This is a genomic window from Tardiphaga sp. OK246, from assembly GCF_900188215.1.
Taxonomy (GTDB): Bacteria; Pseudomonadota; Alphaproteobacteria; order Rhizobiales; family Xanthobacteraceae; genus Tardiphaga; species Tardiphaga robiniae.
The window spans coordinates 523,245-580,347 of sequence record NZ_FZOX01000004.1 but is presented as its reverse complement, the minus strand read 5'-3'; the positions used below and the strand labels follow the sequence as shown (position 1 = coordinate 580,347).

At 59.1% G+C, this 57,103-nt stretch carries 55 protein-coding genes and 5 pseudogenes (2 of these 60 only partly in view); 17 read left to right on the top strand and 43 right to left on the bottom strand.

What is annotated here, in order from left to right:
- On the bottom strand, positions 1–177 hold the beginning of the coding sequence (locus tag CHC01_RS21075; protein WP_089266159.1) for a TonB-dependent receptor. It extends 1,839 nt beyond the left edge of the window; only the first 177 of its 2,016 coding nucleotides appear in the window; it begins with the start codon at positions 175–177; its stop codon lies off the left edge, out of view.
- 79 nt (positions 178–256) lie between these two features.
- On the opposite strand from CHC01_RS21075, the gene CHC01_RS31995 reads away from it, so the two are divergent.
- Together CHC01_RS31995 and CHC01_RS21070 are read left to right on the top strand one after the other, a co-directional pair.
- Positions 257–529 (top strand): hypothetical protein, encoded by a 273-nt coding sequence (locus CHC01_RS31995; protein ID WP_141137142.1) that lies wholly within the window; start codon positions 257–259, stop codon positions 527–529.
- Positions 530–1,145: 616 nt separating this feature from the next.
- Positions 1,146–2,012: an AraC family transcriptional regulator gene (locus CHC01_RS21070; RefSeq protein WP_244558459.1), complete on the top strand. Its 867-nt coding sequence runs from the start codon at positions 1,146–1,148 to the stop codon at positions 2,010–2,012.
- 79 nt (positions 2,013–2,091) lie between these two features.
- Here the strand turns inward: CHC01_RS21070 and CHC01_RS21065 are convergent, their stop codons facing one another.
- From CHC01_RS21065 to CHC01_RS21005, 13 genes and pseudogenes are all read right to left on the bottom strand, one after another.
- Positions 2,092–3,315 carry an ABC transporter substrate-binding protein gene (locus CHC01_RS21065; RefSeq protein WP_089266287.1) on the bottom strand — a complete coding sequence of 408 codons (1,224 nt, stop codon included), beginning with the start codon at positions 3,313–3,315 and terminating at the stop codon, positions 2,092–2,094.
- A gap of 146 nt (positions 3,316–3,461) precedes the next feature.
- Positions 3,462–5,330, bottom strand: a complete 1,869-nt coding sequence (locus tag CHC01_RS21060) for an AMP-dependent synthetase/ligase (RefSeq protein ID WP_089266157.1) — start codon at positions 5,328–5,330, stop codon at positions 3,462–3,464.
- A 1-nt stretch (position 5,331) separates the two neighbouring features.
- Positions 5,332–6,111 carry an enoyl-CoA hydratase/isomerase family protein gene (locus tag CHC01_RS21055; RefSeq protein WP_089266286.1) on the bottom strand — a complete coding sequence of 260 codons (780 nt, stop codon included), beginning with the start codon at positions 6,109–6,111 and terminating at the stop codon, positions 5,332–5,334.
- Between the two features lie 16 nt (positions 6,112–6,127).
- Positions 6,128–7,258, bottom strand: a complete 1,131-nt coding sequence (locus CHC01_RS21050; RefSeq protein ID WP_089266156.1) for an LLM class flavin-dependent oxidoreductase — start codon at positions 7,256–7,258, stop codon at positions 6,128–6,130.
- Between the two features lie 105 nt (positions 7,259–7,363).
- Positions 7,364–8,110: a creatininase family protein gene (locus CHC01_RS21045; protein WP_283805463.1), complete on the bottom strand. Its 747-nt coding sequence runs from the start codon at positions 8,108–8,110 to the stop codon at positions 7,364–7,366.
- A 43-nt stretch (positions 8,111–8,153) separates the two neighbouring features.
- Positions 8,154–8,918 (bottom strand): enoyl-CoA hydratase/isomerase family protein, encoded by a 765-nt coding sequence (locus tag CHC01_RS21040; protein ID WP_089266154.1) that lies wholly within the window; start codon positions 8,916–8,918, stop codon positions 8,154–8,156.
- 110 nt (positions 8,919–9,028) lie between these two features.
- On the bottom strand, positions 9,029–9,748 hold the full coding sequence (locus CHC01_RS21035) for an ABC transporter ATP-binding protein (protein ID WP_089266153.1): 720 nt from the start codon (positions 9,746–9,748) through the stop codon (positions 9,029–9,031).
- Positions 9,741–10,466 (bottom strand): ABC transporter ATP-binding protein, encoded by a 726-nt coding sequence (locus CHC01_RS21030; RefSeq protein WP_089266152.1) that lies wholly within the window; start codon positions 10,464–10,466, stop codon positions 9,741–9,743. The genes CHC01_RS21035 and CHC01_RS21030 overlap by 8 nt, the downstream gene beginning before the upstream one ends.
- Entirely contained in the window at positions 10,463–11,419 is a 957-nt protein-coding gene (locus tag CHC01_RS21025; protein ID WP_089266285.1) for a branched-chain amino acid ABC transporter permease, read from the bottom strand. Before CHC01_RS21025 ends, CHC01_RS21030 begins: the two co-directional genes overlap by 4 nt.
- 58 nt (positions 11,420–11,477) lie before the next feature.
- Positions 11,478–12,347 (bottom strand): branched-chain amino acid ABC transporter permease, encoded by an 870-nt coding sequence (locus tag CHC01_RS21020; protein ID WP_089266151.1) that lies wholly within the window; start codon positions 12,345–12,347, stop codon positions 11,478–11,480.
- 206 nt (positions 12,348–12,553) lie between these two features.
- Positions 12,554–13,084: a flavin reductase family protein gene (locus CHC01_RS21015; RefSeq protein WP_089266150.1), complete on the bottom strand. Its 531-nt coding sequence runs from the start codon at positions 13,082–13,084 to the stop codon at positions 12,554–12,556.
- A 94-nt stretch (positions 13,085–13,178) separates the two neighbouring features.
- Complete coding sequence (locus CHC01_RS21010; RefSeq protein ID WP_244558457.1) at positions 13,179–13,523, bottom strand: VOC family protein; 345 nt, start codon at positions 13,521–13,523, stop codon at positions 13,179–13,181.
- Positions 13,524–13,758: 235 nt separating this feature from the next.
- Positions 13,759–14,139: pseudogene (locus CHC01_RS21005) on the bottom strand (cobalamin-dependent protein); the annotation flags it as partial.
- Here CHC01_RS21005 and CHC01_RS33150 point away from each other — a divergent pair.
- The 3 genes and pseudogenes from CHC01_RS33150 to ribB all read left to right on the top strand — a co-directional run.
- A pseudogene (locus tag CHC01_RS33150) lies at positions 14,113–14,703 on the top strand (helix-turn-helix domain-containing protein); the annotation flags it as partial. The pseudogenes CHC01_RS21005 and CHC01_RS33150 sit on opposite strands and share 27 nt — an antisense overlap.
- Positions 14,704–15,060: 357 nt before the next feature.
- Positions 15,061–15,609, top strand: a complete 549-nt coding sequence (locus tag CHC01_RS20995) for an Lrp/AsnC family transcriptional regulator (protein ID WP_244558456.1) — start codon at positions 15,061–15,063, stop codon at positions 15,607–15,609.
- A gap of 144 nt (positions 15,610–15,753) precedes the next feature.
- The gene (ribB, locus tag CHC01_RS20990) at positions 15,754–16,830 is read left to right on the top strand and encodes a 3,4-dihydroxy-2-butanone-4-phosphate synthase (protein ID WP_089266148.1); all 1,077 of its coding nucleotides are present in this window, start codon (positions 15,754–15,756) and stop codon (positions 16,828–16,830) included.
- Positions 16,831–16,856: 26 nt separating this feature from the next.
- Here the strand turns inward: ribB and CHC01_RS20985 are convergent, their stop codons facing one another.
- Positions 16,857–17,726, bottom strand: a complete 870-nt coding sequence (locus CHC01_RS20985; protein ID WP_141137141.1) for an AraC family transcriptional regulator — start codon at positions 17,724–17,726, stop codon at positions 16,857–16,859.
- A 91-nt stretch (positions 17,727–17,817) separates the two neighbouring features.
- Between CHC01_RS20985 and CHC01_RS20980 the strand changes: the two genes are divergently transcribed.
- The 3 genes from CHC01_RS20980 to CHC01_RS20970 are packed head-to-tail and all read left to right on the top strand — an operon-like array spanning position 17,818 to position 20,998.
- The gene (locus CHC01_RS20980) at positions 17,818–19,893 is read left to right on the top strand and encodes an FUSC family protein (protein ID WP_176454657.1); all 2,076 of its coding nucleotides are present in this window, start codon (positions 17,818–17,820) and stop codon (positions 19,891–19,893) included.
- Positions 19,890–20,108 (top strand): DUF1656 domain-containing protein, encoded by a 219-nt coding sequence (locus tag CHC01_RS20975; RefSeq protein ID WP_089266145.1) that lies wholly within the window; start codon positions 19,890–19,892, stop codon positions 20,106–20,108. Before CHC01_RS20980 ends, CHC01_RS20975 begins: the two co-directional genes overlap by 4 nt.
- Positions 20,105–20,998 (top strand): efflux RND transporter periplasmic adaptor subunit, encoded by an 894-nt coding sequence (locus CHC01_RS20970; RefSeq protein WP_089266144.1) that lies wholly within the window; start codon positions 20,105–20,107, stop codon positions 20,996–20,998. The genes CHC01_RS20975 and CHC01_RS20970 overlap by 4 nt, the downstream gene beginning before the upstream one ends.
- An 89-nt stretch (positions 20,999–21,087) precedes the next feature.
- Here the strand turns inward: CHC01_RS20970 and pimD are convergent, their stop codons facing one another.
- The 11 genes from pimD to CHC01_RS20915 form a co-directional block, all read right to left on the bottom strand.
- Complete coding sequence (pimD, locus tag CHC01_RS20965; protein ID WP_089266143.1) at positions 21,088–22,230, bottom strand: pimeloyl-CoA dehydrogenase small subunit; 1,143 nt, start codon at positions 22,228–22,230, stop codon at positions 21,088–21,090.
- A 171-nt stretch (positions 22,231–22,401) separates the two neighbouring features.
- Positions 22,402–23,589, bottom strand: a complete 1,188-nt coding sequence (pimC, locus tag CHC01_RS20960) for a pimeloyl-CoA dehydrogenase large subunit (protein ID WP_089266142.1) — start codon at positions 23,587–23,589, stop codon at positions 22,402–22,404.
- 111 nt (positions 23,590–23,700) lie between these two features.
- On the bottom strand, positions 23,701–24,297 hold the full coding sequence (locus CHC01_RS20955) for an ABC transporter permease (RefSeq protein ID WP_244558455.1): 597 nt from the start codon (positions 24,295–24,297) through the stop codon (positions 23,701–23,703).
- A gap of 194 nt (positions 24,298–24,491) precedes the next feature.
- Positions 24,492–25,319, bottom strand: coding sequence for an ABC transporter ATP-binding protein (locus CHC01_RS20950; RefSeq protein WP_089266140.1), 828 nt, complete (start codon positions 25,317–25,319; stop codon positions 24,492–24,494).
- Positions 25,320–25,388: 69 nt separating this feature from the next.
- On the bottom strand, positions 25,389–26,471 hold the full coding sequence (locus CHC01_RS20945; protein ID WP_089266139.1) for an ABC transporter substrate-binding protein: 1,083 nt from the start codon (positions 26,469–26,471) through the stop codon (positions 25,389–25,391).
- Between the two features lie 223 nt (positions 26,472–26,694).
- The gene (locus CHC01_RS20940) at positions 26,695–28,791 is read right to left on the bottom strand and encodes a 3-hydroxyacyl-CoA dehydrogenase NAD-binding domain-containing protein (protein WP_089266138.1); all 2,097 of its coding nucleotides are present in this window, start codon (positions 28,789–28,791) and stop codon (positions 26,695–26,697) included.
- A gap of 97 nt (positions 28,792–28,888) precedes the next feature.
- Positions 28,889–30,073 carry an acetyl-CoA C-acyltransferase gene (locus CHC01_RS20935; protein WP_089266137.1) on the bottom strand — a complete coding sequence of 395 codons (1,185 nt, stop codon included), beginning with the start codon at positions 30,071–30,073 and terminating at the stop codon, positions 28,889–28,891.
- 15 nt (positions 30,074–30,088) lie between these two features.
- Positions 30,089–31,741 (bottom strand): dicarboxylate--CoA ligase PimA, encoded by a 1,653-nt coding sequence (gene pimA, locus CHC01_RS20930; RefSeq protein WP_089266136.1) that lies wholly within the window; start codon positions 31,739–31,741, stop codon positions 30,089–30,091.
- Positions 31,742–31,810: 69 nt separating this feature from the next.
- Complete coding sequence (locus CHC01_RS20925; protein WP_176454656.1) at positions 31,811–33,319, bottom strand: tripartite tricarboxylate transporter permease; 1,509 nt, start codon at positions 33,317–33,319, stop codon at positions 31,811–31,813.
- A 2-nt stretch (positions 33,320–33,321) separates the two neighbouring features.
- Positions 33,322–33,819 (bottom strand): tripartite tricarboxylate transporter TctB family protein, encoded by a 498-nt coding sequence (locus CHC01_RS20920; RefSeq protein WP_089266134.1) that lies wholly within the window; start codon positions 33,817–33,819, stop codon positions 33,322–33,324.
- 7 nt (positions 33,820–33,826) lie between these two features.
- A complete protein-coding gene (locus tag CHC01_RS20915) occupies positions 33,827–34,780 on the bottom strand; it encodes a Bug family tripartite tricarboxylate transporter substrate binding protein (RefSeq protein WP_089266133.1) in 954 nt (317 codons plus the stop codon).
- A gap of 304 nt (positions 34,781–35,084) precedes the next feature.
- Here CHC01_RS20915 and CHC01_RS20910 point away from each other — a divergent pair, with 304 nt between their 5' ends.
- Both CHC01_RS20910 and CHC01_RS20905 read left to right on the top strand, forming a co-directional pair.
- Complete coding sequence (locus CHC01_RS20910) at positions 35,085–35,528, top strand: MarR family winged helix-turn-helix transcriptional regulator (RefSeq protein WP_244558454.1); 444 nt, start codon at positions 35,085–35,087, stop codon at positions 35,526–35,528.
- A gap of 44 nt (positions 35,529–35,572) precedes the next feature.
- Entirely contained in the window at positions 35,573–36,034 is a 462-nt protein-coding gene (locus CHC01_RS20905) for a PaaI family thioesterase (RefSeq protein ID WP_089266131.1), read from the top strand.
- A 29-nt stretch (positions 36,035–36,063) separates the two neighbouring features.
- On the opposite strand, the gene CHC01_RS20900 is transcribed toward CHC01_RS20905, so the two are convergent.
- The 9 genes from CHC01_RS20900 to CHC01_RS20860 all read right to left on the bottom strand — a co-directional run bounded on the left by CHC01_RS20900 (position 36,064) and on the right by CHC01_RS20860 (position 45,474).
- Positions 36,064–37,422, bottom strand: coding sequence for an MFS transporter (locus CHC01_RS20900; protein ID WP_244558453.1), 1,359 nt, complete (start codon positions 37,420–37,422; stop codon positions 36,064–36,066).
- Positions 37,423–37,504: 82 nt separating this feature from the next.
- Entirely contained in the window at positions 37,505–38,557 is a 1,053-nt protein-coding gene (locus CHC01_RS20895; protein WP_089266130.1) for a 2,5-dihydroxypyridine 5,6-dioxygenase NicX family protein, read from the bottom strand.
- A 15-nt stretch (positions 38,558–38,572) separates the two neighbouring features.
- The gene (locus CHC01_RS20890) at positions 38,573–39,412 is read right to left on the bottom strand and encodes an alpha/beta fold hydrolase (RefSeq protein ID WP_089266282.1); all 840 of its coding nucleotides are present in this window, start codon (positions 39,410–39,412) and stop codon (positions 38,573–38,575) included.
- Between the two features lie 8 nt (positions 39,413–39,420).
- The gene (locus tag CHC01_RS20885) at positions 39,421–40,122 is read right to left on the bottom strand and encodes an isochorismatase family protein (protein ID WP_244558452.1); all 702 of its coding nucleotides are present in this window, start codon (positions 40,120–40,122) and stop codon (positions 39,421–39,423) included.
- 24 nt (positions 40,123–40,146) lie between these two features.
- The gene (locus CHC01_RS20880) at positions 40,147–41,358 is read right to left on the bottom strand and encodes an FAD-dependent monooxygenase (protein WP_089266129.1); all 1,212 of its coding nucleotides are present in this window, start codon (positions 41,356–41,358) and stop codon (positions 40,147–40,149) included.
- A 37-nt stretch (positions 41,359–41,395) separates the two neighbouring features.
- A complete protein-coding gene (locus CHC01_RS20875) occupies positions 41,396–41,884 on the bottom strand; it encodes a (2Fe-2S)-binding protein (protein ID WP_089266128.1) in 489 nt (162 codons plus the stop codon).
- The gene (locus CHC01_RS20870) at positions 41,881–42,756 is read right to left on the bottom strand and encodes an FAD binding domain-containing protein (RefSeq protein ID WP_089266127.1); all 876 of its coding nucleotides are present in this window, start codon (positions 42,754–42,756) and stop codon (positions 41,881–41,883) included. The genes CHC01_RS20875 and CHC01_RS20870 overlap by 4 nt, the downstream gene beginning before the upstream one ends.
- A gap of 2 nt (positions 42,757–42,758) precedes the next feature.
- Positions 42,759–43,190, bottom strand: a complete 432-nt coding sequence (locus CHC01_RS20865; RefSeq protein WP_244558451.1) for an SRPBCC family protein — start codon at positions 43,188–43,190, stop codon at positions 42,759–42,761.
- 22 nt (positions 43,191–43,212) lie between these two features.
- Entirely contained in the window at positions 43,213–45,474 is a 2,262-nt protein-coding gene (locus CHC01_RS20860; RefSeq protein ID WP_089266125.1) for a xanthine dehydrogenase family protein molybdopterin-binding subunit, read from the bottom strand.
- A gap of 100 nt (positions 45,475–45,574) precedes the next feature.
- Between CHC01_RS20860 and CHC01_RS20855 the strand changes: the two genes are divergently transcribed.
- Both CHC01_RS20855 and CHC01_RS33405 read left to right on the top strand, forming a co-directional pair.
- Entirely contained in the window at positions 45,575–46,273 is a 699-nt protein-coding gene (locus CHC01_RS20855; protein WP_244558450.1) for a MarR family winged helix-turn-helix transcriptional regulator, read from the top strand.
- Between the two features lie 574 nt (positions 46,274–46,847).
- Positions 46,848–47,174: pseudogene (locus CHC01_RS33405) on the top strand (transposase).
- Here CHC01_RS33405 and CHC01_RS20845 read toward each other — a convergent pair.
- Positions 47,123–47,536 (bottom strand): GFA family protein, encoded by a 414-nt coding sequence (locus tag CHC01_RS20845; RefSeq protein WP_089266124.1) that lies wholly within the window; start codon positions 47,534–47,536, stop codon positions 47,123–47,125. The pseudogene CHC01_RS33405 and the gene CHC01_RS20845 sit on opposite strands and share 52 nt — an antisense overlap.
- 166 nt (positions 47,537–47,702) lie before the next feature.
- Positions 47,703–48,338, bottom strand: a pseudogene (locus CHC01_RS20840) (methyl-accepting chemotaxis protein); the annotation flags it as partial.
- 653 nt (positions 48,339–48,991) lie between these two features.
- On the opposite strand from CHC01_RS20840, the gene CHC01_RS32685 reads away from it, so the two are divergent.
- On the top strand, positions 48,992–49,156 hold the full coding sequence (locus CHC01_RS32685) for a hypothetical protein (RefSeq protein WP_176454655.1): 165 nt from the start codon (positions 48,992–48,994) through the stop codon (positions 49,154–49,156).
- A gap of 77 nt (positions 49,157–49,233) precedes the next feature.
- On the opposite strand, the pseudogene CHC01_RS20835 reads toward CHC01_RS32685, so the two are convergent.
- Positions 49,234–49,443: pseudogene (locus tag CHC01_RS20835) on the bottom strand (DUF4172 domain-containing protein); the annotation flags it as partial.
- Between CHC01_RS20835 and CHC01_RS33145 the strand changes: the two are divergent.
- A complete protein-coding gene (locus CHC01_RS33145) occupies positions 49,412–49,603 on the top strand; it encodes an SEC-C metal-binding domain-containing protein (RefSeq protein ID WP_089266122.1) in 192 nt (63 codons plus the stop codon). The pseudogene CHC01_RS20835 and the gene CHC01_RS33145 sit on opposite strands and share 32 nt — an antisense overlap.
- A gap of 10 nt (positions 49,604–49,613) precedes the next feature.
- Positions 49,614–50,369: a hypothetical protein gene (locus CHC01_RS20825; RefSeq protein WP_141137139.1), complete on the top strand. Its 756-nt coding sequence runs from the start codon at positions 49,614–49,616 to the stop codon at positions 50,367–50,369.
- Positions 50,370–50,654: 285 nt separating this feature from the next.
- On the opposite strand, the gene CHC01_RS20815 is transcribed toward CHC01_RS20825, so the two are convergent.
- The 5 genes from CHC01_RS20815 to CHC01_RS32680 all read right to left on the bottom strand — a co-directional run bounded on the left by CHC01_RS20815 (position 50,655) and on the right by CHC01_RS32680 (position 56,122).
- Positions 50,655–51,662, bottom strand: coding sequence for a hypothetical protein (locus CHC01_RS20815; protein WP_089266119.1), 1,008 nt, complete (start codon positions 51,660–51,662; stop codon positions 50,655–50,657).
- 374 nt (positions 51,663–52,036) lie between these two features.
- The gene (locus CHC01_RS20805; protein WP_089266117.1) at positions 52,037–52,819 is read right to left on the bottom strand and encodes a hypothetical protein; all 783 of its coding nucleotides are present in this window, start codon (positions 52,817–52,819) and stop codon (positions 52,037–52,039) included.
- Between the two features lie 99 nt (positions 52,820–52,918).
- Complete coding sequence (locus tag CHC01_RS20800) at positions 52,919–53,896, bottom strand: DUF4238 domain-containing protein (RefSeq protein ID WP_141137138.1); 978 nt, start codon at positions 53,894–53,896, stop codon at positions 52,919–52,921.
- Positions 53,897–53,972: 76 nt separating this feature from the next.
- Positions 53,973–55,118 (bottom strand): hypothetical protein, encoded by a 1,146-nt coding sequence (locus CHC01_RS20795; protein WP_089266115.1) that lies wholly within the window; start codon positions 55,116–55,118, stop codon positions 53,973–53,975.
- 653 nt (positions 55,119–55,771) lie between these two features.
- Complete coding sequence (locus CHC01_RS32680; RefSeq protein WP_176454654.1) at positions 55,772–56,122, bottom strand: zincin-like metallopeptidase domain-containing protein; 351 nt, start codon at positions 56,120–56,122, stop codon at positions 55,772–55,774.
- Between CHC01_RS32680 and CHC01_RS20780 the strand changes: the two genes are divergently transcribed.
- Both CHC01_RS20780 and CHC01_RS20775 read left to right on the top strand, forming a co-directional pair.
- Positions 56,076–56,654 (top strand): hypothetical protein, encoded by a 579-nt coding sequence (locus CHC01_RS20780; protein WP_089266112.1) that lies wholly within the window; start codon positions 56,076–56,078, stop codon positions 56,652–56,654. The two genes, CHC01_RS32680 and CHC01_RS20780, sit on opposite strands and share 47 nt — an antisense overlap.
- A 30-nt stretch (positions 56,655–56,684) precedes the next feature.
- Positions 56,685–57,103 carry the start of a T6SS phospholipase effector Tle1-like catalytic domain-containing protein gene (locus CHC01_RS20775; RefSeq protein ID WP_089266111.1) on the top strand. 1,978 nt of this gene lie beyond the right edge of the window, so only the first 419 of its 2,397 coding nucleotides appear in the window; the start codon lies at positions 56,685–56,687; its stop codon lies beyond the right edge, outside the window.

Below are 57,103 nucleotides of genomic sequence, written 5' to 3'. Positions count from 1 at the left end.
GATCGAAGGGTTGTTGTAGAGAACGTCGATGATGGTCCGCGCCTGCTGGTCCTTGATTAGCTTTTCCGTGTAGCTGGTCTGGCTAAACGGCGTATCCATCACGCCGCGATTGCCAAGCAAACCCAGTTGACCACCGGTGGCAACCTGTCCGCCCGCGTACGGCGTGGGTGCGCCCATTGTGCTTGTCGAAGGTGGAACGTAAGCGACCGGGGCGACCGGTTGTGCTTGCCGGGTTGCCCGAGGAGCAGCACGCCTGATGGTCGCAGGTCTGTTCGATGCGACACTCCGCCTTGCGGCGGGCCTTGCTGGGGCGTCGACGGTGACTGCGGGAAGCGTTGACTGCGCCACAGCAAAGCTGTTCGCACAATCCGTTGCAATAATACAAAGTACACTGGCGGCTGAGAACCACGCGATTTTATTGTATGATTTTGACACCCGAATTCCCCAAGCTTGTCCTGATGCATTCTCGCAGCAGAGCTTGGTACCTTTTGCCGCACCGGATACCGAAAAGCAGCCGAGCGGTGGTTAGAATTAGTCGAGAATTAGGAAACTAAAGAATCGTGTGTCAATTTTCACACGACGGCGCTTCCAACAAACTACGAATCCGCGTGCTGCTTCTCGTTACTCAACCACGGCGGTTATAAGAGAGCAGCGGCGTCAGTAATGCTGACCGCCTTAAACCAGCCAATAGGGCTACTCGTCTCACCGCCGAGTGATTGTGCGTCGCGTGGCCAACCAGGGTTACCGCCGTTCTAACGTCCGCTTTGCGCCAGAAGTTTGCATAGGGATGCCGAAAGGTGGAGTTAACATTCTACACTTAAGCACGACTTTGCGCGGCGGATCGATATGAACGGTCATTCGTCCGACTCCTGAAAAGCCCGCACTTGGTAGCATCGAGTACCGTGGCACGTGCTGCTGAATACCGACGCATTCTGAAAGATGGCACGCTTTACACGGACGCCGGACGCCTCATTCAGCATTCTCTGCTGCTGGCCAATGTACTACGCAGAATTGCAACGTCGGCATTTCGCCGCAGGTCCACGCATTTCACGCTTCACAGTTTTCGGTGACCTCACCTCGCGAAAAGGCTATCGTCGAGCGGCAAGGCCGCGCCCAGGACCAGACAGCGTCGACGAGTTGACACAATGCGAATTGCGCCCGATCCCCAGTATGATCCTGATTTTGCCCGCATGGATCTGCCCGATCTGCGGATCAATTATGATCCGGTCGATCCGGATCAGTTTGATCGTCCGATCACTTCGTTTTGCATTGAAACGAGTGAGGACAATGATGATCTTCCGCTGCATTCACACAAGAAGGGCCAGCTGGTCGTCGCATCGCACGGCTCGGTCATGTGCAGGGCACCGGGCGGCTTGTGGATCGTACCTCCGCAAGGCGCCGTCTGGATACCGGCCGGCATTCTTCACAGCAACTGCGTGGCCGACTTCGGCCGCATCTACACGGTGTTCATCGATCCGCAAGTCAGCATGTTGCCGCGGACCTGCTGCACGCTCATGATCACGTCGCTGGTACGCGAACTGATCCATCGCCTTTCCGTCTTCCCGCCGCTCTATCCGCCGGAGGGGCCGACCAGCCGTCTCGGCCGGGTCTTGCTCGACGAACTCGTTCAGATGTCGACAACGGAAGAAATGTACCTTCCGATCTCCGCTGACAGCCGGCTTCAGCATCTCGCAGCAGCCTTGCTGAAGAATCCCGGCGATCGCAGCACTATGGATGAGCTGGCCGGGCGATATGCGATGAGCGAAAGCACATTCGCCCGCCTGGTGGCCAAGGAAACGGGAATGACGTTCGGGCGCTGGCGCCAGCGATTGCACATCCTTGTCGCGATGCAGCGCCTCACGGCCGGCAGTTCGGTGCAGGCGGTGTCCTTGGATCTTGGCTATGAATCGCCCAGCGCCTTCATTACGATGTTCAAGAAAACCATGGGAAAGAGCCCCCGGCGTTTCCTTGCCGAGCGGTTGCGCCTGATTGATCCGGAGACCTTGCCATAGCCCCGGCGGCCTCGCATTCGCTGACCGCGGGCGTGCCCGGCCCCACGGTATCTCCATGGGGCCGCGTGCAGGGACGATGTTATCGCTTGCTGTACGGCATCAGCGGATATTCGAGCGATGCTTCCGCGATGGCTTTCGGTGCCACCACACGTGGCCTGCCTTGCAGTCCTTGCAGCATCACCATCGAACAGTTGATGTTCTGACCAGTCTCGTCGAACTTCGTGTTGTCGCCATACATCAGCACCGGCTTCATGTCGGTCGCCTTGAGCGCGCTGTGAATCGCCGCCGATTCCGACGACGACCCTCGCTTCACGGCATCGCCCACGATCTGTACGGCTTCGAAGGCGCAGCCCGCATTCGCATCGAACCAATCATTCGGATAGTCGGTCGCGAACATTTTCTTGATTTTCTCGGAATCGGCCCCTTTCGGATTCAGCCAAAGCGCCGACAGGATGGGACCATTGCCATATTTTCCGAGCGCATCGTGATAGGCCTTGTCCGACACGCCGTTGGAATTGGGCGAGAACACCATCTTGGGATCCCAGCCCTGCTTGATGCATTCGCGCGCGATCATGATCGCATCGTTGACGCGTGTGACCGAGATCAACGCATCGGCACCCGATGCCTTGGCCTTGGCAACTTCGACAGAGAGGTCTTTGGCCTTCTCATCATAGGCAACATATTGCGCGATCTTGAGCGGAACGTTCACCTCTTTCCACGCCTGATCAATGCTCGCAGCCGTCGATTGCCCCATCGTGTTGTTGAGATGGAGAATGGCTGCACTGGTCGGCGGATCTTTCAAGGTGCCGAGCACGGATTTCAGCTCTACCAACGATTGCCGGACGATGGTGAGCGAGGTCGGGTAGTAACGGAAGACCTGGGTGAACCCCTGTGAAGTCACCTGGGTTGCGCTGGCGATGTGAACGACCATCGGCACCTTGGCGGCTTCGCATGCCTGGAGCGCCGAGATGGTGGCACCGGAATCCCACGCGCCGATCAGCACGGTGCAGCCCTGCCGAATGAGGCTCTCCGCAGCGATCCGACCATTCTCGGGACGGCTCTGCGTATCGGCATGAACGATCTCGATGTCGAGCCCGTATTTTTCGCGCGCGAATTTCGCACCGAGATCAATTCCCCGAACGCAGGCCTGGCCTGGAAAGGCGAGCACGCCACTGCTCGGCATGATCGCCCCGATTTTCACTTTCGGCGTCGCCGCGACAGACGGCCAGGACGTCAGGCCGGCCGCAATCCCCAATCCACTTCCTACGATCGTCCGCCGTGTGATCCCATCTCGCTTGGTCATATGAATGTCCTGTTTCTGAATGAGAAAGATTTGCCTCGATAGCGTACTGCGCTTGAAAATCTTGAGTACCGACACCTTCATATCGACGCCGCCTGGTCTTGCGGAGGGCGTCCATCGACGCGTCCACGCTTGACCCCAGGTTGACGTCAAAGACCCATTTCCGCCCTGATCAGACTTTCTTCGGTTTCGTCATAGAGGGAATTGATCAGGGACTGATATCGCTCATGCAATTGCTTGCGGCGTTTCTTACGCGTCGGTGTCATCACGCCGTTTTCCGGTGACAGTTCCTCCGGCAGAATCCGAAACGCCTTGATCTGCTCGGCCCGCGATAGCCTTCCGTTCGCTTTTCCGATTTCCGCCTCGATCAATCGGTGCACGATTTCGGACGCCGCCAGGTCTGAATATTTCTCGATCTTGATGTCGCGCGACTTCACCCAGTCCATGGTCGCAGTCGCATCCACCTCGATCAATGCCGTGAGATATTTTCGCCCCTCGCCGATGACAGCCACCTCGGAGATGAACGGGCTGTGCCTGATCTCATTCTCGATCTGAGTCGGGCTGATCGATTTGCCGTTCGACGTATTGATGATCTCCTTCTTCCGATCGACCAGCTTAAAAATCCCATCTGGCGACACCTCGACGATGTCGCCAGTGTAGAGCCAGCCGTCGCGCAGCGCCGACTTGGTCTCTTCGGGCTTATTCCAATAGCCGATGAAAAGACCCGGCCCTCGAACGATCATCTCGCCGTCTTCGAGCACCGCGGTTTCCCAGGCGGCATCGGGCAACGGAACTCCGACATTCCCCGACTTGGGCCATTCAGCCATCTGGACGAGATTGGCACCGACCAGCTCGGTTTGTCCGTAGCATTCCTTCAACTGCAATCCCCACAGCTGCCAAAGCGACATCAGTTCGGACGGCATGGCCGCCGACGAAGTGAATGCGACTTTCAGCTCGTCAAAGCCGACCTCCGCGAGTAGCGGCAGGAAGACCTGTTCGCGGCAGGTCGCGAACAATCTGGACACGAAGGGATCAAGCGCGTTAACGCCTTGACGATCCTCCAGCGCTTTGCGCGCAATGGCCATGGCAAGCGCGTATCGCTGATCTCCGGCTTCAGTGGCGGCGTGCGCCTTACTGAGGATCTGCGTTGCGAAGCGCTGATAGAAGCGCGGCGGTGCCATGTAATAGGTCGGCTTTACCTCTTTGATCGTTTGAGCGAAGTCCGCTGTCGTCTCCCCGAAATAAGGAACGACGTTGGCAACGAGCGGCAGTACCGTTGCCTGTCCGCGCGCCACAGTATGCGACATCGGCAGATGCACCACCACGCGATGCTCATCGTTGCGCATGCTTGGCCCGAACACGGTGACGCAATGGGCGCCAGCGAGAATGGAGAGATGCGTCAGCATCGCACCCTTCGGATTCCCGGTCGTCCCGGACGTATATCCGATGCTGACGAGATCGGACGTCCTGGCCGCTGCGATCTCCTTCTGCAGATATGTGGCGGGTTCGACTTTTTTCGCGCCGACGAAATCGGCTAGAGCTTTTGCCGAGGCGGCCGGATCACGCTTCCATTCGGGGTCGAGCACGATGATGCCGCTGAGCCGTTCGGCCTGGCCGGAAGCAAGCACCACACGCAGTTGTTGCTCGCCGCCGACAAATGCGAATTTTGCTCCGGAATCGCTGAAGCAATAAGCCACTTCTTCAGGCGACGAAGTGAAGTAGACTCCGACCATGACGCCACCGGCGCACATGATCGCCATATCTGCGATCAACCATTCCTGCGACGAATCGCCCATGATCGCGACCCGGTCGCCACGCTGCAATCCAGCGCGCTGCAGCGCGCTGGCCAGATTGACTACGCGCTGCGCATAGATGCCCCATGTCACGCCGGTCCATGCTCCGTGACGTTTTTGATGATAGGCAGTCTTGCCGGGACGCTCCGCAAGTCGCGCAGCGAACAGCTGCGCAACAGTCGATTCGGCCAGCTGAGCGCCGGAAGTTACTGCAGCGAGATTCATCTCATCGCTCCGCGAAACGCTTGCGTTTCGCCGCGAATGCAGCAACCGCCTCCGCCCGCTCGGGCGACGCGAAGGTCAACATCTCCAATGCGGCCGAGGTGTCGAGCAGCAGATGGGTATATTGCTTGATGATCTTGTTGACGCTGTATTTCGTCCAGACGATCGACTCTTTCGGACCGCTGGCCAGCAGTTCGGCATATTCGATCGCGGCGTCGAGGACATTCTTGTCCGCAATCACTTCGTTGATCATACCCATGGCCGCGGCCTTCTCGGCCGAGATGAATTCGCCGGTCATCAGGTAGTGCTTCGCACGCACCGGCCCGATCAACAGCGGCCAGATGACGGCACCGCCATCACCCGCGACCACGCCGGCATTGACATGGGTATCGGCGAATCTCGCGGTCGGGCTCGCATAGATCACGTCGCAGAACAGCGCGAGCGTGGCACCGAGGCCAACGGCGACGCCGTTGACGGCGGCCACGATCGGAACTTCCACTTCGAGCATGTTGCGAATGAGGTGGCGTCCGCTGCGGGTCGGCGACGGAAGCACGCCTTTATCCAGCGACTTCTGGTCTCCACCCGAGCAGAATCCGCGTCCCGCGCCCGTCAGAACGATGGCATTGACGGACTTGTCGTGGTCCAGCTTGACGAAGACGTCTTCCAGCTCCTCATGCATGTCCCAGTTGATCGCGTTGAGTATCTCTGGGCGGTTCATCGTTACGATTGCGACGCCGGTGGCGCGCTTTTCGACGATCAGGTACTTGTAATCGTACTGCGACATCAATCTCTCCATTCGATCAGTTTTGCGGCCGCATCAAGCGGATCTTTCCAAGAATTTCTTCGGTAGGCCGCACCACATTGTTGCGGTCGTTGAAGTGCGGAATGACATAGCGGCCGACCATATCGATCGCTTCCATGATCTTTTCGTGCGGCACCGAGTCCATGTGCAGCAGGATTTCGTCGGCGCCCATCGCCTCGTATTTTTCGAGCTGACGGATAACGGTATCGGGGCTGCCGCAGACCGTCGTGGCCGACTCGTTGACTAGATAGTCCCAATCGTTCGCCGCGCGTTCCATAGATGGTACGCTCTCGCTCATATACTTGTAGTCATCGGCAATCTTGGCGAGACGCGGATAGGCATCGGTTGAGATCTTCGCGTAATGCATGAGCGGACCGGCATAGTCCGCCTTGGCCTGCTCGTCGGTCTTGCCGATGCCGATGAACAAGGGAATGCCGATGCGGGAGCGTTGCAGCGGCCCATCCTCGTCGCGCTTCCAGTTGGACCGGTAGGTGTTGATCAGCTTCTGCTGAACTTCCCAGCCCTGATAGATGTTGCTGCTCATCACGGCGAAGCCCTGAGACCCCGCCCAGACATGACTACGCTCGCTCGTTGCGGCAATGCCGATGACCGGGTGCGGCTTCTGCAACGGCTTCGGAACCAGCTGACGCGGCGGGATCTGATAATACTTTCCTTCGAAGGTGAAGATGTCTTCGCGCATCGACTTCTTGAGAAGTGCCAGCCCCTCTTCCATCTGCGCCAGCGTTTCGTTCGGATCAACGTTGAAAGCCCGCATCGCGATCGTGGTGTTGGCGCGGCCGCCGTAGAATTCCATGCGACCATGCGACAGGATGTCGGTGACCGCGAGACGTTCCGCCGACCGTAAGGCATGATTGATGCGCTGGGGCATCAGCGTCACCGCGGCGCGCAGCTTGACCCGAGATGTCACCGCGGCGAGATAGCCGAATACGACCTCGGGAGCGGAGCTCGATATGCCGCCCAGAGCTACATGCTGCTCCGAGAGCGCCACGCAATCGAAGCCAACCTTTTCTGCCAGACGCACCTCATCCACCAGTTCGTGGAGTCTGCGCGAGTAGCTGTGGCCGACCTGGGTTTCCTGCTCAGACCAGAACCCAAATGTAAGTGCCATTTCAAGATCCTTTTAGATTTCGAGATGGCACAGAGTTTCATACGCGCAGCGACATTTTCGTTTGAATGCTGTGGTGTACCGCAAGTCTTTCCAAATATTATGCCGTCAGGAGCCGATCGACCTTTCCTGCTCCTTGAACGTGTCGACCAGGAGATCTGCGACCGCGGCAAGGCATGCCTCACCAATTTCGCGGCTCGCGCCGATTGGGCTTCCGATAATGCCGTTCCAGGACACCGATCGAATTCCATTCTTCCACATCAATTCGAGCTGCTGCTCCGTCAAAGCGCCGAGATGTCCGACTTCGAACCGATCATGTCTCACGCTCTCCGGGCGGATCGCCATCATGAGCGACGTTTCGGCGATATCGGCATGTCCGCCGACGGCGAGGGAATCACCGCCCGCATCTCTCACCGCATGGCGCCAGGTGTCGATCCACTGGGTCGAGTTCGTGAACGCAATGATCTCGACATCGGACGGTACTGAAGCGCGCAAGCGCGCGAGCATTGCTTTGATGACCGGAAAGTTGCCGATATGACCGGAGAACATCAGCAGCCGTTTGAAGCCATGCCCGGCGAGACTCGTGCAGTAGTCGGTGCAGATCGCCTCCAGCGTTTCAGGGCGGAGAGATATGGTACCTGGGAACGGCAGATGGTGCGCGGAGCAGCCCGTCTTGATCGTCGGCGTAACCAGAGTCCTGCCGCAGATCCGGGCGACGCGCTCAGCCAAAGCTTCGGCATGATCTGCATCCATGCTCAGCGCCAGGTGCGGCCCATGTTGCTCGATGGCGCCCAGCGGGATCACCACCGCTGTGCATCCCGCAGCCAGAGCCGCGGCGACGTCTTCGAAGCTCATTTGCTCCAGATGGATCTGACTAGGATATCCACGTGCCATCGGTTCAGCCCTTATTGCTCTTGGAAAGGAACCGCGCCCGTGCATCTGCCGAACTTTCTGCCGTGACATAGGCACCGAGGTCAGCGACGGTCATGTCCTCAAGCGCACGATCATCCATTTGGGCCGTAAGATTGAGTGATCGCTTGATCGCATCGAACAGCTTTCGGTCCTTTTGCCGCAATGTCCGACAGACCTTCGTCGCACGCGGCTCCACCTCTTCGGTCCGAACGACTTCATTGACTGCGCCAATCGCCTTGGCTCGCGTCGCGTCAACGAGATCGCCCCAATACAGAAGCTCCTGTGCCGCCCTCACGCCGAGTTTTTCGGCAGCCCGGCGCATACCTTTTGTCACGGGCAGGAGACCATGATTGATTTCGGGAAATCCAATCTTGCACGCGTCGTCGACGACGACGTAGTCCGCATGCAGAAGAAATTCCAAAGCCCCTCCGACCGCGTAGCCGCGGACCGCGCAGACGATCGGGCCCGGATATCTCTCCATCATCACAAGCAGTTCGTGGAAGAGCCGGATGCGCGGCCTCGCGATCTCGATCCCTGCCACTTCCTTGATGTCACCGCCGGCGCTGAAGAAGCGAACTCCGCTCCCGGTGAGCACGATTCCAGGAGGATGCTCGTCCTCTGCGAACCGCTTGATAGTTTTCAGCAACAAGGCGATGAGTTGCGAATTCAAAGCATTGGCCGGCGGTCTGTTCATCGTGATCGTGACCAGCTCATGATCGCGCTCTATCAAAAGAGAGTTGTCAGTACTCATGATGGGAACCTCAGCAGGATACGACAGGTAGGCCGCCGACAGCGGACCGACGGGTGTAATGACGAGACTTGTCTGTCTTCTTCACCCACAGCTCGCCGGCTCGTCGCGCCTTACAATCCCAGATAAGCGCGCTGGACATCTGGGTTCTCAAGCAGTTCGCCGCTCGATCCGTGAAGCACCACGGACCCGTTCTCGAGGACATAGCCGCGGCTGCTCAATGCCAGCGATTTCGCTACATTCTGCTCGACGAGGAGGACCGTGATGCCCTGGTCGTTCAGCGATTTGACAACTCCGAACATCACGTCGGTGAGTGCGGGCGACAACCCGATCGACGGCTCGTCGAACATCACGACTTCCGGTTTCGACATGATCGCTCGGCCGATCGCCAGCATCTGTTGCTCGCCCCCGGACAGCGTTCCGGCCAATTGGCGGCGGCGCTCACGAAGCCGCTCGAACAGCTGATAGACGAATTCAAGCGTGCCCATCTGATCGTCTCTTGCCCGCTTGAGCGAGCCTCCGATGAGCAGATTGTCCTCGACGGAGAGGGCGCTGAATATCTGGCGGCCTTCGGCGACTTGGGCGATGCCCATTTCGCAGATCTCCCAAGGTGGCAGCCGCGTGATATCGACCCCTTTCATCCGGACGGAGCCACTCGACGACTGGACAATGCCTGCAATCGACCGGATGAGAGACGTCTTGCCAGCGCCATTCGCGCCGACGACGCAGATCAGTTCGCCTTTGCGAATTCGGAGCGACACGCCGTTCAGGGCATTGGAGCCATCATAAGCGACACAAAGGTCATCGATGGCAAGAAGAGCATCGTCAAGCATGGAAACCTGCCCCTAGATAACTTTCTAGCACTCGCGGATCGGCGACAACGTCCGACGGCTTGCCTTCGGCAATCTTGGCGCCGTGATGCAGCACCACGACCGTCGAGGCCACCTCCATCACGATCCGCATCACATGCTCGACCAGCAGGATCGTCAGCCCGCCTTCCGCGAGCTTTTGCAACACGCCGACCACGCCGGCCGCCTCGGTCGGCCGTAGCCCCGCCATCACTTCATCGAGGAGCAGTAATTTGGGGCGCGTCGACAACGCCTTGGCCATCTCCAACATCTTGCGATCGGGCAGCGTCAATTGATCGGTGCGCGCATTCGCCTTGCCAGCAAGGCCGACGCCTTCCAGGGACTCATAGGCTTTGGATCGCGCCTCCTTGACATTTGTCGTCCAAGTGAACGCCCCCACCATCGCATTCTCCAGCACCGACATGTCCCTCATCGGCCGCACGATTTGGAAGGTCCGCGCAATGCCCATGCGACAGACCTTTTCAGGCGGCGTCCGCTCGATCGAACACCCCTCAAACAGCACCTGTCCGCGGGTGGGGCTCAATGCACCTGCAACGAGATTGAAGCACGTAGTCTTGCCCGCGCCATTTGGGCCGATCAGGGCGGTGATGCGGCTCGCCGCCAGCGAGAAATTGACATCGTTGACGGCGACCAGTCCCTGGAAGGACTTGGTCAGGTTCTTCACTTCGAGCAACGCGGTCATTCTTCGACCTTCCGCAGTTGTGACAGTCGAACACGCGCCGGGAACTGGATCGCCCCATAAAGGCGGACGATGGCCGGCCAGATGCCGTCCGGCAGGAACCATACGACTAGGATCAGTACGGCCCCATATGCGATGCTGTTCAATCCCGGAATTCCGAGGCTGTCCCCGAGAGCGCCCATGGCATGGTGCAGCGGTATGGAGGCCATCGAGCCGATCAGCGGACCGAAAGCAGTGCCCAATCCACCCACCACGGGGCCGATGAGCACATCAACCGAAATTCCCATCCCCATGATCGAGTCTGGAAAGATCGCGCCCTGCACGAGGCCCAGCACGCCACCGCCGATCGCCGCCGTTGCGGCCGATATCGAGATCACCAAAATCTTGTGGCGAAAGGTCTGGACCCCGAGCGCGCGCGCCGCATCGTCATCGTCCCTCATCGCGCGCCAGACGTAACCCAGATAGGATCGCGAGATCATTTCGGTTCCCGCGACGCCAATGGCCGCGAGCGCGAGGGCAACGAAGTAATAGAACCGCGCATCGCCCCGCAGCATGACGATGTCCATCGAACCTGTCGGCGCTTGAAAGAACATTCCCTGCATTCCCCCCACATAGTCCCATCCGCCGAACATGATCCGGGCGAATTCAGCGGCGGCGATCGTGAGCAGCGCGAAGTAAATGCCGTGGACCTCGAACCGGAAGCTGAGCCACGCGAGCACGGCACCGACAAGACCGGCGATGGCCGCCCCCAGGATCAACCCGACCCATGGTGAGATTCCGTACTTGATGTTCAGGATGGCCACGGCATACGCGCCGATTCCGACAAACAGCGCGTGACCGATGGATAGCTGGCCACCGATCCCGAGCATGAGGTTCCAGGATTGTCCCATGAATGTGAACAGCAGGACGACCGTCAGGAGCGAAATGACATAAGCGTTGGACGTGCAACCCACCATCGCAAGGATGACGAAAACCAGAACGCCGGCACCCCATCGTTTCAGATCGCCGGTCTGATCAAACTTCTTTTGCACCGAAGAAACCTCTCGGACGGAGAATCAAAATGATAATCAAGAGTGCATACGGGAGCGCCGTCTTCATCGACGGCGTGAACATCAACGCCGCGATCGCTTCGGCCACCCCGATCGTAAGACCGCCCAGAAGAGCGCCTCCGAAACTGCCGAGACCGCCGACGATCACCGTCACGAAGGCCAGAAGTGTAAAGTCGACAGCGAGATAGGGCTGCGCGTCGAACAAGGGTGAGATCAGCGCACCGGCGACTCCGGCACAAGCGGAGCCGATGCCGAAGGTCACGGCGTAGACGCGCGGGATATTCAAGCCGACGACCATCCCGCCCAAGCGATTATTCGCAGCGGCACGAAGGGATCGGCCGAATGCAGAATACTTCAGGTAGGCGCTGAGAGCAGCGATGAGGAAGCCAGCTGTAGCCGCCGCCTGAATCCGCGCCCAATCCAGCGTGAGCGGCCCCACCGCAACGGTCTGGAACGACAGCTGCGAAGCCGTCGGCCGCGGATCAGGACCAAACGAGACCAGAAGCACGCCGCTGAAAAGAAGCGACAGGCCGATGAAGACGATGAACTGGTAGTGGTGCGGTCGATTGACGAACCGCTTCACGACCAGAACCTCCAGGAAATATCCAAACAGGAACATGACCACCGCGGCAATGGCGGCGGCTGCTATGATCGGGATGTCCCAGATGCGAACGGTCCAGTATCCGATATAGACCCCAAAGACCACCATTTCTCCATGCGCGAAATTGACGACGCGCATGACACCGAAAATGATGGTGAGGCCCAGTGCAACAAGTCCGTAAACCAGGCCGATGAGCACCCCGCCGGCGAGAACATTGAGCCAGAGCGACAGCATCAACACGCATCCGCTGGCAGATGGGTGAAGCATGTTGCAGAGAGAGCGCCTCGCTCATGACAGCGCGCCTCGCACGACCGACGCATCATGCGATACGCCTGATCTGAAAGCTCACGGTTAGCCCGGACGGGGACACTAAACTTTCTAGGCATATCGATTTGCTCCATTCTGGCTGTATCGCAATCGGTATTGCGTCGATGCTCGACTTATTGCTGAAGCGCTTTCGGTGCGGCGAAAGATCCATCCACATAGACGAGCGGCTCACCGCCCTTTCTCGTGGTCTGAGCCACGACCTCGCCCGTGAAGATTGTGTGGCTGCCCGAGCTGTGCGCGTTTACAACCCGGCAATCGAAGCTGCAAATCGCGTCTATCAGACTCGGCGCTCCGGTTTTGAGAGCACGCCACAAGGCGTCCGCGAAGCGGATATCGCCTTTGCTGCCGTCTTGGCCCGAAAAGGTTAGAGCCAAACCGAGATGCTCGATGCTCAGGATATTCCAGCAGAATAAGCCACTGCTTTTGATCGTGTCATGCGCCCCTGCAGATCGATTGACGCAGATGAGCACACTCGGCGGCTCGGTCGATAAAGAACAGCCAGCTGTCAGGGTCAGACCGTGCCGGTCAGGCATCCGGCCTGTCGTGACGATCGAGACTGCGCCCGGTACATTGCGCATGGCAATGCGGAATTCAGCGGGATCGAGCGATACCGGTTCGGACGCGGACGCTCCGGACGCTTGCATAGATGATACTCTCAGATTCATGTGAAAGATGCGCCCCGATATCGTCGATGGTGATCGGCGTTGGTGTCCGCCGTCTTATCTATGGGTGTCCGATCTATTTGATCGCTTGGTAGAACTGGATAACGTTGCCGCTCGGGTCGCGCACCTTCACTGCACGACCGTGGCTGGCCATGTCCCGAATTGCTTCAACTTGAGCACCGGCAGCTACGGCGCTCTCTATTGCAGCTTCCAGATTGTCGACATCAAACACCAAAACGGCATCTTGCAGTTGATCCGACACCGATTCAGCTGAACTGGCGACACAGAAAGCCGCGGGATCGCTCACGAACTGAATCCACTTTCCCGGGTCCACAAACCGCACCTTCAGACCCAGCCCTTCGTAGAACGAAGCCAGACGCTCTGGGTCGACCGCTGTGAGATAAACTTGCTTGAGTTTCACTTTTGAAATCCATTTGATCGATGCCCGCTGCAACCGATCGTCGATGGATAGTCACCCTGGCCGTCCAGCATTAATGCTTGAACAGCGCACATCGCATGTCGTTCACCGGCATTTTATGCTGCTGCGGCGATATGCCGGACAATTGGGTCCTTCGCTTGCCCCGTGCGATGTTTCAAACCTTCTTCGTCTGCAAACCCGGCGGCGTGGCATCCGGCTGTCCTCAACGCAGCAGACATCAGGAGACAGCAAAGTATCCGATCCGCGTATTGAGCTTTTGGAACAGTTCCTCCGCCGCTTCCGAGATCACGGTGCCGGGTGGATAAATCGCCTCGGCGACGGCCTTGTAGAGCTCGTCATAATCCTGCGGGGGCACCACGCCGCCGATGATGATCATGATGTCCTCGCGGCCCTGCTTCTTCAGCGCAGCCTTCTGTTCGGGTATCGCCGTCAGATGGGCGGCGGCGAGCGAGGAAAGGCCAAGGATATGCCCGTCGTTTTCGACGGCCTGACGCGCGGCTTCGTCGGCGGTGGCGAATAGCGGCCCCATATCGACGTCGAAGCCGATGTCGGCGAAGGCCGAGGCGATCACTTTCTGCCCGCGGTCGTGGCCGTCCGACATGATCTCGAACCGATCGCCATCCGGTTCGACGCCAGCCTGGAGCAGGTGGCCCGCCGTCTTTCCACACTGAAGCGCCCCGGGCCATAAAGGTGTGCCCGTGTTCTTTGCGCGCGTGGACCGTGCCGGCAACATCACCAAGCGCCATAGCGCCGCCAAATTGCAGTTCGCGCGCTATGGCGCGGCCTGCCCGCTCTGGAACGCTCACTAGGCCTTCAAAACACCGAGCCAGATCATCAGACAGCTCGTCGAGACGTCGGACGGCGTCCGCTTCTTATGCCTAGCCGCGGAATTGTCAAAAGCGCGTGCAGGATTCGAAGCCCCGCGTCCACGCTATGCAATTGCCCTTGGATACGAGATTTCCTACGCACAGAACTTCATCTATGCGGACGGGCCCGACTGCACCAACAAGGCTGCCTACGATCCGATCGGCATCTCATACCGGACCTGCGAGCGGGTGAATTGCTCGCAGCGTGCCGTCCCCCTCTCAAAAGCAAACTGTCAATCGATCCTAATATCAGAGAAGTTCTACCGTATCAGATCGTGCACGGTCCTGAGAGCTGATGGATTATCAGCTTAACCGCTCACCGGCACTTCGAGGTTTGCGCAGGCATCCGACGCCTAGCCAGCAACTACACTGCGCATCGAATATGCAAAAAATGGCTGAGAACTAAGCATTCAACTAATTGATCGCAACGCACAAAAACAAATTTGACGGTTTTTCGATACAAGTCGGCGTTTTGTCGAAATTCCATCGGCGCGCCTGAGGTTAGCATTTGTCATTCGGTTGTCACTCCGTCCCATAACGCGAGAGACGAGTCCGGATCCGTAACTGCTAGTTTTGGGAGACACGCGATGATGACGACCTCTCTCGACAGGATAGACATCAAGATCCTGAACGAACTTCAGCAGAACGCGAGCTTGACCAATGTCGAACTCGCGTCACGCGTCAATCTTTCACCGTCCCCGTGTCTCGCACGCGTCAAGACGCTCGAAAAACTTGGCGTGATCGACCGCCGAATCGCCGTTCTCGATCCTGCGTTGCTTGGCATCGGAGTGACCGCATTCATCCAGATCAAGCTCGAAAAGCAGGTCCAGACGTCGCTTGAAACGTTTACACGGGTAATCGATCGCCTTGCGCAGGTCATGGAATGCTATCTAATGACGGGCGACAGCGACTACATGCTCCGCGTCATGGTGTCCGACATCGAAGATCTTGAGGATCTCATCGTCAACAAGCTTTCGCGTATTCCCGGTGTTTCCAGCATTCGGTCCAATCTCGTGCTCAAACGCATTTCCCACAAGACCGTTCTCCCGCTCGACACCAATCACCCGATTACTGTGAAGGTGTGCAGCAGCTCATCTCGCTCTTTGGAGCGAACTACAAAGCCTCGATATGATGCAGCGAGCTCATCGCGATCCGATGCGCCCGTCGCATCGATGCCCGTTTCCCCAGCTATAGCGTGGTAGGACTACAAAGCGATCGAGACAAACATTTTGAGGTCTCGATGCATGCTTGAAGAGGCGCGCACTTATCTCGCAGGTGTCATATGCGGACCCATCTGCATGACCGCAGAGCTATCGTTCTAACTTCGTCGCAGGTGAGATCTTTCAATGGTGGCATCAATCAACACGGCATTGCGCGCTTTCGCCGAAGGCTCGATCGTCGTCGTCACCGACGATGATGATCGCGAGGGTGAGGGTGACCTTGTCGTTGCCGCGTCCCTGTGTACGGCCGAAAAGATGGCATTCATCATCCGGCATACATCGGGAATCGTTTGCGCGCCAATTACGGCCGACCACGCAAGGCGTCTTCGCCTGGACCCCATGGTCGTCAACAACGACTCGGCGCATACGACTGCCTTCACCGTATCGGTGGACTACCGGCCGGATAATGGGACAGGCATCTCGGCCGAGGAGCGAGCGTCATGTTGCCGCGCGCTCGCGAATCCCAACGCTGGCGCCAGCGATTTTTCCCGGCCCGGCCACATCTTTCCACTCATCGCGAAAGAGGGAGGTGTGCTCCTGCGATCAGGCCACACCGAAGCCGCCGTCGATCTGTGCAAACTAGTTAAACTCGAACCGATCGGCGTGATCAGCGAGCTGATGAATGACGATGGCTCGGTCATGAAGGGGCCGCAGGTCGCGGCATTCGCCGAAAGGTACGGACTGAAACATGTCACCATCGCTGATCTGATCCGCTTCAGGCAGGCCCGCGAGACGTTGATCGAACGCGTATCGAGCGTAACCGCGGACAGCCCAATCGGCCCGCTGCAGGGCTACTCCTATCGCTCTCCGTTCGATCCCATCCACCATGTGGCTTACGTTTATGGTGATCTGGGCGACGGCACCAACGTCCTCACGCGCTTCTACAAACCGAACATCTTGCGCGATTTGTTTTCGGGTAATGAACAGGCGAAGATGAACGTCGTTTTGAAGCACTTCAAAGACAATGGGACCGGTGTCCTCGTTTATCTGCGCGACGGCGCCGCAGGCGTCCCCCCGGCGCCGTTGGCACCAGGCTCCTCGCTTGAGGATGATCGCAACAGGCAATGGCGCGAGATTGGCGTGGGAGCCCAGATACTGCGAGATCTGAGGATCACATCCATCCGTCATCTCACATCCTCGACCCATCACTTCAGGGGATTGTCGGGCTTCGGCATCGAGATCATCCGGAACGAGTCGCTCTGATTGCAGCCATCGGTGTCTCCCGATGATCACGTCAGACGCCCCGGGGCATCCGGCGGGGCTGGCAGCCCATCACCAGCCAGATCCACCCGAAGGTGTAGTGTCTGATCGGCCTCGCGCTCAGAGAAATAGCGCGCGGGCGACTTTCCGAGCGCCTTCTTGAACATCGTGATGAAAGCGCTCACCGACTCATAGCCCAAAGCGCCCGAAACCGACTGAACCGTTTCTCCGGCAGACAGTTTCTGGATGGCAACGATGATCTGAAGTTGCTGTCGCCAGCGACTGAAGGTCATGCCCGTTTCGGTAACCACGAGACGCATCAGCGTCCGCTCGCCGAGCGCCGCCGCTTCCGCCCATTCCGCCACGGTCCGGCGGTCGGCCGGATTGTCCATCAAGGAATCGGCAATAAAGCGCAGTTTCGAATGGCGCGTAATCGGAAGGTGCAGCCTTTCGGTCGGCATGGCGATCAGCTCGTTCAGGAGCACCATTGCGATCTGTGCCGTGGGCCCCTGCGGATTATAAAGCGGCGGCAACGTCGCCATGCGGTAGATCAATTCATGCATCAGCGGCGTAATCGACAGGGTGCAGCATTCCTGCGGCACGTTTGCTGCTTCCATATCCACATAGAGAAAGAGCAGGCTGGCATTGGCAGTGACCCGATTGCTGTGCGGCATGCCGCCAGGGATCCAGACACCACAGCGCGGCGGGACCATCCATAGCCCGCTCGGCACCTCACAGGTCACCCCACCACGCTGCGCGAGGACGAGCTGTCCCTTGCGATGGGTGTGGACGGGCAGCTCATCCTCTTTCTCCTGCGTATCCACCATCCCCGCTACGATCGGACGGTCCAGACTGTCAGGATTGAAGTAACGGTAATGCTGATGAAGCGTGCCGCGCATTGTCATGTTTTCGCAATTAATTGGTAGACTATCGAAATCATTGCGAGACAGCAACGCCTATGGTCCGGATGCCTCACGGACGATCAGGACCATGCCGCAATCACTTCTGTCTCGGATTTTTGCCGCCGCATCACCCGGCCAACTCGACCCCAAATGGGCACTGTTCTCGGCGAATTCGTTCATCGCGGCGATGCTCGCGATCTATCTCGCCTTTCGTCTCGGATTGCAGCGGCCCTATTGGGCGATGCTTACCGTCTATCTAACCGCGCAGCCATTCGCCGGGGCAGTCCGGTCTCGCGCCGTCTATCGGTTTCTCGGGACATTGCTAGGCGCCTGCGCCGCTCTGGCGCTGGTACCGGTCCTAGTCGATCAGCCGGTCCTGTTGTCGGTCGCGGTCACCGCTTGGGCCGGGCTATGCCTCTATATCTCCCTGCAGGACCGCAGCCCGCGCAGCTATGTCTTCCTGCTGGCTGGCTACACCGCCACTACCGTCGCTTTTTCCAGCGTGAGCGCGCCGGCCATGGTGTTCGATACCGCGCTGTCGCGGGTTGAGGAAATCCTGCTCGGCATCAGTTGCGCAACGCTGGTGCATACGCTGCTATTCCCGAGCGATATCTCAAGCCCTGTTCTGAAAACACTGGGCGCCGCAGTCGCCGACGCCTTCGCTCGGACGACCGATGTGCTGTCAGCGCGTTCCGCCAACATGGATACCGGTCGCTGGAAGCTGGCCGCCGACATCACCCAACTCGACATGCTGTCGATGCATCTGCGCTATGACACCGCCGCGAGGAAGCCGGACCAGCGCACTATCGGCGCTGTGCAGGACCAGCTCGCATTGGTCCTGCCGATGCTGCTTGCAGTTGAGGACGGTCTCACCGCCTTGGGCGAGCGGCGCTCGGCGAAGCTCAACGGCCTGCTGGCAGACCTTGCCGGCTGGACGCAGAATCCGGATCGATCCCCGGGGGATGCGGACGAATTGATCGGCAGATGCGAGCGGTTCGAAGCAGCCAGCGGCTACGATCGCAGCGAATGGGATCGCCTTCTCGAAGCTGGGACGGTCGCGAGGTTGGCTATCTTGATCGACGCGCTGGCCTCCGCCCATGGCCTATGCGCAGCGCTGCACGGCCCCTCCCAGGGCTCAGCACGGAAGAGCAAAGCCAAATTCCCGCATCGACATGCGCGCCGGCACCTGCATCGCGATCCCGGCCTCGCCGCTTTGTCGGTCGCCGCTCTCGTCGTCGCGGTGCTCGGCTGCTGCGCGGTCTGGATCGCAACGGCATGGCCGGAAGGCGGTGTTGCCGCGCAGATCGCCGCGATCGCCGCCGCACTTTACAGCAGCCTCGACGACCCCGCGCCGACCCTGATCTCCTACGCGCTATGGACGCTGGCATGCCTGCCGCTCGCCGCCATCTACCTGTTCGTGATTTTCCCGGCAATCACCGGTTTCCCGATGCTGGTATTCTCGCTGGCGCCGACTTTTCTCGTCATCGGCTATCTGCAGGCCAATCCCCGCCATTTCATCAAGGCGCTGGCGCTCGGCCTCGGCCTGATCAGCGCGCTCGATCTACAAAACAAATTCAGCGCAGACTTCAGCGTATTCATCAACGGCAATGCAGCCGCGCTTGTCGGGCTGCTGGCAGCATTCATGGCGATACGCTGGCTGCGTTCGTTATCGGCATCACGCGCGGCGCACCGCCTGCTGCGCCAGGGTTGGTCCGATCTGGCGAGGCTGGCCGCAGCACGCCGGCCGATGATCCGCGCGCAATGGGTCGGCATCATGCTCGATCGCTTTGGCCTGGTCATCCCCCGCCTGGCCGCCTCCGGCACCGACATCGCGGTGGAAGGGCGCCGCTCGCTGGCCGCGCTGCAGATCGGCCTTGATCTGCTCGCTTTGAAGCAATGCACAATCCGCGGGGATGCCCAGACCGGCGGCGATGTCTCGAAGCTTCTGCCACTGCTGTCGCGCGCATTCCGCTGGCATGCGCGTGGCATTGCGGAGCTAAAACCCGACGACGCTCAAGCCCTTCTGACAGCGATCGACAGCGCGCTATGCGCCGAGATCGGCAAACACAAGATCCCCACACGACGGCAGCTCGCTCTGGTGGGCCTGCGTCGCACGTTGTTTCCACATGCCCGTGCTTTCTCATCCGAAGAGGCCATTCGATGAACGAGGAATTCTCCGTCGCAGGCGTATATGTGCCGACTTTCGCTTTGGCCTGTGTTTGTGCGCTTGCCATCTGCTTCATGGCATCCGCGACGAGCCGCAAATTCGCCGTCATCGATATCCGGAAATTTGCGTGGCACCCGGCGCTGTTCGACTTCGCCATCTTCGTAATCCTGATCAATATCTCCTACGCCATTCTGGGAAGGCTGCCGTCATGACGACAATGGGTTCAATTCTTCCGCGAATTCTGATCACCACACTGGCAGTGAGCGTCGCAACACCGATCGGTATAGGCATGTGGGAGCACTACGAGACAGCCCCTTGGACCCGAGACGGCCGCGTTCGCGCCGACATCATCGCCGTTGCGCCCGATGTTTCTGGTCTCGTTGAAGAGGTGCTGATCCGAGACAATCAACTTGTCCGCAAGGGCGACATCATGCTGCGGCTGGATCCCAAACGATTCCGCCTCGCGGTCCGACAGGCGGAGGCCGCCTTGGCTAACCGCGAAGCCGCGGCCGAGAGGGCTGCCAGCGATCGCACACGATACGAAAAGCTAAGCGAAGGCGTCGTGTCGCAGCAGCAGCGCGAGACGATCCGCGCGGCGGACCTGCAGGCCAAGGCAGCCTATAGCCAATCGGTCGCTGACCTCGATATCGCACGGCTCAATCTCGATCGCTCGGAAATTCGCGCGCCCGCTAATGGACGTGTGACCAATTTCGATTTGCGACCCGGCGCCTACCTTGCCGCAGGGCGCGGCATCATGGCCCTGATTGACACCGATACCGTGCGGGTCGAAGGTTATTTTGAGGAAACAAAATTGCCACGCATCCATGTCGGCGATGTCGTCGATGTAAGACTGATGGGCGGAGCGATTTTGCACGGGCAAGTCGAAAGCACCGCTGGAGGGATCGAGGACCGGGACCGGAGTTCGGGAGCAAGCATGCTTGCCAGCGTCAATCCGACTTTCTCATGGGTCAGGCTGGCACAGCGCATTCCGGTCCGAATTCGTATCAAGAGAGAAGATGTCGACGGTTTGGTCGTTGGAATGACTGCTACGGTTCAGGTGAGGGACCAAAGCATACGCTCAAAGCATAGCGCCGATCTTTGATGTTTAGTCGTTGATTGGCGAACAGCTCTAACATCCCACTAAAGGTCAGCGCTCACAGGCCGCTGTCCTGAGAAAGCCACCATCCTATGCTAGTCAATCCGCCCGTCCATCGCGGCGACCCGCGCTAGATGGAAATCGGCATCTCCGAATTGACTCTCGATCATCGTGAGCCGTTTGAAGTAGTGGCCGATCTTATACTCCATAGTTACGCCGACGCCGCCATGGAGGTGCACGCCGCCCTGGCCGACAAAGCGCCCCGAGCGGCCGATCTGCACCTTGGCGGCAGCAACCGTCTTCGTGCGTTCGTCTAAATCGGTGAAACTGGATGCCATGGAGGCCAGATAGGACATGCTGCGCGCAGTCTCCAGCGCGGTGAACATATCGGCGGCGCGGTGCTGCAGAGCCTGGAACGAGCCAATTGCCACGCCGAACTGCTTGCGCTCCTTGAGGTATTCGACCGAAATCTTCAGCGCCTCTTCCATCGCACCGACCGCCTCAGCGCAGAGCGCGATGCGGGCATCATCTACCACATGGTTGACAACAGATAGGCCGTCTTCGGCATTGCCGACCGCAGCGTCAGCGCCGACCTCGACATTGTTGAGCTTGATGTCGGCGGCGCGGCTGCCGTCCTGGGTCTCGTAGCCGCGGATATCTACGCCTTTGGCATTGGCCGGCACCAGGAACACGCCGACGCCCTTGGCATCGCGCTGGCCACCGGCGGTGCGCGCGGTAACGATCAGCGTGTCAGCCGTATCGCCATGGCCGACGACGAATTTCTCGCCGGACAATGTGTAGCCCGCACCGTTCTTCTGGGCCGAAGTGGTGACGTCGCCGAGGTCGTAGCGCGAATTCTTCTCGAGCTGCGCAAAGGCCAGCGTCTTCGAACCGTCGATTACGCCCGGCAGATGCGCGGCGCGCTGCTCAGATGATGCCCGACGGAGGAAGCCACCACCGATGACCACCGTGTCGAGATAGGGCTCGATGACGAGATTGCGGCCGAGCGCTTCCATCACGATCATGGCTTCGATCGGGCCGGCGCCGAAGCCGCCGTCATCCTCGCTGAACGGCAGGCCTAGCAGGCCCTGTTCGGCGAACTTGCCCCAGACGTCACGGCTCCAGCCGCCCTTTTCGGCGCGGTATTTCTTGCGGGCCTCGAAATCGTAGGACGACTTCAACAGGCCGTCGACACTGTCCTTGAGGAGGCGCTGCTCCTCGGAGAGATCAAAATCCATTTTCCATTTCCTTGAAATGCAGCATCGGGTCATTCCGGGGCGCGTCCGACCCTTGCCGGTCGCGAACCTGGAATCTCGAGATGAGAGTCTCTGAGATGCCAGGCCACGTCGGGATTCCAAGTTCGCTCGCGCAAGTGCGCGCACGCCCCGGGATGGCGTCGTGTGGTCAGATCACAGCCCCAGCACCGCTTTCGCGATGATGTTGCGCTGGATCTCGTTGGAGCCGCCATAGATCGACACTTTGCGGTAGTTGAAATAGGTCGGCGCGATCGGCGAGGCCCAGTCGTCCTCTTCGTTCTGCCCCTCGCCTTCCGGTGCGTATCGCGCCGCGAAGGGACCTGCGACTTCGAGCAGCAATTCGGTCAGAGTCTGCTGGATTTCCGAACCCTTGATCTTGAGGATCGAGGAAGCCGGATCCGGCTTGCCCTTGCCGTGCTTGCCTTCAGCGGCGACGACGCGCATCTGCGTCAGTTCGAGTGCCTTCAGCTCGATCTCTGTGGCGGCAAGCTTCTGGCGGAACTGCGGATCCTCGATCAGTGGCCGTCCACCAGCGATGGTCCGAGATGCCAGTTCCTTGATCCCGCGGATGCGCGCCTTGGAAACGCCGACACGAGCGATATTGACCCGTTCGTGGCCAAGCAGGAATTTGGCATAGTCCCAGCCCTTATTCTCTTCACCGACGAGATTCTCGGCCGGAACGACGACATCATCGAAGAAGACTTCATTGATCTCGGCGCCGCCGTCGATCATCTGGATCGGGCGGCAGGTGATGCCCTTCGACTTCATGTCGATCAGAATGAAGGAGATGCCCGCCTGTTTCTTGGCAGCGGGATCGGTGCGGCAGAGGCAGAAGATCCAGTCGGCATATTGACCGAGGGTCGTCCAGGTTTTTTGCCCATTGACGATCCAGGTGTCGCCGTTCTTCTTCGCGGTGGTTTTCAACGACGCAAGGTCCGAGCCCGCGCCTGGCTCGGAAAAGCCCTGGCACCACCAGTCGTCCATATTGGCAATGCGCGGCAGATAGTGCTTCTTTTGATCGTCGTTGCCGAATGTGTAGATGACGGGACCGACCATGTTGACACCAAATGGCAGCGGTGACGGTGCGGGGTACTTCTGCAATTCCTCCAGGAAAATATACTTCTTCACCGCGCTCCAACCGGTGCCGCCATATTCGACAGGCCAGTGCGGTACGCCCCAGCCTTTCCTGTTCAGCACGCGCTGCCAGGTGACCAGCTCGTCCTTGCTGACATGCCGGGTCGCCATCAGTTTGGCGCGCACCGCCGAACCGACATTCTCATCGAAGAACGTGCGGACTTCGTCACGAAATGCGATTTCCTCGGCCGTAAAGCTCAGATCCATAACACCAACGACTCCGAATTCGGCGGGCGACGGCCCGCAACCATGCTTTGACACCCCCTTTGTCACGGGAGCGCATCTGCGATCTGTAGGATTTGACGGCTCGAACGCGATCTAGTGCGGCATCACCGCCGGCTGCTCGCGCCGGATCCAAAAAATATACCGACGCCCGGCGAAGCGCGTGATGCTGTGCAGAACCATGCCGATCGCAGACAGGACAATCAGGATCGCGAACACGCCCGTGATATCGAGATTGAAATTGTAACTCATGATCAAGTAGCCGAGGCCAGCCTGCGCGCCCACGAATTCGCCGACGATCGTGCCGATCACCGCCAGCACGGACGCAATCTCGAGGCCTGCGAAGATCAGGACCAGCGCGGAAGGGATGCGAAGGCGAATCAGGGTTTGCAGTTTGGTCGCGCCATAGGCCTTCATCATGTCAAGTTGATCGCGATCTGTGGAATTGAAACCGGAGATTACGCTCACCAGGATCGGGAAGAAGCAGATCAGGGCCGTAATGACGACCTTCGAGGTCAATCCATAGCCGAACCAAATGACGAGAAGCGGCGCAATCGCGACCTTTGGAACGGTCTGCATTGCAACCAGATACGGATAGACGAATTTCTCGATCACTGGCACCATGGACACCAACGCCCCGACGACAAGCCCGGACGCGATTCCAACACCGAAACCGACTAGAATCTCCGTCAATGTGACCATCAAATGCGGCCACATCGTCCCCTCGCTCAGCAACGCGTAAAGTCTCACGACTACACCGCTGGGGGCCGGGACCACCAATGGAGAGACGTGGCCAAACCGGCAGATCGCCTCCCAAACCGCGAGGAGGACAATGGCAAAAGCAATCATCTGAATTCGGGCAATTAGCGGATCCGCATACTTGTTGTTCATAGTGATGCCCCCGTCGGCGCGTCCGAACCGAAAATTGTCCTTATTCGATCACAAATCTCACCGAAGCGATTGTCGGCCATCGTCTTGAGGCTGCGTGGCCGCTCGATATCGACGTCGATGACATCCGAGATGCGGCCAGGTCGGGGCGACATAACAACCACGCGGTCACCGAGTAGGACGGCCTCCGGAATACTGTGGGTGATGAACAGGACGGTTTTCTTCTCTTCGGAACACACACGCATCAATTCGACATTCAGCGATTCACGCGTCATGGCGTCGAGCGCGCCGAACGGTTCGTCCATCAAAAGAACTTTAGGCTCCCGCATCAGCGCACGGCAAATCGCAACGCGCTGCTGCATACCTCCCGATAGCTCGAACGGATACTTCTTGGCGAAATCTGCAAGTCCCATAAAAGCCAGCCAGCGCTCAGCGCGCCGTCTGGTCGCCTCTGATCGGTCCTTCTTCAGGTGTGGCGACAGCAGTACGTTATCGAGCACGGTATTCCACGGCAGCAATAGCGCCTGCTGAAAGACGATGCCGACGTCGGACCGCGGGCCACGCAGAATCTCGCCATCGAAATTCACGGCCCCCGACGTCACCGAGGTCAATCCGGCCAGTATGCGCAGCAGCGTCGTCTTTCCGCATCCGCTCGGTCCCACGACCGAAACGAACTCGTTCTCCTTGATGTCGAGATTAACCCTTTCAAGTGCGGTCACGACCTCGCCCGAATGGGTGGCGAATTTTTTCTCGATATTCTCGACCCTGATAAGCGTCCGGTCCGGATGCGCCAGCCTATCGGCCTCTCTTGCGGGAGACATCAGCATGCATGTATCTCGTTCGTTTGATGAAGGTTGTGCGCGCTCGCGCGGCGGCGATATCGGATTTGCTGCGCGCTACCGCAGCGTTTTCAGATCGAAAGCCTTGGCTTGCTTTGCGATTTCTGCCCGATCGTAATCATTGATTTGATCGACCAGCTCGCTGGTGAACATGCGCGACGTCGGAATTGGCTTTGCAATCTGGCCGCCCTGCAGCAAGAAATCGCTTAGATCCTTCCACCGCGTTTCGATGAAAACGCCGCGCTTATCGCCGACCTCGGGATCTATCCAAAAATCCCAAGAGGACGCCATCTTCAACCCGCGTTCCATCTTTTGCTCCGCGCTGCCTTCGGCAGGCTTGGTTTCCGGATAGACCTTCCACGTCATCAGGACGCAAGCCACCCGGTTGGCCAGGCAGAAATCGAGGCCCTTTGACAACGCGCGGCCGAATCCGGCGAGGAGTTTCGGCTTCTTCTTGATCGTATCGTTGGTCGCCAGAAGCGAGACGTCCGGAAGCTTGGCGAGCTTGTCCTCGATTTTCAGCTGCCTGACCGGCCAGCCGGCGAGTTCGAACGTGACGTTCGCAGTCTCCCAGAACACGATCGCATCGACCACTTTCTGCTTCATAGCCGCGATCGCCTGCCCGCCCGCGCCGATCGGAATGAAGGTGACATCGCGGTCCGGGTTCAGCCCCGCAGCGCGAAGATAAGCCTTGCCGTAGTTCATGCCCGCGCTGCCGAGCGCCGTCACGCCGATGCGCTTGCCTCTGAGTTCTGCAACGGACTGGATCGCGCTATCGGCCGGAACCGAAAGAGACCAGATGTTGCGATATTCGACGCTAGAGAAGTAGCGCAGGTCCAAGGGAGCCGCTGCGCCCTCCTGCATGGCGATCACGGCCTGCGCCGGACTGGCCCAACCGATCGGAGCGTTGCCCGTGGCGACCTGGATCGCGACCTCGTTAGATCCTGCGGCCAGGATATAGTCGACCTCCAGCCCCTCCTTTTCGAGGTAACCGAGATATTTCGCTGCGATGAACGGCGCGATCGCCTCGTTCGCGTTGCGCTGCGGCAGCAGGACGTTGATCTTTTCGGCGGCTACGGCGCTTGAAAATGCGCCGCTGGTGGAAACCGTCAGGAGAAAAACAGCGAGAAGCTTATTCATGTTCTTAAATCCCCGAGTTACTGCCAATTGACATTTCACAGAAGGCTAATTTGAAATTTGCTCGTGCACAAGCTTAGTGCTTGCCTACGAGTGACCAAAGTTTGCTCAGATCGTCGTCAGTTATTGTTCGGCGCATTGTTCTCTGCTGCGAGGCTGCTCGCGCGACTTGCAGCGCGAGCAGCCTGAGCACGTGATGGCGTCTTAATTCCTCGGCGGAAATCCGTCAGCCGCGCGAATTTGCGACATTGAGCGATGTAAAGGATGCGCCCTCTCGCGCCAGACGCGCGAGCAGAGCGGTTGGCTTCAACGCAGGCTCGTTCAGGGTCTCCGCATAGAACTCGAGACGTTCGACGATCGTCTTGAGACCGACGAGATCAGCATAGAACATCGGACCGCCGCGATGGATCGGCCAGCCGTAACCGTAGAGCCAGATCACATCGATGTCGCCAGGGCGGGCCGCGATATTCTCCTCGAGGATGCGCGCGCCCTCGTTGATCATCGGATAGATCATGCGCTCCATGATTTCCTGGTCACCGATCGCGCGTCTCGTCAGGCCGAGGCGCCTGCACGTCTCATCAATGATTTTTTCCACCTCCGGATCGGAGATAGGCGCACGCGAGCCTGGCTCGTATTTGTAATAACCCTTTGAGGTCTTCTGACCGAGGCGACCGGCTTCGCAGATGGCGTCGGCGATATCCCAGCGGACGCCGCGGTCCTGGCGCGAGCGCCAGCCTATATCGAGACCCGCGAGATCGCCCATGGCGAACGGTCCCATGGGCAGCCCGAAGCGCGTGAGCACGCGATCGACCTGTTCGGGAAGCGCGCCGCTCTTGAGCAGAGCTTCGCCTTGCAGGCCTCGAACGGCCAGCATGCGGTTGCCGACGAAGCCGTGGCAGACGCCGACGACAACCGGTGTCTTCCGCATGCGCTTGGCCAGCGTTGTTGCCGTCAAGAGGGCATCGGTCGCGGTCTTCTCGGCGCGCACGACCTCGCAGAGCTTCATAATATTGGCTGGCGAGAAGAAGTGCATACCCAGCACGTCCTGCGGGCGCTTCGTGACGGCCGCGATCTCGTTGATATCGAGATAGGAGGTATTTGTGGCGAGCACCGCGCCGGGTCGAGCATGGGCATCTATGGCGGTAAATACTTCTTTCTTAATCGCCATGGTTTCGAACACGGCTTCGATGACGAGATCGGCGTCCTTGACGTGTTCGAGACCGACCTTGCCGTCGATCAGCGCCATCCGCTTGGCCGGCTCATCCGCCGCGATGCCGCCGCGGGCAGCCGTGGCCTCCCAGGTCTTCTGTATCATGTCGAGGCCGCGGGTCAGTTGCGCTTCCCCGGTCTCGATCAGGGTCACCGGAATGCCGGCATTGGCGAAGGACATGGCGATGCCGCCACCCATGGTGCCGGCGCCGATGATGGCGACGCGCTCGACCGGGCGCGGCTTCACGCCATCCGGCACGCCCTGAATCTTGATTGCTTCACGCTCGGCAAAGAAGGCATGGCGCTGCGCCTTGGACTGATCGTCGGCGACCAGCTTCAGGAAGCTCTCGCGCTCCTGCTTCAACGCCTCGTCGAATGGCGTATCGAGGGTCCAGCTCACGGCCTCGGCGCATGCCAGCGGCGCATTCATGCCGCGCCCCTTCTTTGTTGCTGCCGCTGCGGCGGCCGTGAAAAGCGAACGATCCGCCCGGGCGGCCGCGAGCCTTGAATCGTCATTGCGCAGCAGCCGCAACGGGCGCCGTTCGGCAACGACGCTCTTCGCGAAGGCAACTGCGCCATCCACTGGGTCCTCGACAATATCGTCGATCAGGCCGTGCTCAAGCGCCTCGACCGCGCCGATCGGTTCGCCGGTCACGATCATCTTGACGGCAAATTCCGGGCCGACCGCGCGCGGCAGGCGCTGGGTGCCACCGGCGCCGGGCAGCAGACCGAGCTTGACCTCGGGAAGGCCGAGCTTGGCACTGCTGACGGCGACGCGAAAATGACAACCGAGCGCGAGTTCAAGGCCGCCGCCGAGCGCGGTGCCATGGATCGCAGCAATCACGGGCTTGCTGCAGCTCTCGTTGCCGGCGATCACCTCATTGAGGGCCGGCGGCTGCGGCGGCTTGCCGAATTCGGTGATGTCCGCGCCGGCGACGAATGTGCGTCCGGCACAGGCGATCACAATGGCATCGACCGCAGCGTCCGCATCTGCGGCTTTGACGTTATCGAGGATGCCGCGGCGAACGGCCGCGCTCAACGCATTCACCGGCGGCGCGTCGATGGTAATCACCGCGCAACGATCGACCACCGCGAGCTTGACGAGTTCGCTCAATTTAATTCTCCGATCAGGACTATATTAGTTTTGCGCGCAGCACTGTCCGGCCCAGTCGGCCCCACATCGCTGCGCAATGCTTTAACAGGGGCTCGGATCAGTGGACGATCTCGAACAAGCCGGCGGTTCCCATGCCGCCGCCCACGCACATGGTGGCGACGCCGTATTTGGCTTTGCGGCGGCGGCCTTCGATCAGGAGATGACCCGCCAGGCGCGCGCCGCTCATCCCATAGGGATGCCCCATGGAAATGGCTCCGCCATTGACGTTCAGTTTCGCAGGGTCAATGCCGAGCTTGTCTCGGCAGTAGAGCACCTGAACCGCAAAGGCTTCGTTGAGCTCCCACAGGTCGATATCATCGATGCCAAGGCCGTGACGCGCGAGGAGGCGCGGGACGGCGTAGACGGGGCCGATACCCATTTCGTCCGGCTCGCAGCCTGCCGACACGAAGCCGCGGAAAATGCCGAGCGGCTTCAGACCACGCCGCGCCGCTTCCTGGTCGCTCATGATCACCATGGCGCTTGCGCCGTCTGACAACTGGCTGGCATTGCCGGCCGTGATGCTGCCGCCCTCGCGCACCGGCTTCAGCTTGGCGAGCCCGTCCTGCGTCGTATCCGGACGCGGTCCCTCGTCCTGCGAGAACGCGACGTCTTTCAGGCTAGTTTCCTTCGTCTCCTTGTTCGCCACCGACATCGTGGTCGACAGTGGCACGATCTCGTCGTCGAATTTTCCGCTGGCCTGGGCCGACGCAGTGCGCATCTGGCTGTCGAAGGAATACTCGTCCTGGCGGTCTCGCGAGATCGCATAGCGACTGGCGACCACCTCGGCGGTGTCGAGCATCGGCATATAGATGTCCGGCTTCATCTCCATCAATACGGAATCGACGGCGCGATATGTGTTGGCATGTTCGTTCTGCACCAGGCTGATCGACTGGCCGCCACCGCCGACCGCAATCTGCACGCCGTCATGGATCACCGAGCGTGCGGCGATGGCGATGGCCTGCAGTCCCGATGCGCACAGGCGATCGACTGTCGTACCCGACACGGACACTGGAAGGCCCGCGCGGAGCAACGCCTTGCGGGCGATGTTGCCGCCCGTCGTGCCCTGCTGCATGGCGGCGCCCATGACCACGTCCTCGATGTCGCCCGGATCGACCTGGGCGCGCATCACTGCCGCCTTGATCGCTTCGCCCAGCAGCGTGGCACCATCGGTGTTGTTCAGCGCGCCGCGATAGGCCTTTCCAATCGGCGTACGCGCAGTCGATACGATAACGGCATCAGTCATAGGATAACTTCCATTTTAAGCAGAACGGGACGAGAGTTGATCGCGGAGCGCCTGCCGGGACAGCTTGCCGACATTGGTGCGCGGCAGCTCGTCGATGAAATCGACTGCTGCTGGCAATTCGTGCTTGCCGATTTTGCCGGTTAGGAAGGCGCGCAGGTCGTCGATGCCGAAGCGCGCAGCTCCGGGCCGTAGCGTGACGTAGGCTTTGGCAGCTTCTCCGCGATATTCATCCGGAATGCCGATGACCAGGACTTCCTTGACGTCAGGATGGGTGTAGATCGCCTGTTCAATCAGCTGCGGATACACATTGAAGCCGCCTGAGATGATGAGATCCTTCTTGCGATCGACCAGATAGAACCAGCCATCTGCGTCCATGTAGCCGATGTCTCCGGTCAGGAAGCGATCGCCGATGAACCATTCGGACCGATCCTCGTCACGCTTCCAGTAGCCATTCGTGACGTTTGGTCCGCGGATACGCAATTCGCCAACCTCCCCGACGGGCAGAACGCGATACGGATCGTCATGCGCAACGATGTCGATTTCGATGCCCGGCAGCATCAGGCCGATCGAGCCCGGCCTGTCCGGACCGCTTGATGGATGCGTCGTGCCCGGCGAGCATGTTTCCGTCATGCCCCAACCGCTACGCAAGCGGATACCGGTCTTACACTCGAAGATCGCAGCGACCTCCACCGGAAGCGGCGCACCGCCGGAACTGCAATAGGCCAATGACGAGAGATCGCGGCGGTCCAGATCTCGCAGACCGGTGATGGCGATCCACATGGTCGGCACGCCGGGAAATACCGTCGCGCGCTTGACCTCGATATCGCGCATAACCTCGTCGAGATCGAAACGCTGATGCAATGAGATGAGATCACCGTAACGCAGCCGCTTCATGAGGATGAGAGTCAACGCATAGATGTGAAACAGAGGCAGGGCGCAGATCACCCGCTCCGCGGCGTTCCGCTTTCTCCGGAAGGATCGCGTCCAGACTTCCCGGATCGACACCGCAGCAGTCAGATTGCGATGCGAGAGCATCGCGCCTTTGGGCAAGCCGGTCGTTCCTCCGGTATATTGAAGCAGTGCGACGTCATCGAGCTCGATGACTGGCCAGTGCGCAGGCTGCTGGGCTCCAGCAACGAACTCCCGGTAGGTAACGATCTGCGCCCGCTGGTCGTAGGATGCCAGCGTGTTCTTCGTCTCGCCCCAGGCTTCGTCTTCGCAAACGATGATGCGATCGATGACACCCGCCTCTAGAAACTGGAGCGCCCGCGGGAGGATGGATGACAGGTTGCTGGTGACAACGACGCGCGCACCACTGTCGGACAGTTTGTGCTTCAACGTGATCTCGCCGTCCAGCGGGCTGAGGTGCACGATACGCGCACCCGCCTTCAACGCGCCGAAAAAATTAATCGGGTGATCTGGCGTATTTCCGAGAAACAGTCCGATCGTGGTGTTCTGCGCGAGACCATCGCGCAGATACGCTGTCGCGGCTTCGGCCACTCTGGCATTCAGCTCGAAATAGGTGATCTGCCGATCGCGAAATTCGATCGCAGGACGATCTGCGAACGTTCGTGCTGACGTTTCAAGCAGGTCGGACACGAGGCACGCCTTGATGGGCTCGTTCCACCGCACGCTCTCCGGGTAATGTTTCTCGCCTGGATATTGCATCCAATTTCCTCCATGCAGCGCCGCACGGATGCGGCGTGAGCCACAGCCGTGATGGATCGGAACTGTTTGTTATGCTGGCTTTGCGGGACTGACGTTTCGCTTGATGATCGCTGCAATTGATGGTCCGACGACCGCTACGACGCAGAGGACGGACAACGTGGCGCTGATCGGTCGGGTGACGAAAATCGACAGGTCACCCCCACTGAGAAACAGCGTTTCGCGCATCGATTTCTCGAAAATCGGACCGATGACAATCCCAAGGACCAGCGGAGCGAGATCGAAACCGATCTGGCGTAGGACGGCGCCGACTGCACCGAAGCCGACCAGAACGCAAAGATCCCAGTAGCTGCTACGCATCGTGTAGACGCCGATGAAGCTGATAGCGAAGATGAATCCGATCAGGGCATATTGCGGCACCCGTAGCAGGCGGACCCAGATGCCCACGAGCGGCAGGTTCAATGCGAGCAGCGCGATATTTCCGATATACATCGAAGCAAGCAGTCCCCACACCACGTCCGGATGCTGCGAGAGCAGCAAAGGTCCTGGCTGGATGCCCTGAACGATCAAAGCTCCGAGCATTAATGCGACGTTGGGCGTGAATGGAATGCCAAGGCTCAGCACCGGCACGAGAGCCGAAGTCGCAACGGCATTGTTGGCGGCCTCAGGCCCGGCAAATCCCTCGATGGCTCCTTGGCCAAATTCATCTCGATGCTTTCGCGCGATCGCCTTCTCGACTCCGTAGGACGCGAATGTCGAGGTCAGCGATCCCGGTCCTGGTAGTAGACCAATCAGGAATCCGATGCCCGAGCCGCGCACGATGGCGGGCCATGCGCGCGACCATTCGGCGCGCGTTGGAATCATGTCACGCAAGCGTACGGTTTCGGCACGCGGAAATCCCTTGTTGGAGGCGACGACATGAAAGAGCTCGCTCAGCCCGTAAAGACCCAACGTTACCGGAACGAGATCGAATCCCAGTGCGAGACTATTTGTATCAAACGTGAAACGCGTGTCGCCACCCACAGCATCGACGCCGATCGTTGCCAGCGCGACGCCGATCAGAAGCATCAACATGTTCTGCGCCGGATCGCTGCCTGTGATACGCACCAGCGTCAGCCCGCCAAGCAGCGCCAGGAGGCAGAATTCCGGAGACGAAAAGTGCAACGCGAGATCGGCCAGGATCGTCATGAACAGGCTAAGCCCGACAATGCTGATCGTGCCGGCGATGAAGGATCCGACGGCGCAGATCATCAGGGCGGCGCCCGCTCGTCCCTTCCGCGCGAACTCGTAGCCGTCGATGGTGGTGACGATTGATCCACCCTCGCCCGGAATCTTGAGGAGGATGGCCGTGGTCGACCCACCGTACATGGCCCCGTAATAGATGCCGGCCAACATGATCAGACCAGTTACTGCGGAGAAGTGCACCGTGATCGGCATCAGGATGGCCATGGCGCCAAGCACGCCAAGACCGGGCAAGACGCCGGTTGCCGTACCGACCAGCGCGCCCAGCAGTGCGGCGCCGATATTGACAGGCTGAAGCGCGACTGCGAAGCCGCCGAACATATGAGCGAGCAGATCCATCATCAGTTCCTGAAAATGGTGGTGAGAAGCACGCCGTAAGGAAGCGACACTTTCAAGCCGAGGGAGAAGACGACCCAGAATGCGATCGGCATTGTCACGGCCACGATGCATGCATTCTTCCAGGTCGCGTCGACCAGCCGTGCCATCAGGAGAAGAAAGACTGCCGTCGTCAGGAAAACTCCGAAGACGGGCAGCGCCACGATGAAGGCTATGCACAGAAGCAGCGAATATCCGACGCGCAGCGCCAATCGCCCCCTAGGCCACGGACCGACGTCGGCAGCAGGGCGATTTCGGACCGTCACGAACACGCCGAACGCCACCCAGCAGACGGCGACAAGCGCGGGCATCGCACCGACACCAGTGCCCAGGGGATCTCCCATGGAAAGCTGGAGAGACTGATACAGATAGAAGAGGCCTGCAGCGGTCAGGATCAGCGACGTCAGCTGCGATCCTTTGGTCGATGCCGGAGCATCGACGTCAATTGCTGTCGCATCGACCATCTGCGGCCTACTTTCCAGCCTGCGCGGACGGCGCAGTGCCGCGGAAGACCTCTGTGAACTGCCGGATCATCTCTTGGCTATCGGTGAACTTGACTTGAATATTCTGGGCAACCAGCACACGCCTGAAGTCTGGATCCGACACCGCCTGCTTGACGGCCTCGACCAAGACGCTTCGCTTGGCCTCGGGAATCCCCTTTGGAGCGTAGACAACGTAGTCACTGGTGGTGACGACGTCGTACCCCAGTTCCTTGAAGGTCGGGACATTCGGATTCGTGGCCATCCGCTCAGGGCCGAACACCGCCAGAGGCCGTGCCTTACCGACCTCAACCTGCGCCTTCAGGCCTGGCCATGTGAGCGCCGCGAGTTCGGTGTTCTTGCCGAGAAACGACGCCACGCCATCGGCATCGCCGCTATAGGGCACGAACCTGATATTGATATTGGCCTTTTTGGCGAAGGCGTCCCAGGTGTACTGATTGATGCCGCCGGCGATGCTGGCGACCTTCAGTTTGCCGGGATTCTGGCGTGCATAGTTCACCACGTCGTCCAAGGTCTGGAACGGCGAGTCGGCCTGAATGCAGACGGCATTGTGGACGATGCCGATGCCGCCCAGGATATCGTAGGTGCCGGGGTCTCCCCAAGGCAGTCCCTTGACCGAATGAACGGCGATTGTCATCGGGCTGTTGGTCGCGACACCTATCTGGTAGCCGTCGGGCTCCGCCGTCACGACGGCCGTGACGCCGCGCGTGCCGGCGCCTCCCGCCACGTTCTCGATCGTCACAGGTTGCCTCAGAGGCTTTTCGAGTGCCTTTCCAAGCGCACGCGCAATTGCATCCGAACCGCCGCCGGCTCCGTAATTGACGGTCAAGGTAATCGGCTTGGTGGGAAACGGTTCATCTGCGCCATAGGCGCAAGAACCGGCGAGAGCGAGACTGGCGAAGGCGATTCCTGCAATTTTGCGCATCGTGAGCTACCCCGTCGAGTGATCAAACAAACATCGGCGGCCGGGCACATCCCGTGCTTCGGGCTCCGGACGCACATATCCGTCCGGGCAAGACGCTTCCACCGACTTTTATCAAACAAGACGATATTTTGACTATCACTCGTATGCAAGCACAAAACTTGTTCGCAAGCGCACAACTTGCAAGCAAGCGAATAAATGAGGTAGAGATGCCAATATACCGGTTGTCAGGTCTCAAAGAGCTTGCGCAGCCTTTTTCGACAGGCGCGGGAGCCCGATGACCATTGCATCGTCAAGGAAGACACACGTGGATAGTGACGCTCCGGACCCGGAGGCGTCCTATGGGCTCGACGATCAACCCGGATTTCTGTTGCGCGTGGCACTGAAGACCCACACGACGGTTTTCACCGCGAATATGATCGACAGCCTCACCGCCCCGCAGTTCTCCACACTGGCAAAGCTCAAGGAAGTCGGGCCTTGCTCGCAGAATTATCTCGGTCGCCTCATCCACTACGACTCGGCGACCATCACGGGGGTGGTCAACCGGCTGAAGAACCGCGGCCTGATCGAAAGCATCGTCGATCCTCTCGATCGCCGCCGCGTCGCCATCGATCTGACGGAAGCCGGCCGGGCGATCGCCAACGAAGCCATCGCAGCGGTCAAGAAGATATCCAGGAAGACGTTTTCGCCGCTGTCTCCAAGCGAACATGCAACGCTGACGGCTCTTCTGAAAAAAGTGATCCTGAGATAGTGCCGGACTTACTTTCCGCACATCCTTGATAGGCCGAAGCCCTGATGTCCGACCGCCCCATGCAACTCACTCCGGGTGAGCTACAGAGTCGCCTGTCGCGCAACCATCTCGCGAACTGGATGGGCTTGACGGTTGTTCATGCAACCGCCGGACAGATCCGGCTGGCGTCTCCCTGGCGGGACGAATTCATCTCCAATCCCGACCGTCGCTTCGCGCATGGCGGCATCCTGGCGACGCTTCTGGACACGGCCGGATCATATGCGGTCGCGACACTGCTCGGCAGGCCGGCGCAAACAGTCGATATGCGGGTCGATTTTTTGCGACCGGGCTTAGAATCGGAATTGATGGTCGATGCGAGCGTGCTCCACTTCGGGCGCACCCTGGCCACCGTGGATGGGTCCGTTTTCAATCGAGAGAACCGCCTCCTAGCGACAGGCCGGATGGTCTTTCTGACATCAGACAACGAGTCAGAAACGGGCGCGAAAGAGAAGTCGCATGACAGCTGAGGCCGCCCCGTTCTCGCCGGTGCGAAGCGCTACAAACGGGATACCGAAGCGGCATCCGTAATGACCGCTGTCGCTTCGACATCCGTATCCGCCTCGAAACCCTTGGCGGACAAGTCGCGGCCCAGGGTCTCGGGCAACAGCATCGACGCGACGATGAAGACGGCCGCGGCCGGCAACGCGACGGCTACCATGCCATTGATGAGGCCGCCGCCGAGATGCGCCGCCACGAGCGGTACGACCACCGGCGCAATGCTACCGAGCCCGCGGCCACCCATATAGAAGGTCGACACTGCGGTTGCGCGCAGATTGACCGGGTAGAGTTCAGAGATCCACACTCCGGTAACCCCGAGTGCGACATTGCCCATGCCGAATGCAATATAGAGCCAGAACATCGGCCACTCGGTCTTCGATCCCGCGTAAAGCTGGCTGCCCCACATTGCCATGCCGAGCAGAGATCCGACCCAGAACAGCGCCGGCACGATCGCTCCTGCCCGGCGACCGGCGCGATCGTTGAAGAAGCCGTTGGCGAGATAGCAGAGACCGCTCACGACGGACAACAGGACGGCAGTGGTCCGGACGACGTCTCCCGGCGTATGCATGTCGCGCAGCAGGAGCGTCGGGATGAACGAGACGACGCTGTAGTAGCAGAGCATGTAGCTCATCATCCAGACGAATGCCACGATGGTTTGGCGTGCCAGTCCGTTGCGGAAAATGTCCGCAAGCGGCAGCGTTTGCGGCTTTGCCATATCGCGACCGGCGCGGCGCTCGGCATCATATTCCTGCCAGATCTTGGATTCCGGCATGAAGAACCGAATGAAGATGGTGAGGAGAATCGGGGCACCACCGGTGAGGAGACCAATTCGCCAACTCCACTCATCGCTGAAGGTTGCAATCAACCAGATGCCGACGATCGACGCGGTCGACGACGCAATCACGGCGCATCCCTGAAGTGCCGCCGCACCGAAACCACGGCTTCCTTTCTTCCAGGCCTCGTTGAACAGAACCATGCCGACGCCATATTCGCCGCCGAGGCCGATACCCGTGATCAGTCGAAGGATTGCAAGCGACCAGTAATTCCATGCGAACGCGGAAACGAGCGCCGCGACGGAAAACAGGATGATCGTCAACTGCAGCGACGTCTTTCGCCCGAACCGGTCACCGACGACGCCGAACAGCGCGCCTCCGATCGCCGATCCAAACAGTGTCAGCGCCTGCAGCGACCCCACCTCCGTCAGCGACAGGGACATCGAGCGCTGGATGGCGGGAAGCAGAAACGGGAAGATCAGCACATCATAGAAATCGAGAATGTATCCCAGCATAGCCGAGATCATGATCGCATAGCGCTGGCCTGCGGTGTATTCGTTCGATACTGAAATCGGCGCTGGCATGTCTTGGCAATCTGGCTGAGAGGCTAAATTCTTCCGGCGGGCTTCGATCGCTCGAAGTCCGCCGAATGATCACGTCCGGGGCCTATCGGCCGGGTGCCCTCAACTCCGGATAGGCAAATTCGCCTTTGTCCAGGATGTGGATGTCATCGAGCCACAAACTACAGCCACGAAGGGGGATGTCGAGATGACACGGCGTATCGTTGGTGCCGCCGAGCTCCGAATTCGGACCGGTAGAAAACAGCACGTTTCCATAGAACGAGAGCGCGTTCATGATGTGCTCCGAGGATAGTTGTTGTGAGGCGGCGATGTGATGCCACTGGGCACGCTCGTTGGAGCCCCAGCCGATATGTGCGATCGCCCAACCGCGCGGATCGCCGAAGCTATCGATATAGTTCTTGATAAGGATCGCATCAGTGCCCTCACCCTGGATATCGACGATGTAACCCTCCTTCACCGTCAGCGTGACCGGTGACTGGATATAGCGCTTGAACGCGCAGAGGATATCGCCGGGCATCAGAACCACCGTGCCGTTGACATCGCCGTCCGTGGCTTGCGTAAAGGCGAAACCCGACGGGAAATGATCCCAGCGGCCGGGCTCATCGGTGTAGCCATATTCCGAAATGACCGGATACTGCTTCAGCCCGTAGGTCACGTCCGTTCCCCCGGGCGACGTGATGCGCATCTTGCTCGCCGACTGCAGCAGCTTGCGCGACAGTTCGGTGCGGCGGCGTAGATCCTCGGTCGGGAACATCTTCTTGAGAATATGGAAAGGCTCCATCACGCGCAGGATGCGCGCACCGGCCTCCTGGATTTCAGCCTGCTCCTTGGAGAACAGCAGACCAAGCAGATCGACGACCATATCCGCGCGCTTGAGCGTATCGATGGCAAGTTGAATACCTGTGAGCGCGTGCCGACCCTGCTGGCCAGCGACTTTGCTCTGACCGTATTTCGGCACGTTGAGATGAAAGGTCGTTGCGCCAAGGCTCTGCGCAGCCAGCATGAAAGTCTGGGCATATTCCGGCTGGTCCTCGCCGCCGCTCAGCACGACCACGACCTCACCCTTCTTGACCTTGCAGAGTTCGAGCTCGGCCTTGAACAGATCGAGCATTTCAACATCAACGCGTTGTCGAGACATTATGACAGACTCCTGTTAGCGATAAGTGGACACATCGAGCTGCTGGAAGCGCAGCGGCGCGAGAAGTTCTTCGACGATAGCGAGGAATCCCTCGGTATCGTCGATCTGCATCTGATGACCGGCGCCATCCAGGCGCCGGATCGCGATGGATGGCAGCAGCCGGCGGATTTCGGCTTCATCTTCGGCTCGAATGACGCCGCCTCTGCCGGCGACGATCAATGCGGCGGCAACGTCGAGATTGCCGAGATCGAAGTGGACGTCGTCGTGATGAAAGCCCTTGTGGCTTTCGATCAAGGCACGCTCGTCGCAGGTGTGCAGCCACTCGGCCCGCGTTCTTATATGCCTCTCCGACCATTTCGGCGCATCAGGACCGCGCAGCGCCATATCGACCTCCCCGCGCTGCGCGCCGTAGAGCAATCTGAGAATCGGCTCGATCGGAATCGGATAGGCGCGCCGTCCGGGTCCCGAGACAGGTGGGTCCACCATGATCAGACGCTCGATGGACGACGGTCGCCAGCGCGAGGCACGTATGCCGATGCGTGCCCCCATGGAGTGACCCAATATCGTGTATCGTTCGATGCCGAGCGCATCTGCGAATGCGACGAGGTCGGACGCACAGGCATCGAGCGAGTAGTTGAGATGCGGCCCGCTTTCGGAGAGGCCGCGGCCGCGGACATCAAGAACATAGATGTCGCGGCCTCCACAAAGTCGCTCCGCGACAAAAGCCCATTGCGCCGCCGTGGTCGAGATTCCCGGGACAACAATCACGACAGGCCCGCTTCCGCCGAATCTGAGATAATGTTGTCGAATGCCATTGGCGCGGACATGGGCGCCGTAGGGTAGGCAGGACGCCATGACGCCGTTCACGTCGTCTGCTCCGTCGGCAATGCCCGTAGTTTCTCGATGACGTCCAGCGTCGACAGTACGTCCGCATATTTGCTGGCGATGTCGAACAGGTTGACGGCATGTGAGGTCGGAGACCGATCGTAGACCGCGTCACTCGGCACGATGGATTTGAAATTCAGAGCACAGGCGTCCACCACCGATGCACGAACGCAGCCGCTGGTGGTGCAGCCCGTGAGGACAAGCGAATCCACGCCGCCCCCGATCAGATAGGTCGCCAGCGGCGTGCCGAAGAAGGCGCTCGCTTGTGTCTTCGGCAGCAACAACTCGCCGGGCTCCGGGGCGACTTCCTTGACGAAATCGTAGCCCGCCGGAGGGATCCGCATGACGCCCGGAATCTTGGCGGAGAATGCGCCGTGGTCATGGCCGATCTTCCGGGCGACATGCGGGAAGATCACCGGCCACTTGTTCTCGCGAAACACCCTTACAAGATCGGCGATGTGCGGGATGGCGTCCCAACCGGCTTCACCGCAACTGGTCGGATACTGCTTGATCGCTTCGCGGATCGGCATTGGCCCGTCGCCGACCGAGCGATATTGTACGTCGATGACGAGGAGTGCAGGGCGTTTGCCGAAACCGGCCGCGCCGCCGAGCCCTGCCATCGCGTAGGTCTCGCGCTCCTCCAATGGAATGACGTCGTCCCAGGGCTGCTTGGTGATCACGGCTGCACTCCTGTCGTTGCAAAGTCAGTGAAGCGGCACGGTGGTCGCGTCGTACTGGTAGATCCAGTCGAAGCGCGCCTTGGATGCTTCTGGTGACCACTGGGTCTTGATGTACTCACCCGCGGTCTGGACCGTGCTGAGCGCCTTGTTGTGGAAGATCGGCAGCATGCCGATCGCGGAATCGACCACCTTGCCGGTGCGATCAAGCCGAAGCCCCTGATAGGCCTGGAATGCTTTGGCCAGATCGTTGGGCTGTTCATCGAAGCATCGCGCCAGCACGGCCGCGTCTTCGAGCGCCATGTTCACGCCCTGACCGAGATAGGGTGGCATCGAATGACAGGCGTCGCCGAGAAGGGTGACGCGGCCCTGCGACCATGTCTTCAGCGATGACCGCACGAACAGGCCCCATTTGTTCAGCGTATCGACGTTCTTGACGAGCTCGATGATATCGGAATGCCAGCCGATGAAATCATTAAGACACTCTTCGACCGATCCCTTCTCAGACCAGGATTCCAACAACCAATCCGCGCGATCGACCTGGCCGGAGAAGGTCATCATTTCCGTGTTCTGCCAACGCACCGGATAGGCCGTGACATGCGCGGTCGGCCCGATCCAGGTGGATACCACATGCTCACGCTGGTGTGGCGCCAGGCGATCGACCGGCACCAGACCGCGCCAGGCGATGACGTTGGTGTACCGGCTCTCGACTTGACCCATGATTCCGAAACGGACCTTCGAATGCGCACCATCGGCCCCGATCAGTGCGCGACCATCGATCTCGGTGCCGTCAGCAAGCTTCGCGCGGACACCCCCGTCGTTCTGACTGAACCCGACGACATGCGCGTTCAGATGAATGGCGCTTGGCTTCAAGCTGCGGACGCCATCAGTCAGGATCTTAAGCAGATGCGCGCGCAGCAGAAGATATGGCTGATTGCCCGCAACGTCGGACGCCCGGTTATAGAGCGGCCAGCTGTCGCCATTGCTCCACAGGCGGATGTCGCGCCGTTCGGCCGCGATGCTGTTTTGCTCGACCTGCTCCGTCAGGCCGAGATCCTTGAGAACGCGCACACCATTCATGGAAATCCACAAACCCGCACCGACCTCGCGCAGTTCGGGCGCCTGCTCGAACACGTCGCAATCGATGCCGCGGCGAAGCAGCGACAATGCCATCGCCAAGCCGCCGATACCGGCGCCGGCGATGAGGACGCTCGACTTACTGACCTGTTCAATACTCATGATATCTCCGGACAAGAGTTGTGGTGTGGCGCGATGGTTAGGCGGCTTCTTCCGAGACATGCCCCTGGGCAAGGCTCTTCACCGCCTCAAAAATCTTGATGTATCCGGTGCAACGGCACAGATTGCCGTGCAGGTGATGGCGGATCTCCTCGTCGGTCGGATGCGGGTTGGCTTCTAAGAGCGCGGTTACCGCCATGATGAAGCCTGGTGTGCAGAAGCCACACTGAAGTCCGCCGTGAAGCACGAAGGCCTTTTGGATGCGCGACAGGCCGTCGGTCGGGGTCACGCCCTCGATAGTCGTGACCTCGTGACGATCCACATCCACCGCGAGCGTCGTGCAGCTCGAAATCGGTGCGCCGTCGAGCAGCACGGTGCAGGCCCCGCAGACCTCCATGTCGCAGGACCGCTTCGTGCCCTTGAGGCCGATGCGATCCCTGATCAGGTCGACCAGCAGCGTGTGGGTCGGTACGTCGATCGCGATGGCCTGACCGTTCAGCGAGAAGGAAATGGGTAGAAGATTTGTCACTTCACGTCGCTCCTGCTGCCTTCCAGCGCTTCGTCCAAATTTCGCAGGAGCAGGACGCCGGCGAGATGCCGCTTGTAATCGGCACCACCATGCCGGTCCTCGTTGACATCGAGCGCATCGAGCGCGTCCGGCAGTACCGCTGAGATCGCACCGCGCGCTTCGACCACTGGCAATCCTCGAAGTGCGTCCTCGACGACAGTCAACGCTTGCGGACGGAAACTCAGCGCGCCAACGCGAATGCGGACGCGTTCAATGATCGTATCGCGCTCGCCCAGCGACCAGGCCATGGCGACGTTCACCGAGGGCCGCTCGCCATGCTTGAAACGCCGGTAAGTCACGGAGCCGCTGGGCCGCGGAAACGTGATGGTAGTCAGCAATTCGTCCGGCGCGCGCACCGTCTCCAACTCGCCTTGAATGAAGTCGTCCGCATGGACGGTGCGCATGCCGCCGTGGCCTTGCAGCATCAGCCGCGCATCGAGTGCTGCCAGCATGGTCGGCGGATCCGCATGCGGCTCTCCGAAGCATAGGTTGCCACCGATCGTCCCGACGCTGCGGACCCTGATGTTGGCCACATCCGCACAGAGCGCGGACAGGGCCGGCACATGCTTGCGAATGACCGCATCGCCTGCGATTTTCTTGTGCGTGCAGCGCGCGCCGATCTCGATCTCGTCCGCACCGTTCATCGCAATGCCATCGAGGCCGGAGATTCCCTTGATATCGACAAGCCGTTCCGTATGGATCACGCGCATCTTCATCGCCAGCAGCAACTCGGTGCCGCCGGAATAGAACATGCCTTCGCCATCCTCGCCGACGGCGCCGAGCGCCTCGTCGATCGTCGATGGCCTTTCGAATGCAAAGGGAAGCGGCAACATGATCAGGCCGCGTCCAGCATTTCTTTAAGCTTCTTTTCAAACTCTTCGAAATTTTGATCGACACGGCGTTTGATGATACCGAAACCCATGGTGGCAAGGCGCCCTTGCACGTCGATCTTCGCATCGACGGAGAATATTGAGCCGGCTTCCTCCGGCGTAACCGTTACGTCGAGAACCACTACAAGCCGCGTGCCTGTGAACTTGTCGCGCCCCGTGGCGCGAGTGCGGACATGCGACGGCTCTGTGATTGATTCAACGACGATGTCCGCCGGCACTTCGATCTTGAACGGACCGATCTTCTGCTTGACCGTAGCTTTGTAAGTCGCCAACCGCTCGATTTCCTCGATGTGGTCGCATCCCGGAATGCACGCCGAAATGCGCGGCACATCGAGCAGCGTGCTCCAGAGCTCGGCGGGCGTCGCGGGCACCACCATCGACATCTTGAATTCCATGAACTCACTTCCTTTTTTGCAGAGCGCGCCACACTTTTTCCGGCGTCATGGGGAGGTCGGTGATGCGTATGCCGTAGGTGGAGAACAGCGCGTTGGCGATCGCCGGCGCGACGGGAAGAATAGCGCCTTCGCCCATTCCCTTGGCGCCGCCGGGGCCAGGACCATCGCCATTTTCGATCAGGATGGTGTCGAACACCGGCGGCACGTCGGACATCCGCGGGATGAAATAGTCGATCGGATTCGCATTGACCGGCTGACCGTCCTCGAATTCCAGCTGCTCATGAAGCGCGTGTCCGAAGCCCATCACCGCCGCGCCCTCGTCCTGCCCTTCGGCAGCAGTGCGGTTGATGACCCGGCCAACATCGGCGGCGCTGGCGTAATGCGGGATGTGAATCTCGCCGGTATCTTCATCGACGATTATCTCCGCGAGGCCCGCTGACGTCTCCCAGAACAGCGGCGACTCCGCCAGGGCACCGTTCTTCGAGCGCGGCGTGATGGCGCCGCGACCGATGACTTCGCCCGAGTCGACGCCCAGCGTTCGATGGAATATCTCGTGAAAGGTGAGACGCTCTGCTCCCGTAGAGACGCCGCCCTCGATAAGAGACAGGCTTTCCTTTGGTAGCTCCCAGACATCGGCGACCATGTCCAGAATCTGATCGGCCGCGTCGAGTGCGGCGTTTTCGACCGACAGGCCGACCACGATTGTGGACCGGCTCGCGCCCGTGCCCCAGTCATACGGCGCGACCGCGGTATCCGTGCGCAACACAGTGACCGCGGAGACAGGCTGCTTCAGCGTCTGCGCGGCGATCCGCCCCATGGTTGCATGAGATCCTTGCCCCACTTCGATGGCCGAGACCGAGACGAGAATCGAGCCATCAATCTTGAGTCGCACAATGGCATTGCTGATCGGCGTATTGGCCGGATCCGTTGCCGCGACCGCGAGCCCGCGCGATTGTCTGTTGGAACCTTGTGCTTCCGATCCGAATGATTGGCTCACCCGGCCCATCAGCTCGCTCATGTCCACGTCGAGCGCGCGCAAATCCGGCCGGGTGCGCTGGCCGCGGGACGCGAGATTGATCAGCCGAAACTCCGTCGGATCCATGCCGATGGCTGCCGCGACATTGTCCATGTGCGACTCCTTGGCCCAGACGGCTTGCGGGCCGCCGATCGAACGAAATGCGGCGCCCGGGATGGTGTTCGTATACACCGCTGAAGCTTCGAGACGCAGATTGGGCATCACATATGGGCCCATGATGCGATTCGCCGACTTGGTGGCGACCGCCGAGCCCGTGTCGGAATAGGCCCCGCCATCGAGCAAGAGCTTTGCGGTCTTGGCGACGATGCGGCCTTTTGCATCTACGGCGGTGCGTATCGTGATGTCGGCGCCCAGTCTGCGGCACGTGAGCATCGACTCCACCTGGGATTGGGCGATGCGAACTGGGCGCTGCACCTTCCAGGACGCGGCAGCGACGAGTGGCTCGATCTTGACCGACGCTTTTCCGCCGAAGCCGCCGCCGACGAATGGGACGATGACGCGGATCCGCGCGAGCTGCAGACCAAACAGACGAGACAACACTTTCTGGACAGCGGTCGGGGTTTGCGCACCAGCCCAGACCGTCAGGGAATCTCCCTGGAAATCCGCAATGACGGTGTGCGGCTCCATCGCGAAGTGCGAGATTCCGGGGAAGGTGAAGTGATCTTCATGGACATAGGCGGCGGTCGCTTCGGCCGCGTCGACATCGCCGACATCGTTCCGATAGGTGTGGAATATGTTGCTACCCTGCGTCGGCCGCGCACCGCCCTTGAAGTAGAAGTCCTGCAGATTCTCGTGGTGTTCATGGATGAGCGGCGCATGCTCCGCCGTGGCTTCCTGGATCGTCGTTGCCCGCGGCAACTCTTCGTATGTGACATCGACCAATTCGGCTGCGTTTTCCGCTATCTCAACCGTCTCCGCGACGACCACGGCGACGGGCTCACCCACATGACGCACGCGATCGATCGCAATGATCGGCCGATCCTTGAGCACGAGGCCCCAGCAGCCGAAATGCGCGACGTCGGCACCGATCAACACGTCCACGACGCCATCCATCGCAACGGCAGCGCTGGTATCGATAGCGACGATCCGTGCGTGGACCGCCGGCGAGCGGACCACGAACCCGTGCAACATGCCCGGCACCGTCAGATCGGTGATGAATTCCGCACGCCCCGTCACCTTCTCCAGGAGGTCGGGTCGAACGGAACTCAAGCTGTCAATCGTCTTCGACATCCGTCAATCCGCGTGAAATTTCGGTGCTCTCCAAGGACGCGCGCTCTCCCATGCGCCCTGCAAAGATGTGTGACAAAGAGCTACGGCATTTATCACTCGTATGCAAGCGCTGCGCTTGTGCACGACCGTCCAAATCGTAAGCAGCACGGCCGGTCCTGCGCCTGGTGCGCAGGAAAGCTCGCGCAACGGCAGGAACTGCCAGCCTCCCGACAAATCTGAAGAAAGATGGATTCCTGGGATCAACGACGGTAAATACGTGAGCTGCCTCAACGGCTTTTGCGCCACGTCATGGCCGCAGCGTTTGAGTGCCAGATCGCAAAAGGGGGAACGTTTGCAACCTAAAACAAAGTCTCGCTCGGCCGAAAAAGCCAGGGAAGCCGCCCGTTCATACACCCTGGATGACGCGCCAGGCTTCCTGTTGCGAGTGGCGCTGCGGACCCATACAGCGTTCTTTGCCGCGAAGATGATCGAAGGCCTGACGGCGCCCCAGTTCTCGACGCTGGCGAAACTGCGAGAGGTCGGCCCCTGCTCCCAGAACCATCTCGGCCGGCTTATTCATTATGATTCAGCGACGATCACGGGCGTGATCACGCGTCTCAAGTCACGCGGCCTTATCAAGAGCTATGAGGATCCTTTGGATCCCCGACGGCGGGAGATTGACCTGACCGACAAGGGCAGGCGGATCGCCGATGCTGCGATTGAGACCATTGGAGAAATTTCCAGCGAAACTTTTGCGCCCCTGACACAGGCCGAGTACCGGACGCTCGCTGAAATCCTCAAGAAGGTCATTCACCGGTAGCTCGACACCAAAACAGCTCTATTCCTCGGCGCCTCCTCTCTCATCTCGATATAGCTTCGGTTCCAGATCCGACGCGGTCCGCCCGTTCGATCCTTTACTCTCCACGATGAAAACAAATGAGTTGGGCGCGATCTACGAGACGCCCTGGAGCGCGCGCACCTACCCACGACGAGCGTCTAGAGGCGCTAGGTGATGCTGAGGCTGACCCAGCGGTTGCTCTAGTTAATGAAACTCCCACGACACCGCAGGGCGTTTTGGCAACTCTCAACTACTCTGTAGAATGGACCGCCAAGGGCAGCCGTTGGCCGGATAACTGACTTGATGATAAAGCCTTAGCATCTGAGAAAGCTGGCAACCGCCCTCTCGGTAAGCCCTGGGAGCATTCCTGCATCACAATCTGATCGAGGTGATACAGACTATCGCCGCCTAGGGTGTTTATCCCCCGAGATGGCTAAACACCTGCCAGCAGATGCAGGCGGGCGAATTGCGGTGCGGAGCGCGATGGATCAAAAAAAGGTCAACTCGCGAATCGAGCGGCTCCAAGTTTGGGTGTTTCGTAGAACCGGAGGTGGTCATGCAGAGACGAAGATTCAATCGAGAGTTCAAGGTCGAGGCGGTCAAGCTTGTGAGGTAGCGCGGCGTGTCGGTGGCGCAAGCCGGCCGGGATCTGGACGTCCATGAGAACGTGCTGCGCAAATGGGTGAAAGAGTTTCTTGGTGTCCATCAAACCGGCAGCAGCTCAGTCCTCATTCTCGCCATTCATCCAGCACGCATCGCGGACGTCCAATTGGCTGCGCTAGCTTTGAGGGAAGAAGGAGAGACGATAGTGCAGCCTGCACCCGAGCGACCTCACATTTTTTCATGCTTTGGTATCGAAAATGCGTCGCGCGTCCACGCTTGAGCGGACCGTACCCAATTTTGCACTTTTGGCGGAAGTTGACCGCGCTGGGCCAATGCCCCCACGCGAAGCATGAAGATGGTGCTTTCGGGCTTATCACTATGAGGCGCTGCATAGAGCGCTGACCCGCACTTCGGACAAAATGCGTTCTCTCGTGGCTTTCCGCTTTCCGCCGTGTGCTTGACGTACACCGCGCACTTGCCCGCAGTGATCTTAAAGTCTTTGGCGAGAACTGGGACGTTTACCCGGAAGGTCGATCCAGATATGTCTTGGCAATCAGTGCAGTGACAAATCGAAACCTGGTCCGGGTCTATCTCGCCCTCGAAGGTCACATAGCCACAATGGCATTTTCCGTCTACGTGCATCCTGGACTCCTGGTCAGCACCGGCTTGGCGCTTCGTTAAGTGGCTCTCAGATCGTTATGATTTCGCCCACGGCGCTCCAAGGACTGTCCTGCCTGTCGGGTAGCACAAGTGAGGATTACGGACGCGACGGCAGTTTGGCTGGAATTCCCATCCGGCAATGCATTCTTCAGGCGGCTCGAACAGAATCAAGGAATAGGCCAAGTTCGCTCTTCAGCCGACCGCTCTCATCGGAGAGCGACTTCGCGGCTGATAGGACCCGTCGCGAAGCCTGTCCGGTCTCTCCCGCACCGCTGCGCACCTCAAAAATGCTGTGCGACACTTTCGTAGTACCCGCCGCCGCCTGTTGAACGTTCCGCGAGATTTCACAGGTCGCAGCCCCCTGTTGCTCCACCGCCGCGGCGATGGTTGAGGCGATCTCCGAGATGCGCCCGATGGTGGCACTAATCTCCTTTATCGAGATGACTGACTCGTTCGTGGCTGACTGAATTTCGGCGACCTGCGCACTGATTTCGCCGGTCGCCTTCGCTGTCTGCTCCGCCAACGTCTTCACTTCTGCGGCGACCACCGCAAACCCACGCCCCGCATCGCCAGCCCGTGCCGCCTCGATAGTGGCGTTCAACGCGAGCAAGTTGGTTTGCCCGGCGATGGTGTTGATCAATTCGACGACCGCGCCGATACGCGAAGCGGCCTGGGCCAGACGCGCGATCCGAGAGTCTGTCATGCGGGCCTGTTTTACCGCTTCGCTTGCGATTACCGCTGAGCCCTGAACCTGCCGGGCGATCTCGTCCACCGTGGAGGTCAAGGGCAAGGGCGGCCGGGGCGGAGGGGGATCACCCGGCCTGCACAAGCGGATTCCGATGGTGGCAGCTATCCGGTCTTGACGTCCGCGCGGAAGATCGGGGAGACCGCCCCGGCCGGTCCCGGATCTTCCGGGACTTCACCCTTGCCCGCGCGGGGGCGGAGCCCTTAGCACCCAAACAAAAAGGGCGTCTGTGCCGCAGCGAAGCGAAGGCCAGTCGGCAGTCGCGAGACCAGTTAAAAAGGCACCCGCAGGAGGGTCAGCATAGCGCCGCCTTTTGGCGGGACCCGGGACCGAGTGCCTCCGGCGAGCGACACGTTATCGCGCGAGGGATCGAAGCCGAAGGCCGAGACGCAGCATTGCGGCCCGGTTCACGAGAGCCCGGAGCGGCGACTGCCGCGCGCGCCCAGAACCCTGAGCTCCCGTCGTTGCGAATTACAGCCTTGCGTTCAGCTGGGACGAACGACGGGATATAAGCAGCCGTCGTATCCGCTTACAATTCACCGATACAGAACGTTGGGGCTGGTGGTCATGGCGTCCAAAACACGCACTATCAGGCGACAAGGAACGACCTTCAGGGCATTATCGACGTATATCGCCGTCATGTTGATGAACTTGCACTTGACGTAGCCACGCGCCGACGTGCGGATGCTCAAGTGGCGACTATTGAGGCACAGTTGCAGGATGAGCCCGACCCCACAATCGTAAAGGCCGCAGGTAAGTCGTTGAAAACCATTGTGGAAGGTGCGATCGGCGGCGCGATAGGGAATGCCGCGGCGAATCCTGGTGTTTGGACGGCTCTGCTCTCGCTTTTCAGCTAAATACAGTGAAGGCGCACAACCCCTTAAGTGTCTTCAGCGTAGCGGCCAGAAACACGGCCGGGCCGTCGCTAATAGCTCTAGGAATTACTATCCCTCTCAGGGATATTCAGGTGATACCGCGTATGCTTGAGCTGGCCGATTCTTAGCAGCGCGCCCTTCTTCACCAAATCCTGCAAGTCTCTGGTCGCCGTTGCGCGCGTCGCCTTGGTGATGCTGACGTAGTTCTCGTCACTCAGACCCCCTTCGAAGCCATCGATGCCTTCGCGGAACATGCGTCCCAGCGCCTTCGCCGGGCTCGCGAACGAAGAACTGGAGCATATCAAGGCGGCGAGCCTTTCTTTGCGCCGCAGGCGTATCAACGACGCGCGAGCCAAGGGCAAGATTGGCAGGAACGAGCCCTGTCCCTGCGGCAGCGGGAAGAAATACAAGCGGTGTCACGGTCAATGAAATCCGTGGGGTGAGCGATATGGTTCAATCGACTCTGATCGACAATTCAATTTTGAGTCACGGCAAGTTCGGCTACCCGATCAGCATCGCATTGCCGAACTGGGGGAACCGGCTGGCATTGATACAAGCAAAACCGGCGCTCCCGCCTGATCAACACTGGCTTCGAACACAGATTGAGGCTCTTCCGACAATCGCGCGGCTGGCGCGTGAAAAAACGCTGGCGTTGCATTCGTACTTTGAATTGGAAATGGAGGAATGGAGGGGAGGTAACTTTCCGGCGCTCATTCTCGGGGACGTCTTTAGCAACGTGGAGATCGCAAGGGTATCTGCACCGCTCGACAGATCGTTTTTTCAGACCGACATGAAGGATTTTGTCGGGGCGGACGCTCAAATCCAGTTCTGCCAGTTTCTGCTCAATGACAGCTCCAAGATTCTCAAGGCTCCCAAGATCCTAGCGCGGCTCACCGCCAGTCAGATCAGCAATCTGAAGGAAGCGAAGCGCTACAGGGAGATTTGTCGTTCGCTGTCTCCGAAACAGTACGTTGATGCGTTGCATGTATGGACGGGGGAGCTCAACGGTATCGAGACCTTTCTAACAACCGATGCCACCTTGGTTCGAGCGCTATCCAGCAACAAGAAACTCTTGCTTCGCTGCAAACCGATTTTCCCGGAGGCTCTTCTGGTGGAGATGGGTATAGCAAATCGTGAGCCGTTGCCTTTCGAGTACGGCAGGCGCTATTCATTAAACGGACTTCCCCATGAATAGAGGCCCGACCGATGTTTTGGATCCTAGTTGGAATCCGCGAGAGCTTCCCATTCTTTGGAGCGGCCTGCGGGATGTTATCAGCGCTGTACTGGTATCGCGCGGGCCAGGTTGAAACGATTCCGCTATGGCAGAAGCATGGGCAGCCTGAGCCCGTTGTTCAGGAGTTAAGAGAAAGCGGCTGGATTGGCGGCATCATAGAAGCCGGAACGGAGTCAGCTCGCTTGAACAAGGTTGCAGCTTTGTGGACTGCTGCGACGGTGTTCCTTAGCTCTATTCCGCTATTCCTCACAAGGTTTTGACGTTTGCGGAAGAAGCCCGCTTGGCTAGGCTGATAATTTGAAACGTAAAATCAGTCATGAAAATCACGTTCAATGCATTCCAAAATGAACTGTATACGATAAGCCCGTGGATCGCGGCGTGACGGTTGGGAACGGGATCGACCTCGAATCTTTTCCGGTCATCATCGTTCTTGATGCTCTGGTATAAGTGGTCAGCAAGTCTGTCAAAAAGCTCAATGACGAATATCGTCGGCAATTCCAGATCCCTGAGGTAGATGTTATCAGTCGTATCGGCCATCAGGCTTTGCACGTAGATAGTGCCCACCTTGTTATCGCGTAGCTCCACACGAACGACGCGCTCGATCTCAGGGAATAAGACTCTGCAGACAGCCCGGTAGTGGCCCTGCTGATGCGCCTGCAGCGCCTCTCCCAGTGTTGCCTTGGCCTCGTCGTCGATATCATAGGTAGCGACGCGGGCGACAATGACCTCAGCGATCGTGGTCCAGTTATCTTCGAAGAACTGCTTTAGAGATTGACGAAGCACTGCCACGTCTGCTGCGGAGTCAAGCAACTCCAACGGTATCGACGCATGGGGCAACAGGCCAACACTCAGAATCAGTTGTTTTTGGCGCTCAGACTCCGCGAGCCGTTCACTGAGTTGTCGAAAAGAGAGCGCTATTCCCTCGGAGGATCGCTTAATGAAGTCGCTAAACTTCCTTAATTGCTCAAATCCTGCCTGCGTGTTGGCGATCGCTGACTGCACATTTTCCCGAAATTCTGCAAATGGCCGCATCTGTTCGGCCATTCGTTTATTGAAATCAGCAAGGATCTTGAGCGAGTTGTCTGCTTGAAACGAACCGTGGTATTTCTGGCTGAGCTCCATAAATCGTTCAAGTTGCGACGCAGGATGGGAAAATGCTGCCTGCAGCTTTTGCTGCAGTTTATTGAATGACTGCATTTGCTCGGCAAGATGCTCCTGAAGCTTTGCAGAGTCCTTGAACGGGTCTTCCGACATATTTCTCCTTATGGGGCGATGTGCATGCAATGTGCAGCAGCCTGCGGCTGATATTATTAAAGAACGGCCTTCCAGTCCGTATCGACTGATTCAGCGAAACAAGGTGATTGAATACGCGTTCTCGCGGAATCTATCCCACGCCCCACCGGCCGAAGTCTCTTATTTTCCTCGCGCCCTATCAATTGCGGCGTCTATCTCCGCTTCGGCCGCCCCGGCCGACTCCATCAGCGCTTCGCGCAACGTCGCGGTATCGGACATGCATGAATGATAATGCCTGAGCGCCGCGTGCGGGTTCTTCTCGGAACGAAGCTTCGCTGCTCGCTTCTGCCATGACGGAATGGGATCGCCCTTGAACTTAAGGGGGTATGTTTGGCCTAGCCAATCGACGAGCTGAGCATGTTTCCCGTCCATCCGTGCTTTCTAGCAAATGCCTTGCCATCTTCGGAGAAGGCGAGCGGCCAAGCCTGCGAACCAACCACCGCCTGGCTACGTGTCGTCTGCTGACCTTCATAAACACCCTGGGCAACAATATCGATGCGCGTATCTTGGTCGGAAACGACCTCATCGAAGTGATCTGCCAGCACTGCGACCGTTTCCGCAGGGTCATGTCCGCAGGCTTTCGCAAGAGCCGCGCATCCGTTTGCGAAATCGTCGAACCCGCCAGGGAAAGAGGCATGTCCGCGGAAGTACTTCTTTGCGCGTTCCGGCAATTTCTGACTTGCCCCCCATCCCAGGCCACGGGGCTTGTATGTCGCGAGATAGCTGCACGCGACATCGAAATAGAACATGGCAAGAGAAGACAGTATCGCTTCGTGCTGAAGGCCGACGTGGTAAACTTCGTTCCGGAACCCATGCATGATGACGATCGTCTGAAACACCTCATCCGTCATGCTTCCCATCAGTTTGGCAAACTTCACTTTGTCGCCGAACGAACGGCCCAAAGCCTTGTTCAAATTGGCCTGATGGGAAAATTCCTCGTTCAGATAAGAAAAGGTTTTAATATCGCTGGCTTTGTCTTTCGCGATCTGGTGAAGCACCAGTTCCACGGCATTATCGGTCAGCATTAGCCCAAAACGGGCGTTATGAATATCGCGCTTCGACACATGCTCGAGCGCGAGATCCAATTGCTCCAATACGGTTGCAAGAAACAAAAGCATGCGCTGAGCATGCACCAAAGCCGAACGACAGGAAAGAACGTTAGGCCGTCGCTGGAGCCCGGCGCAGCAGGCCGAGCTTTATTCGTTACTGTGACGGCTTCAGTCTTCCCGAGTCTTCAAGTTCGGATCTTGCAATAGTGTCGAGCCTCGCCCAATCGGCTGATGCGCTTGCCGGGCGTAGTAATATTGGTCATTCGCCGCATAGATTTGCTTCATCGCATAGCCCATGACCGTGGCGTTGAAACTCGCGACGGAGTGCTTATCGACATTAATTACGTCTTCCTCGCCTTCGAAGCGCCCTATCAAGGCGACCTTCGACGATAGCGGGAACAGAATATCTATATCGCCCAAGCCCAGCCCCGGAGCGAACTGCTGACCATAATTGATCCCGTCAGCTGGGCGATGCACACACACTGGATGGTCGGTCGTCACGAACCCGCCGGTATTCTCACCAGCTTTCAGTATCCTCCACCGGCGAGCATCGAAGTACGGATACATCTGCGTAAGTTGATCTAGCTCCATGTCTAGGTGAAAATTCTGATGTGGTTTCAGCCTGTCTTTATTCTCTTCGATGAACTGCTTGTGCCCCTCAAAGTCCGCAGGCGCATCTTTCGGCCAGCTACCAGCGGCCCTCATCCCCTCGACCACCGCCTCCCATCGCGCTTTTTTCTCGAAGGGCATGGCGACCATTGCCTGGAATAGCTCGGTGAAAAGCTTATCCATGTCCCGCCGCTTGCGTGGGTTGCGGACCGCGAGGAGGGTGACGAGGTTGATGATGTCCTCTCGATCCTTCCCGTTTTCTCCGAACGACGCGGTTTCCCGGACGCGCTTTATGCCGGGCGCGATTACGCCCTCGAATTTACCGAGTTCTTTTTCCAGAGCGTCAGGCGGGATGCCCTGAGCTTCAATCAGATTGAAGTCTCTCTCCGCGGCGATCTTGTCCGGCGGGACCGTGAATGGCTTGCGAGTGGAGGCGTCAATGACGGAGCATTGACCCTTCTCGTTGGCGAATCCGGAGAGGTACATTTCCGGGACGTAATGATGTTTCCGTGCAATCTGCCTTGCTGGTTTCCCCATTATGTCCACACGCTCCCGCTTGCGGATTTGGTCCACACTCTAAATCGGCAAGACCAGTGCCGCGCCCTTGTCACGCTCATTGGCGCATCATCGATAACGCGGCATCGAACTTCGTCGACAAGGTCACCATCGTTAGATCGACATTTGCAGCGGTCGTATCCAATTGCCCTTTTCGATAACTTATTGCGATCGCCGTGAGGCCGCTCTTGTCGAGATTGAAGCCCAACGAGGTGTCGAAGATGCTATAATTCCGTTGCGAATACGCATCGTGCCACCATCCGTAGCTCACACTGAAGTGCATGGCTTGAACGTACCAAGGCACGTCAGAAAACCCGACCGCATTCCCGTCAATATAGGCCGACACGGAAGCGCCTACGCGCATCGCCTCGTTGCGATTCATAAAGATTGGATCGGGTGATCCAGAAAGATTACTTTTGTACTCCGCCCTCAGTTTTGGACTTACCGTGAGAAAGAAGTAGCTTGACAGCGGCAACGGTGTCGAAAGATACGCAAACAGACTGTTGGGCCCCTCCATCCTAGGATTGCCATACGGCTGATATTCCACTCTCACATTCCAACTCTTGGATCGGCCATCGAAATCAGTGAGCGCCTCTACCGATCCGCGCACGTAATGCGTGGCCTGAAGGTAATTGGCCAGAGCAATTTCGGTGCTTCCGCCAAACGTCGCATCATTTACATCGTTCGCTCGCAGCCTCGTATTGATAGACCGATCCCATTGAAAATATCCGCCGAACAGCGCGTGCGACAGGTACGGCTCGTACGCAGGAGCCTCCCAATAAGAAAGCCGTGCGGCCAGAATTCCTTCGGTTGCCCACGTGTCGTTGCCGGAGATGCCGTTACGTGTCCAAGAAAACTGAGCACCCTCTGCTTCAGAAACCTTGGATGGCTTAGCGAAGGAGCCCAGGTCCTTAAGGTTTCTACGGAGGAAAACGGTGGCTTCAGTGTTACTCGTAACGGGAGAGGCCGCTATCGATTGATCGCCCGCTGCGATCTGCGCCCGGCTTGCCTGTAGTTTCTTGGCTGCATCAACGCGCGGCACTTCCTTCACCTTAATGGATTTCATCATCGCGAGACAATCATCGATGGTAGAGCCAACACGTCCCTTGACTACACATTGCACGTCACCCTCGGCGGCAAATCCTCCCGTCGGAACGGCCAATAAACTAAAAAAAACGTAAAACACCCCTTTGGTGTGACGCATCGCGCCCTCCTAAAATGGCCATGCTCGCTTCACCGCGCCAAACTCTGCCCCAGATAGCCTGTTTAGTCGGCTCCCGGCCTTTTCCTCTATTAGGTCAACTATTTCCCCAATAGTCGTAAGCTGCGACATTTCCGATTGGGTGATCCTCACACGTAAAGTTTTCATCCAGCTCATGTCATTGAATGTGTCGGCTAGGTCAGCCCAGTCATCGGCCGACCTCCAGGCCTTCCGAACTTCGAGCGACGGCTTGAAATCCTTCGGCGGCCGTTTGAACCGCCAGGCAAAGTACGCAACAACATGATTGAGGATGTTCTTGTCTCTCGTTTTCTCTGCCATTCGCCCCACTCCAATAAAAATCCGAGCACGCACGAAATGGTCGCTTAGCTCGCGCGCGACGCACAACAAGTTGCGCAGCCGCTCAGGCTGCAAAAGTCATCAGATAGCAATCAGCAAAAATTGTCCGGCGCCCGAGCCCTTGTCTCTTGACCGAAACCGACCACCCAGCAGCGACAACTATAAGTCGAGCGCATTTGGAAACGCAAGCCTTTCAGTTTCCATCGGCAACTACTAGAACGGCCGCCTGCCCGATGGGGCGTATCTCGCGATTTGTACGCTGGCGTATGCGGATGTCCCGTTCGCATCGAGCCCGATGGTTACCCCTCAGGCTTGCCGCGCAGGAATGCAGCCGCCTCAGCCGCCTTCGACGCGGCAGTGAAAACGGCCCGTTTGTCGGCCTTCAGGACGTTCAACCAATGCCCCAAGTATTGCGCATGGTCGGCTCGCGGTTCAGCGGTGATCCCAAGCTCCGCGCAAAGGAATGCAGCACCAAGCTCGGCGACCAGTTCTTCCATCGCGTAGGCCTCGCTGCCAAATCGTCCAGACAGATCCCGATTGCAGCGATGCGCAGGCGCCGTCCAGTGGGTCAATTCGTGCAACACAGTTGAATAGTAGGCTTCAGTGGCGGTCGACGTGGCCGACCCGGTGAAGGATGCGCGCTCAGGCATAGCCCCACAACGGGATTATGCTCTGAGACGCAACGAGAGCCGATTTCAAGCGGTTTTGGATACGCGGGGCAGGAGACGCGCCGCTTCTGAGACCAATCAGCTGCCTTCGCTGCATAGTGAGACGTGTATTACGGCTCTTACGGATGGGCAGGGCGCCCTCGACATCCAAGGCGAGAATCTCTTTGACTTTCTACCTCTGCTTGAGAAGAATAGTTCTGGGCAGGGGCGGGGCCTTTTCGGCTTCGACAGTATAATGAGTATGCACTTATTTCGTGCGCCGCTTCTCGCTGCGCTCCTAGGATGGCTTGTTGCAGGCTGCTCTTATCCGTCCGACAAGGCCATATTGAGCTTTGCGTATTCGACAACGGCCAGCACGTCGATCGCGTCCAGCGCAACCGACCTGCAGGGCGACATCGACGACAAAACGCAAGCGATCCTCGCTGCGACAGAATTCGCCGTCGGCTCCAAGGCAGCTTTCCCACCACCACAGGGACAGTACAACGTTATCACCTCCTCGCTTCCGTTTCTTTAGAGTTTTTATAGGCCTCAGTGGAGCAGAATCATGCCCAGGCGCGTTGTTCTGTTGTCGGACGGCACCGGCAATTCGTCCGCACAAGTTTGGCGCACGAACGTCTGGCGTTTATTCAACGCGCTAGACCTTACAAAGGACGATCAAGTCGCTTGCTATGACGACGGCGTCGGAACGTCGTCGTTCAAACCGCTTGCGATGCTTGGAGGGGCGCTAGGCATTGGGTTGCGGCGCAATGTAATCACTCTCTACAAGTTTGCCTGCCGCAACTGCCATAACAAAAAAGACGAGATTTTCGCCTTTGGTTTCAGCCGCGGCGCGTTCACAATACGCGTAACGATAGGGCTCATCCTCGACCAAGGGCTCATCCCTGCAAAAGACATTTCAGATAGTGAACTCGATAGACAGGCGCGGCAGGCATACCGCGCCTACCACAAGAAACATTTTCACAC

Bases quoted from the DNA above. Each gene is read 5' to 3' on its own strand.
- CHC01_RS31995 (WP_141137142.1), top strand. From the start codon at position 257: ATGGTCGCAGGTCTGTTCGATGCGACACTCCGCCTTGCGGCGGGCCTT.
- CHC01_RS21070 (WP_244558459.1), top strand. From the start codon at position 1,146: ATGCGAATTGCGCCCGATCCCCAGTATGATCCTGATTTTGCCCGCATG.
- CHC01_RS21065 (WP_089266287.1), bottom strand. From the start codon at position 3,315: ATGACCAAGCGAGATGGGATCACACGGCGGACGATCGTAGGAAGTGGA.
- CHC01_RS21060 (WP_089266157.1), bottom strand. From the start codon at position 5,330: ATGAATCTCGCTGCAGTAACTTCCGGCGCTCAGCTGGCCGAATCGACT.
- CHC01_RS21055 (WP_089266286.1), bottom strand. From the start codon at position 6,111: ATGTCGCAGTACGATTACAAGTACCTGATCGTCGAAAAGCGCGCCACC.
- CHC01_RS21050 (WP_089266156.1), bottom strand. From the start codon at position 7,258: ATGGCACTTACATTTGGGTTCTGGTCTGAGCAGGAAACCCAGGTCGGC.
- CHC01_RS21045 (WP_283805463.1), bottom strand. From the start codon at position 8,110: ATGAGCTTCGAAGACGTCGCCGCGGCTCTGGCTGCGGGATGCACAGCG.
- CHC01_RS21040 (WP_089266154.1), bottom strand. From the start codon at position 8,918: ATGAGTACTGACAACTCTCTTTTGATAGAGCGCGATCATGAGCTGGTC.
- CHC01_RS21035 (WP_089266153.1), bottom strand. From the start codon at position 9,748: ATGCTTGACGATGCTCTTCTTGCCATCGATGACCTTTGTGTCGCTTAT.
- CHC01_RS21030 (WP_089266152.1), bottom strand. From the start codon at position 10,466: ATGACCGCGTTGCTCGAAGTGAAGAACCTGACCAAGTCCTTCCAGGGA.
- CHC01_RS21025 (WP_089266285.1), bottom strand. From the start codon at position 11,419: ATGGTGGGTTGCACGTCCAACGCTTATGTCATTTCGCTCCTGACGGTC.
- CHC01_RS21020 (WP_089266151.1), bottom strand. From the start codon at position 12,347: ATGCTGTCGCTCTGGCTCAATGTTCTCGCCGGCGGGGTGCTCATCGGC.
- CHC01_RS21015 (WP_089266150.1), bottom strand. From the start codon at position 13,084: ATGCAAGCGTCCGGAGCGTCCGCGTCCGAACCGGTATCGCTCGATCCC.
- ribB (WP_089266148.1), top strand. From the start codon at position 15,754: ATGGTGGCATCAATCAACACGGCATTGCGCGCTTTCGCCGAAGGCTCG.
- CHC01_RS20985 (WP_141137141.1), bottom strand. From the start codon at position 17,726: ATGCGCGGCACGCTTCATCAGCATTACCGTTACTTCAATCCTGACAGT.
- CHC01_RS20980 (WP_176454657.1), top strand. From the start codon at position 17,818: ATGCCGCAATCACTTCTGTCTCGGATTTTTGCCGCCGCATCACCCGGC.
- CHC01_RS20975 (WP_089266145.1), top strand. From the start codon at position 19,890: ATGAACGAGGAATTCTCCGTCGCAGGCGTATATGTGCCGACTTTCGCT.
- CHC01_RS20970 (WP_089266144.1), top strand. From the start codon at position 20,105: ATGACGACAATGGGTTCAATTCTTCCGCGAATTCTGATCACCACACTG.
- pimD (WP_089266143.1), bottom strand. From the start codon at position 22,230: ATGGATTTTGATCTCTCCGAGGAGCAGCGCCTCCTCAAGGACAGTGTC.
- pimC (WP_089266142.1), bottom strand. From the start codon at position 23,589: ATGGATCTGAGCTTTACGGCCGAGGAAATCGCATTTCGTGACGAAGTC.
- CHC01_RS20950 (WP_089266140.1), bottom strand. From the start codon at position 25,319: ATGCTGATGTCTCCCGCAAGAGAGGCCGATAGGCTGGCGCATCCGGAC.
- CHC01_RS20945 (WP_089266139.1), bottom strand. From the start codon at position 26,471: ATGAATAAGCTTCTCGCTGTTTTTCTCCTGACGGTTTCCACCAGCGGC.
- CHC01_RS20935 (WP_089266137.1), bottom strand. From the start codon at position 30,073: ATGACTGATGCCGTTATCGTATCGACTGCGCGTACGCCGATTGGAAAG.
- pimA (WP_089266136.1), bottom strand. From the start codon at position 31,741: ATGCAATATCCAGGCGAGAAACATTACCCGGAGAGCGTGCGGTGGAAC.
- CHC01_RS20925 (WP_176454656.1), bottom strand. From the start codon at position 33,319: ATGGATCTGCTCGCTCATATGTTCGGCGGCTTCGCAGTCGCGCTTCAG.
- CHC01_RS20920 (WP_089266134.1), bottom strand. From the start codon at position 33,819: ATGGTCGATGCGACAGCAATTGACGTCGATGCTCCGGCATCGACCAAA.
- CHC01_RS20915 (WP_089266133.1), bottom strand. From the start codon at position 34,780: ATGCGCAAAATTGCAGGAATCGCCTTCGCCAGTCTCGCTCTCGCCGGT.
- CHC01_RS20905 (WP_089266131.1), top strand. From the start codon at position 35,573: ATGTCCGACCGCCCCATGCAACTCACTCCGGGTGAGCTACAGAGTCGC.
- CHC01_RS20900 (WP_244558453.1), bottom strand. From the start codon at position 37,422: ATGCCAGCGCCGATTTCAGTATCGAACGAATACACCGCAGGCCAGCGC.
- CHC01_RS20895 (WP_089266130.1), bottom strand. From the start codon at position 38,557: ATGTCTCGACAACGCGTTGATGTTGAAATGCTCGATCTGTTCAAGGCC.
- CHC01_RS20890 (WP_089266282.1), bottom strand. From the start codon at position 39,412: ATGGCGTCCTGCCTACCCTACGGCGCCCATGTCCGCGCCAATGGCATT.
- CHC01_RS20880 (WP_089266129.1), bottom strand. From the start codon at position 41,358: ATGAGTATTGAACAGGTCAGTAAGTCGAGCGTCCTCATCGCCGGCGCC.
- CHC01_RS20870 (WP_089266127.1), bottom strand. From the start codon at position 42,756: ATGTTGCCGCTTCCCTTTGCATTCGAAAGGCCATCGACGATCGACGAG.
- CHC01_RS20865 (WP_244558451.1), bottom strand. From the start codon at position 43,190: ATGGTGGTGCCCGCGACGCCCGCCGAGCTCTGGAGCACGCTGCTCGAT.
- CHC01_RS20860 (WP_089266125.1), bottom strand. From the start codon at position 45,474: ATGTCGAAGACGATTGACAGCTTGAGTTCCGTTCGACCCGACCTCCTG.
- CHC01_RS20855 (WP_244558450.1), top strand. From the start codon at position 45,575: ATGCAAGCGCTGCGCTTGTGCACGACCGTCCAAATCGTAAGCAGCACG.
- CHC01_RS20845 (WP_089266124.1), bottom strand. From the start codon at position 47,536: ATGCACGTAGACGGAAAATGCCATTGTGGCTATGTGACCTTCGAGGGC.
- CHC01_RS33145 (WP_089266122.1), top strand. From the start codon at position 49,412: ATGCCTTCGCGGAACATGCGTCCCAGCGCCTTCGCCGGGCTCGCGAAC.
- CHC01_RS20815 (WP_089266119.1), bottom strand. From the start codon at position 51,662: ATGTCGGAAGACCCGTTCAAGGACTCTGCAAAGCTTCAGGAGCATCTT.
- CHC01_RS20805 (WP_089266117.1), bottom strand. From the start codon at position 52,819: ATGCTTTTGTTTCTTGCAACCGTATTGGAGCAATTGGATCTCGCGCTC.
- CHC01_RS20800 (WP_141137138.1), bottom strand. From the start codon at position 53,896: ATGGGGAAACCAGCAAGGCAGATTGCACGGAAACATCATTACGTCCCG.
- CHC01_RS20795 (WP_089266115.1), bottom strand. From the start codon at position 55,118: ATGCGTCACACCAAAGGGGTGTTTTACGTTTTTTTTAGTTTATTGGCC.
- CHC01_RS32680 (WP_176454654.1), bottom strand. From the start codon at position 56,122: ATGCCTGAGCGCGCATCCTTCACCGGGTCGGCCACGTCGACCGCCACT.